This window comes from Flammeovirga aprica JL-4, from assembly GCF_012844305.1.
Lineage (GTDB): Bacteria > Bacteroidota > Bacteroidia > Cytophagales > Flammeovirgaceae > Flammeovirga > Flammeovirga aprica.
The window spans coordinates 1-45,251 of sequence record NZ_JABANE010000075.1 but is presented as its reverse complement, the minus strand read 5'-3'; the positions used below and the strand labels follow the sequence as shown (position 1 = coordinate 45,251).

At 34.9% G+C, this 45,251-nt stretch carries 34 protein-coding genes; 17 read left to right on the top strand and 17 right to left on the bottom strand.

Going from position 1 to position 45,251, the window contains the following annotated elements; translation table 11 throughout:
* Nucleotides 1-115: 115 nt before the first annotated feature.
* Together HHU12_RS22845 and HHU12_RS22840 are read right to left on the bottom strand one after the other, a co-directional pair.
* Nucleotides 116-1,438 (bottom strand): ABC1 kinase family protein, encoded by a 1,323-nt coding sequence (locus HHU12_RS22845; protein WP_169659061.1) that lies wholly within the window; start codon nt 1,436-1,438, stop codon nt 116-118.
* A gap of 2 nt (nt 1,439-1,440) precedes the next feature.
* On the bottom strand, nt 1,441-2,079 hold the full coding sequence (locus HHU12_RS22840; RefSeq protein WP_169659060.1) for a hypothetical protein: 639 nt from the start codon (nt 2,077-2,079) through the stop codon (nt 1,441-1,443).
* A gap of 353 nt (nt 2,080-2,432) precedes the next feature.
* Here HHU12_RS22840 and hemL point away from each other — a divergent pair, with 353 nt between their 5' ends.
* The 3 genes from hemL to HHU12_RS22825 are packed head-to-tail and all read left to right on the top strand — an operon-like array spanning nt 2,433 to nt 5,729.
* Entirely contained in the window at nt 2,433-3,725 is a 1,293-nt protein-coding gene (gene hemL, locus HHU12_RS22835) for a glutamate-1-semialdehyde 2,1-aminomutase (RefSeq protein ID WP_169659059.1), read from the top strand.
* 3 nt (nt 3,726-3,728) lie between these two features.
* Nucleotides 3,729-4,064: a hypothetical protein gene (locus tag HHU12_RS22830; protein WP_169659058.1), complete on the top strand. Its 336-nt coding sequence runs from the start codon at nt 3,729-3,731 to the stop codon at nt 4,062-4,064.
* A 30-nt stretch (nt 4,065-4,094) separates the two neighbouring features.
* Nucleotides 4,095-5,729, top strand: a complete 1,635-nt coding sequence (locus HHU12_RS22825; RefSeq protein WP_169659057.1) for a S8 family peptidase — start codon at nt 4,095-4,097, stop codon at nt 5,727-5,729.
* A 63-nt stretch (nt 5,730-5,792) separates the two neighbouring features.
* Here HHU12_RS22825 and panC read toward each other — a convergent pair whose 3' ends face one another.
* Nucleotides 5,793-6,650: a pantoate--beta-alanine ligase gene (gene panC / locus HHU12_RS22820; RefSeq protein ID WP_169659056.1), complete on the bottom strand. Its 858-nt coding sequence runs from the start codon at nt 6,648-6,650 to the stop codon at nt 5,793-5,795.
* Between the two features lie 131 nt (nt 6,651-6,781).
* Here panC and HHU12_RS22815 point away from each other — a divergent pair, with 131 nt between their 5' ends.
* The 4 genes from HHU12_RS22815 to HHU12_RS22800 all read left to right on the top strand — a co-directional run bounded on the left by HHU12_RS22815 (nt 6,782) and on the right by HHU12_RS22800 (nt 11,802).
* Nucleotides 6,782-7,597: a glycogen/starch synthase gene (locus tag HHU12_RS22815; RefSeq protein ID WP_169659055.1), complete on the top strand. Its 816-nt coding sequence runs from the start codon at nt 6,782-6,784 to the stop codon at nt 7,595-7,597.
* A 199-nt stretch (nt 7,598-7,796) separates the two neighbouring features.
* Nucleotides 7,797-9,218 carry a DUF4270 family protein gene (locus tag HHU12_RS22810; protein ID WP_169659054.1) on the top strand — a complete coding sequence of 474 codons (1,422 nt, stop codon included), beginning with the start codon at nt 7,797-7,799 and terminating at the stop codon, nt 9,216-9,218.
* Between the two features lie 35 nt (nt 9,219-9,253).
* Nucleotides 9,254-11,092: a glutamine--fructose-6-phosphate transaminase (isomerizing) gene (glmS, locus tag HHU12_RS22805; RefSeq protein WP_169659053.1), complete on the top strand. Its 1,839-nt coding sequence runs from the start codon at nt 9,254-9,256 to the stop codon at nt 11,090-11,092.
* Between the two features lie 50 nt (nt 11,093-11,142).
* On the top strand, nt 11,143-11,802 hold the full coding sequence (locus HHU12_RS22800; RefSeq protein ID WP_169659052.1) for a DUF4290 domain-containing protein: 660 nt from the start codon (nt 11,143-11,145) through the stop codon (nt 11,800-11,802).
* Between the two features lie 7 nt (nt 11,803-11,809).
* On the opposite strand, the gene HHU12_RS22795 is transcribed toward HHU12_RS22800, so the two are convergent.
* From HHU12_RS22795 to HHU12_RS22760, 8 genes are all read right to left on the bottom strand, one after another.
* Entirely contained in the window at nt 11,810-12,796 is a 987-nt protein-coding gene (locus tag HHU12_RS22795; RefSeq protein WP_169659051.1) for a sodium:calcium antiporter, read from the bottom strand.
* A gap of 9 nt (nt 12,797-12,805) precedes the next feature.
* Nucleotides 12,806-13,597 carry an amidohydrolase gene (locus tag HHU12_RS22790; protein WP_169659050.1) on the bottom strand — a complete coding sequence of 264 codons (792 nt, stop codon included), beginning with the start codon at nt 13,595-13,597 and terminating at the stop codon, nt 12,806-12,808.
* A gap of 4 nt (nt 13,598-13,601) precedes the next feature.
* Nucleotides 13,602-14,084, bottom strand: a complete 483-nt coding sequence (locus tag HHU12_RS22785) for a CAP domain-containing protein (protein WP_169659049.1) — start codon at nt 14,082-14,084, stop codon at nt 13,602-13,604.
* A 52-nt stretch (nt 14,085-14,136) separates the two neighbouring features.
* Nucleotides 14,137-14,697, bottom strand: coding sequence for a peptide deformylase (gene def / locus HHU12_RS22780; protein ID WP_169659048.1), 561 nt, complete (start codon nt 14,695-14,697; stop codon nt 14,137-14,139).
* A 17-nt stretch (nt 14,698-14,714) separates the two neighbouring features.
* A complete protein-coding gene (gene ruvX, locus HHU12_RS22775; RefSeq protein ID WP_169659047.1) occupies nt 14,715-15,131 on the bottom strand; it encodes a Holliday junction resolvase RuvX in 417 nt (138 codons plus the stop codon).
* Complete coding sequence (locus HHU12_RS22770) at nt 15,131-15,481, bottom strand: arsenate reductase family protein (protein WP_169659046.1); 351 nt, start codon at nt 15,479-15,481, stop codon at nt 15,131-15,133. The genes ruvX and HHU12_RS22770 overlap by 1 nt, the downstream gene beginning before the upstream one ends.
* Entirely contained in the window at nt 15,481-16,365 is an 885-nt protein-coding gene (locus tag HHU12_RS22765; RefSeq protein ID WP_169659045.1) for a bestrophin family protein, read from the bottom strand. Before HHU12_RS22765 ends, HHU12_RS22770 begins: the two co-directional genes overlap by 1 nt.
* 102 nt (nt 16,366-16,467) lie before the next feature.
* Nucleotides 16,468-16,875 (bottom strand): MaoC family dehydratase, encoded by a 408-nt coding sequence (locus HHU12_RS22760; RefSeq protein ID WP_169659044.1) that lies wholly within the window; start codon nt 16,873-16,875, stop codon nt 16,468-16,470.
* Nucleotides 16,876-17,261: 386 nt separating this feature from the next.
* Here HHU12_RS22760 and sufC point away from each other — a divergent pair, with 386 nt between their 5' ends.
* Both sufC and sufD read left to right on the top strand, forming a co-directional pair.
* A complete protein-coding gene (sufC, locus tag HHU12_RS22755) occupies nt 17,262-18,020 on the top strand; it encodes a Fe-S cluster assembly ATPase SufC (protein WP_169659043.1) in 759 nt (252 codons plus the stop codon).
* 14 nt (nt 18,021-18,034) lie between these two features.
* Nucleotides 18,035-19,330 carry a Fe-S cluster assembly protein SufD gene (gene sufD, locus HHU12_RS22750; protein WP_169659042.1) on the top strand — a complete coding sequence of 432 codons (1,296 nt, stop codon included), beginning with the start codon at nt 18,035-18,037 and terminating at the stop codon, nt 19,328-19,330.
* Nucleotides 19,331-19,404: 74 nt separating this feature from the next.
* On the opposite strand, the gene HHU12_RS22745 is transcribed toward sufD, so the two are convergent.
* The gene (locus HHU12_RS22745) at nt 19,405-21,594 is read right to left on the bottom strand and encodes a glutamine synthetase III family protein (RefSeq protein ID WP_169659041.1); all 2,190 of its coding nucleotides are present in this window, start codon (nt 21,592-21,594) and stop codon (nt 19,405-19,407) included.
* Between the two features lie 268 nt (nt 21,595-21,862).
* Here HHU12_RS22745 and HHU12_RS22740 point away from each other — a divergent pair, with 268 nt between their 5' ends.
* Nucleotides 21,863-25,000, top strand: a complete 3,138-nt coding sequence (locus HHU12_RS22740) for a hypothetical protein (protein ID WP_169659040.1) — start codon at nt 21,863-21,865, stop codon at nt 24,998-25,000.
* A 427-nt stretch (nt 25,001-25,427) separates the two neighbouring features.
* Here the strand turns inward: HHU12_RS22740 and HHU12_RS22735 are convergent, their stop codons facing one another.
* The 5 genes from HHU12_RS22735 to HHU12_RS22715 all read right to left on the bottom strand — a co-directional run bounded on the left by HHU12_RS22735 (nt 25,428) and on the right by HHU12_RS22715 (nt 35,859).
* Nucleotides 25,428-26,882 (bottom strand): rubredoxin, encoded by a 1,455-nt coding sequence (locus HHU12_RS22735; RefSeq protein WP_169659039.1) that lies wholly within the window; start codon nt 26,880-26,882, stop codon nt 25,428-25,430.
* A gap of 40 nt (nt 26,883-26,922) precedes the next feature.
* The gene (locus HHU12_RS22730; RefSeq protein WP_169659038.1) at nt 26,923-30,432 is read right to left on the bottom strand and encodes a nitrate reductase; all 3,510 of its coding nucleotides are present in this window, start codon (nt 30,430-30,432) and stop codon (nt 26,923-26,925) included.
* A 351-nt stretch (nt 30,433-30,783) separates the two neighbouring features.
* Nucleotides 30,784-31,470 carry a response regulator transcription factor gene (locus HHU12_RS22725; RefSeq protein ID WP_169659037.1) on the bottom strand — a complete coding sequence of 229 codons (687 nt, stop codon included), beginning with the start codon at nt 31,468-31,470 and terminating at the stop codon, nt 30,784-30,786.
* A 58-nt stretch (nt 31,471-31,528) separates the two neighbouring features.
* Nucleotides 31,529-33,322, bottom strand: coding sequence for a sensor histidine kinase (locus HHU12_RS22720; protein ID WP_169659036.1), 1,794 nt, complete (start codon nt 33,320-33,322; stop codon nt 31,529-31,531).
* A 128-nt stretch (nt 33,323-33,450) separates the two neighbouring features.
* A complete protein-coding gene (locus HHU12_RS22715; protein ID WP_169659035.1) occupies nt 33,451-35,859 on the bottom strand; it encodes an ATP-binding protein in 2,409 nt (802 codons plus the stop codon).
* Between the two features lie 186 nt (nt 35,860-36,045).
* On the opposite strand from HHU12_RS22715, the gene HHU12_RS22710 reads away from it, so the two are divergent.
* The 7 genes from HHU12_RS22710 (at nt 36,046) to HHU12_RS22680 (ending at nt 44,879) form a co-directional block, all read left to right on the top strand.
* Nucleotides 36,046-36,639 (top strand): HupE/UreJ family protein, encoded by a 594-nt coding sequence (locus HHU12_RS22710; protein WP_169659034.1) that lies wholly within the window; start codon nt 36,046-36,048, stop codon nt 36,637-36,639.
* A gap of 4 nt (nt 36,640-36,643) precedes the next feature.
* Nucleotides 36,644-37,126, top strand: a complete 483-nt coding sequence (locus tag HHU12_RS22705) for a hypothetical protein (protein ID WP_169659033.1) — start codon at nt 36,644-36,646, stop codon at nt 37,124-37,126.
* A 329-nt stretch (nt 37,127-37,455) separates the two neighbouring features.
* Nucleotides 37,456-39,066: a sensor histidine kinase gene (locus HHU12_RS22700; RefSeq protein WP_169659032.1), complete on the top strand. Its 1,611-nt coding sequence runs from the start codon at nt 37,456-37,458 to the stop codon at nt 39,064-39,066.
* Between the two features lie 12 nt (nt 39,067-39,078).
* Nucleotides 39,079-40,449: an MATE family efflux transporter gene (locus HHU12_RS22695; protein ID WP_169659031.1), complete on the top strand. Its 1,371-nt coding sequence runs from the start codon at nt 39,079-39,081 to the stop codon at nt 40,447-40,449.
* Nucleotides 40,442-41,353, top strand: coding sequence for a hypothetical protein (locus HHU12_RS22690; protein ID WP_169659030.1), 912 nt, complete (start codon nt 40,442-40,444; stop codon nt 41,351-41,353). Before HHU12_RS22695 ends, HHU12_RS22690 begins: the two co-directional genes overlap by 8 nt.
* Before the next feature lie 570 nt (nt 41,354-41,923).
* Nucleotides 41,924-42,118 (top strand): hypothetical protein, encoded by a 195-nt coding sequence (locus HHU12_RS22685; RefSeq protein ID WP_169659029.1) that lies wholly within the window; start codon nt 41,924-41,926, stop codon nt 42,116-42,118.
* A 199-nt stretch (nt 42,119-42,317) separates the two neighbouring features.
* A complete protein-coding gene (locus tag HHU12_RS22680) occupies nt 42,318-44,879 on the top strand; it encodes a tectonin domain-containing protein (RefSeq protein WP_169659028.1) in 2,562 nt (853 codons plus the stop codon).
* The last annotated feature ends 372 nt before the right edge of the window (nt 44,880-45,251 follow it).

The window sequence follows — 45,251 nt, the reverse complement described above, 5'->3', positions numbered from 1 at the left end:
CAAAAACACTCACCAAAAAGAATAAATATCCTGATTTTAGTGAGTGCTAGAGTCTATTTACCAAGACTCCCTACTTATCTGAAGCCATTGCAAGTGATCTACAGGTCGATGTTTTCTAATCAAAAAAATACGACTTTGTAGAAATCTCTGCTTTTAAATCATGGAGTATCGAATATAAACCAAAGTAGGTTCTATTGACGTAAAGCCCATCTCTTAAACCTCTTGGTTTCTTAGAACTTCTCAGTAATTTTTGGTTTTCTTTGTCGTCTGCCAAAGACGCTATTTCATTGAAGTAATTATCATCGCTGAAATCAAATGTAGGCTTTTGGAAAGGACGAGAAAGGATAGTGATCATGGAAGTGAAAAGACCATCTAATTTTTCCTTTTCCTCAGCACTGTCGTTTTCATAAATGAAATTCATGTTACTGAAAACCTGACTTCTCTTTTCTTTATTTTCCAGATTTTCGATTTTCATCAAATCAAAATAATTATCATAAAATAAGTCTGGAATCACTTTTACACAGCCAAAATCAATAATACCCATTGTGCCATTTTCTTTAAATAAAAAGTTGCCAGGGTGTGGGTCTGCATGTACTTCTTTCATTTTATGAATTTGATAATCATAAAAATCCCAAAGTGCCTGACCAATTTGATTTCTGATTTCTTGAGAAGGGTTGGTAGCGATGAATTCATTCAAATGATCTCCTTCCAACCAATCCATTGTAAGAATTTTCTTCGATGAATATTCAGGGTAATAAGTCGGGAAATGAATATTTTGAATATCCTTGCAAGCTTCAGAAATGGAGATAGATCTTTGTAACTCTAGATCATAATCTGTTTCTGAAAGCAACATGTTTTCGACTTCCTCCATATAATGTTCTACGTCTCTTTCATTCAAACCAACCATTCTTACAGCAATTGGTTTTACCATTTTCAGGTCTGAAGAAACACTTTCTGCTACTCCAGGATATTGTACTTTCACAGCAAAAGTTTTATCACCTAGTGTAGCTTGATGTACTTGCCCGATAGAAGCAGCGTTGACAGCTTCTTTCGAAAAGGTGTCGAATATTTCTAACGGAGCCTTTCCAAAAGCTTTTTGAAATGTTTTGTTGACCAAAGGTAGCGATAAAGGAGGGGCAGAATACTGTGACATTTGAAACTGTTCAGTATAAGCCTGAGGAAGCATATTTTTATCCATACTCATCATCTGAGCTACTTTCAGTGCACTTCCTTTCAGTTCGCTTAATGCTTCATATACATCATTTGCATTCTCCTCATCCAGTGCCTTTTTTCGATCATAGGAAGAATCAATGACACTTTTAGCATAATGCTTCAGATAGTTAGAACTTACTTTTGCTCCAACTTTTACAAATTTACTGACACGTTGAGTTTTTGTAGAAGGGATGCTTTTCTGAACTTTATTTTTTATATCACTCATATTTATTTCTGAAATAAGAATTTAGCAAGAAGAAATGCTGAATCTGTAAAATTAGGTTCAAACAAATCCATAATTAGATTTACACTTTTTTCAATAATCTCATCTGTATTTTCTTTCTCATTAGATTCATCAGAAAGACAATATCTAATGATCAATAATGCCTGATACCAAATGATATCACCATAGTAGTCTGAAATGAAAAAACGGTCTGCCACTTCTCCCGTCTCAATTCCACTTTTTATAATACTATTGGTGTTATTTAAAAATACATTTTTTAATACAGACGATCTTTCGTTTAATATACTTAACTCAAAAATTGAATGAATGTTTGCTGAATATTCATAAAAAACCTCGTCTTTTTTTAAAACTTCTGCATAGTTATAAAAGAAGGAAAGCAATTTTTCTCTCACAGAATATTCTTCATAATTAGGATCATTGGCTGAATGTTGAAAGGCTGTCATAATTCCACCTTTCCAGATCTGAGTTTCTATCTTATTTACATCTTTAAATTCTTCCAGTATTTCTGTTTTGTCATCTTCTAACTCATTTGATATTAGATCATTAACAGAATTTGGACGTTTGTTATGTGACAAAATAAAGTTGATATAAGATAATTCTATTTTTTTTGAAATTTCACTCATATTGTTTAGGTATTTTAATAAATGTATGTTAATTTCATAATCGAAGTTTGTTTGTTAGTTTAGTTTATTAAAGTGGAAGGAACCTCTGATTTTCGGGGGTTTCTTTTTTATTTATAGACAAAACGAACACTTTTAAGTAACGCATCTTCAATTATTTTTGTCTCTACAACGCTAAAAGCACTTGATAGGTTGTTCAATTTGAGTTTTAGGTGTTTTACTCTTTTTATGAGAAATAGAGTTATGTCGCATAATGAATAAAACTCAACGTAAACATACTTATCGAGGGATTGTTTAGTATTGTCAAAGGTTTAATTAACTTTGTAGAAATACAAAAACAATCAAACCTTTTTATCGTGGACAACAATAAAAGTGTTGCTTTATTCTCTAAAGCACAGCATAGTATTCCAGGTGGTGTGAACTCACCTGTAAGAGCATTTAAATCAGTAGGAGGAACTCCATTATTTATCAAAGGTGCTGAAGGTGCATACATGATTGACGAAAATGATAATAAATATATCGAATTGATCAACTCATGGGGCCCAATGATTTTGGGACATGCTAATCCAGATATCACAGCGGCGGTTCAAGAAGCAGTAAATAACTCATTGTCTTTTGGTGCACCAACAGCAAAAGAAATCGATATAGCAGAATTAATTTGTGAGATGGTGCCTTCAATTGAGAAGGTGAGAATGGTGAACTCTGGTACAGAGGCTACGATGTCTGCCATTAGAGTAGCAAGAGGATACACAGGGAGAGATAAATTCATTAAGATTGAAGGGTGTTATCATGGACACGGTGATTCATTCTTAATTGCAGCAGGTAGTGGAGCAGTGACAATGGGAGTGCCTAATAGCCCAGGTGTTACTGAAGGTACTGCAAAAGATACATTATTGGCTCCTTATAATGATGTTGAAGCTATTGAAAAATTGGTAGCAGAAAATAAAGGTGAAGTAGCGGCGTTGATTATTGAACCTGTTCCAGGTAATATGGGATTGGTGATTCCAAATGAAGGTTACTTGCAGTCATTGAGAACAATCTGTGACCGCGAAGGTATCGTCCTTATTTTTGATGAGGTGATGACTGGTTTTAGATTAGCCAAAGGTGGTGCTCAAGAAGTATTTGGTGTGACTCCTGATATGACAACTTTAGGTAAAATTATCGGTGGAGGTATGCCAGTAGGTGCCTATGGTGGTAAAAAAGAAATCATGGAATATGTAGCTCCAGCGGGTCCGGTTTATCAGGCAGGTACACTTTCAGGTAACCCTGTAGCAATGGCAGCAGGTCTTACTATGTTGAATTACCTAAACGATCACCCTGAAGTTTACACAGAATTAGCTCAAAAAGGAGAAAAATTAGCACAAGGTATCAAAGAAATCTTAGATGCTAAGCAGTTGCCTTATCAAGTTACTTTACTTGGATCTATGATCTGTATTTTCTTTACGGCTGAAAAAGTGGAGAATTTTGCAGATGCTCAAACTACAGATACAGAGAAGTTTGGTAAATTCTTCCATGCCATGCTTGATAATGGTGTTTACTTACCACCATCACAATATGAAAGCTGGTTTATGTCAGTGGCATTAACAGAAGAGAATATCGATTCAATTTTAAAAGCAATAGACAAATCATTGGATGTTGCAAACCAGTAATTTATGAGTCAAAAACGAAAAGGTTTTCATAAATCAAAAAATGTTGTCACTTGTAATAAGTTCAAGTGGCAACACATTTTTTTATACGGACTTCGATTAGAGAAGTCAAAATGTCCGGTTTGTAAGAAAAAGAACCTCCCAGAATATTCAGATAAAGAAAAGATGTTTATTGATTTGGGTTTTGGTTTTATTTTCGCAACTCTTTTTGTTACCTTACCTAGTCTTTTAGATTTAGTAGGCATTCAAATCGGAAATCTACTCTCAGCTTTAGTGACTATAGGGATAGTATTGCTTCTTCGTGAAATATACTCATCTTTATGGCCTAAGAAGATTCATTAAACTTTCATTATATTCTATAGTATTAATTAAATGAGAAATACTTTAAAATCAATCCTAATTGCAGGTGCTTTATCCGCACAGCTTGGAGTTGCTAACGTTGCTTCAGCACAAGACCCATTAAGAGGAGCTCCTGAAAACTGGTTCAATTTAGATTACTCAACTGACAGTGTTTATGGGGTTGGAACAGAACGAGCTTATAAAGAAGTTCTAAAAGGTAAGAAGAGCAAGAAAGTCGTTGTTGCAGTTATTGACAGTGGTATTGATATTGACCATGAAGATCTTAAATCTGTAATTTGGGTGAATCCAAAAGAGACAGCAAATGGTCAGGATAGTGATAAAAACGGATACACTGATGATATAAATGGGTGGAACTTCATTGGAGGAAAAGACGGTTCATTTGTCAATGAAGAAAACCTAGAAGTAGCACGTTTGTATGGCACTTTAAGCAAGCAATTTGATGGTAAAGCTGAAGATGAGATTGCTAAATCAGATAAGAAAAATTTCAAACTTTGGTTAGAAGTTAAAGAATCATTTGAAAGCGGTGAAGCGAAGGCAAACGAAAATCTTGAATACTACGAGATGTTGTTGCATCAGTTCAAAAGAGGAAAAGCTCTTTTCATAGCTTATTTTGATCTTGATTCTGAAGATGAGTTGCTTGGTGCATTAGAAACTCTAGAAACAGATGACCAAGTATTGGTTAGAATGAAGGGAGTTGTCCAAGAGATGATGAGTAGAGGTGTAACTGAAGACCGAATTCAGAGTGGTGTGGACTACTTCAAAAGCCAAGTGGAGTATAACTACAATCCAGATTTCAATTCAAGAGAAATTGTAGGTGATAATGTTGACGATAAAAAGGAGCGTTATTATGGAAACAATAAAGTTGTAGGTCCTGATGCGTTGCACGGTACTCACGTTGCAGGTATAATTGGTGCTGTGAGAGGTAACGACCTAGGTATTGAAGGTGTGGCAGACAACGTTGAGATTATGGTAGTCAGAACTGTCCCTAATGGAGATGAAAGAGACAAGGATGTTGCGAATTCAATTCGATATGCAGTAGATAACGGTGCTAAGATCATTAATATGAGTTTTGGAAAGCCTTTCTCTCCTGATAAAGCAGAAGTGGATGCAGCAATCAAATACGCTGATTCAAAAGGAGTTCTTTTAGTACACGCAGCAGGTAATGATAATAAGAACACGGATGTTGAGAATAACTTCCCAACAGATAGATATAATAGAAGAGGTACAGCTCGTAATTGGATAGAAGTAGGCGCATCTACATGGCATGTTGACGAGGAGTTACCAGCTTCTTTCTCAAACTATGCAAAGAAAAATGTTGATTTATTTGCTCCAGGCTATAATATCTATTCAACAGTTCCAGGTTCTGAGTATGAAGCATTAAATGGTACAAGTATGGCTTGTCCAGTAGTAGCAGGTTGTGCGGCTGTATTGATGTCTTATTATCCTAACCTTTCTGCTTATCAAGTGAAAAAGATCTTGATGAAAACAGTGACTCCTTTGAAAAATAAAGAAGTTTACAAACCAGGTTACAATGATTTAGATGAAGGTCAAGAGCCTGAAAAAGTGAAGTTTGGTACGCTTTCAGTTACTGGGGGTGTAGTGAACCTTTACGAAGCAGTGAAATATGCAGAAAAGATCTCGAAATAGAGACTGAAGATGATAAAATAAAAAAGGGCTGGAGTTTGATTCCAGCCCTTTTTTGTATCCGTATTATTCAATCAATAAATTATCAATCAACCTTACCTTTCCTAAATGTGCGGCTATTACAATAGCGTAAGAAGCAGGGATTTGATAAGGATCAACAGGTTTTAAATCTGTTGTATTGACTATCTCAAGGTATTCAAGATGGAAGGAAGTATTTTTCTGGAATTTCTGTATTCCCCAGTCTAGCACTTCTTTTGGAGATTGTGAGTTGTCGAGTTTGTTTTTCATCTCACTGATAATCTCATATATAAAAGGACCTTTTGTTCTTTCTTCAGGAGTTAATCTTAAGTTTCTTGATGACATTGCTAGCCCATCATCTTCTCTAACCGTTGGAACACCAATGATTTCAATACCAAAAGAAAGTTCCTTTGTCATTTTTCTGATGATCAGAAACTGTTGTAAATCTTTGAGGCCAAAATAAGCTTTATCAGGGTTCACCATATGAAAAAGCTTACTGACAACAATCCCTACACCGTTAAAGTGTCCAGGTCTGAAAGCTCCTTCTAACTGTTTTTCAATATCTCCAAACTCAAAACCTACTAGATTTTTATTGTCTAATCCAGAGGGGTACATTTCCTCCACAGAGGGTAAAAATATAATATCACACCCAATACTCTCCAAAAGTGCTTTGTCTTCAGTGTGTTTTACAGGGTAATGTTTAAGGTCAATGGCATTGTTAAACTGCGTAGGATTTACGAAAATACTGCAGATTGTAATGTCATTTTCTTTTTTTGATTGACGAATTAATGTTAGGTGCCCTTCATGTAATGCACCCATTGTGGGTACAAAACCGATCGTTTTTTTTGAAAATTTGCAATTATTGACAAATTCTTTTAAGGTACTAACTTTGTTAAAAACGTTCATTTTAGGGGTTGATTTTTTGAAAATAAATTACTAAGTAACTGTAACTATTTACCTTACTTTAATATATTTATGTTGAATTTAAGTAAGTTCTTCCGTACTTTTGCGTAGAAAAGGTGTAAATACGGTAGAATATGTCGAAATTAAAAATTCTTTATGTCTCAAGTGAGATAAATCCATTTTTAAAAACATCAGAGGTTGCAGATTACGTGAGAAAGCTTCCTCAATCGATGCAAGAAAGAGGAATGGAAATCAGAATTATGGTTCCAAGATTTGGATTGATCAATGAGCGTAAGAACAGATTGCATGAGGTAGTGAGACTTTCGGGAATGAACATTGCCGTAGGTGAGGACGAAAAGCCGCTAACAATTAAAGTAGCTTCAATACAGAGTGCTAAATTACAAGTATACTTCATAGATAACGAAGATTATTTCCATAGAAAATCAGTATTCAGAGATAAAAAGAGCGACGAGTTCTTCTCTGATAATGATGATAGAGCCGTTTTCTTCTGTAAAGGAGTAATTGAAACAGTTAAAAAATTAGGGTGGGCTCCAGATGTAGTGCACTGTAATGACTGGTTTACAAGTTTTATTCCATTATACTTGAAAACTTCTTACAAAAATGATCCAATGTTCAAAAATGCGAAGACTGTATTTACAGTTTACAATACGCAATTTGATCATAAATTCGATCATGAGCAATTAGCCAATAAAGTGAAAATGCTGGATATTGATGACTCAATGTTATCAGACTTGTCTTCGGCAGATTACAATAGCTTTATCAAAATTGGTTCTGAGTATGCAGATAAAGTAACTAAAGGCAGTCCTGCTATTGATGATGCGGTAGCAGAGGTGTTATCTTCTTACGGAGAGAAACTCACTGAGACGGAGCCAGAAGGTGAAGAGTATGCAGAGTCTTATTATGACATTTATACTGGATTAGCTGAGTAATGTAAGCTTTTTTAGTGTTTTTTATAGAAAAAAGGTAGTCGATGTAAAAACGACTGCCTTTTTTGTTTGTGTGCTATAAGAATATTTGCAATTTTTGTCCTCACGTATTTTTTATTAGGTTTTCAACCATTTTAAACAATCCATTGTCATGGAAAAAGAGGGGTTATGAATTCCCGCTTTTTAACTGATAATTTTCCAGATGAATATAAAAAACTTATACATTAGAGCAATTTCATTCTTTGTAATCATTTTTTGCTTTGCTTGTGAGCGTACGGATCTACAAACAATTATTATTGGAGGAGACCTAATTGATGATGCAACGGTAATGTGTTATGCTGATACTTTTGATATTGAAATAGAAACACATTACAAAGACTCTTTATATACCAAAAATGGAGCATATTTTTTAGCAGGATATGTAGATGAAGGGACGGAGATAGGTAAAACTAAAACTACAGCCTTTACCCAATTAAGTATTGGTTCACAAGAAGCTGTAAACTTTAACGATAGAACACTAGATTCAATCTCATTGTCATTGGCACTTGAAAAAACATCACTTTACGGTGATACAACTCAAGCTTTGACTCTTGAAGTCTATGAATTATTAGATGATATTCAAGGAGATTCAATTGATTATTATTCAAATGATGAAGTAAGATACGCTGACACGCCAATTGGTACAAGAACTTTTAAAGTTTCTGATATTACAACTGATACTGTAAATATTAAATTGGACAGCCTTTTTGGTATTAAAATCATGGAAGGTGCTGAATATGCGAATCAGGAAGAGTTTGCAAAGCATATCAAAGGGTTAGCTGTAAAGGTAAAGGATTCTCAAACGCCAGCTTGGGCAGGTAAATACAGTCTTGAGAACTTTGGTACAGTAGTTACTATGAACATGCATTACTTTGGAGAGTCTGAAGGTGACACTTTAAGAGATATATTCTACTTTGGTTTCAATCAAAGATTTAATAATATACAATATACTCCTGGTACGTTAACAGAGAATATTAAAATAGGTGATGTTGTGAAATCTGAGGATTCCAACAACTTAGGCTTTGTTTTTGAAGGTACAGGAATGGTAGCACGTGTTAAATTCCCTTCTTTAGTCAATTTAATGAAAAAAGAAGATGGAACTTTAAGAGAAGTGCATATCAATAAAGCTGAATTAGCGATTTCAGCAGTAGGTCCTACAGATGAAGGTAATAAAATTTACCCAGCGTCTAATTTACTGCCGCCATCAGGACTCTATTTCGGTTTTATGAATGAAGATGGTTCAATTCAAACTGTGACCAGTGAATCATCACAATATAAATTATTGCAAGCCCAATTCCCTTCTTCAGGAGATTATCAAATTGGCTACAATTCTAATACGCAAACATACTCTTGGGCAAAATTAGCCCAACACTTACAAGAAAGAACATTTAGAGAGGCTGAAGGTTTGCCTCTTGATGATGATGGTCTCGTTATATTACCTAACCAACAATCTTCTTCGATTCGTAAGCTAGTATTTGCTGGAGATAAAAGTGATCTTTTACATCCATTAAATGGACAGCCGATGAAAATGAGGTTGATTGTTTACTATGCTGTATTTAACGACCCTACATTTAACTGTAAATAGGGGAGTTATTATTATTCACTAAATTTATAAACATCATGTGCGGAATTGTCGGTTATGTAGGACATAGAAATGCACTAGACATTTTAATTAAAGGCTTAGAAAGACTTGAATATCGTGGATATGATAGTGCCGGTGTATCCCTAGTTGAAAACTCTGACGTAAAGGTTTTTAAATGCAAAGGAAAGGTTGCTGACTTAAAAAAAGAATTAGAAGGTCAAGATACTAAAGGGTCTACAGGTATTGGTCATACACGTTGGGCAACTCACGGAGCTCCGAATGATGTTAATGCTCACCCTCATTACTCTTCTGACTCAAAATTAGCAATGGTACATAATGGTATCATTGAAAACTATGAAGCTTTAAAAGCTCAATTGATAGAAAAAGGGCATGTTTTTCATTCTGAAACAGATACAGAAGTTTTTATCCATTTTATTGAGCAAATTCAGAAAGATAATGATTGTGAGTTAGATCGTGCAGTACGTATTGCTTTAAACGAGGTAGTAGGGGCTTATGCGATCGTAATCACAAGTAAAGATAATCCAGGACAATTGGTAGCTGCACGTAAGGGTAGTCCTTTGGTGATTGGTGTAGGAGAAGATGAATTCTTCCTAGCATCAGATGCAACTCCAATTGTAGAATATACTAAGAATGTAGTATACATTAAGGATGAAGAGGTAGTACTTCTTAAAGATGGTAATATGACTATTACTGACATTAAGAATGTAGTGCAGACTCCTTACTTGCAAACATTAGAATTAGAGCTTGAAGCGATTGAAAAAGGCGGTTATGATCACTTTATGATGAAAGAGATCATGGAGCAACCTAAGTCAGTAGCAGATTGTTTGAGAGGACGTGTTATCGCAAACAAAAATCACGTGAAATTAGGAGGAATTATCAATCATTTTGATGACCTTTTAAATGCGAACCGTATCGTCATTGTAGCTTGTGGTACTTCATGGCATGCGGGGTTAGTTGCTGAATACATCATTGAGGAACTTGTTCGTATTCCAGTAGAAGTAGAATACGCTTCTGAATTTAGATATAGAAACCCGATTATTGGAAAAGGTGATGTAATGATTGCAATTTCTCAATCAGGAGAAACTGCCGATACATTAGCTGCAATGTCTTTAGCTGAGTCTAAAGGGGCGACAGTAATTGGAGTTTGTAACGTAGTAGGTTCATCTATTGCAAGAAACTCTCATGAAGGTGCTTATACTCACGCAGGACCAGAAATTGGTGTAGCAAGTACTAAAGCATTTACAGCTCAATTGACAGTACTTACAACTATGGCTTTAATGTTGGCGAAAGAAAAAGGATCGCTTACAGAGGCTCAGTTGCATGACTTATTAGTGGAATTTGAAAGTATTCCTGCTAAAATTGAGAAGGTTTTACAAGTAGATGATGCTGTTAAAGAAATGTCTGCTTTATATAAAGATGCTAAAAACTTCTTATATTTAGGTAGAGGGTTTAATTTCCCAGTAGCTTTAGAAGGAGCTCTTAAATTAAAAGAGATTTCATATATCCATGCTGAAGGGTATCCTGCGGCTGAGATGAAGCACGGTCCTATTGCATTGATTGATGAGGAAATGCCTGTAGTTGTGATCGCAACTAGAGACAGTTCATATGATAAAGTAGTTTCAAACTTACAGGAAGTAAAAGCAAGAAGCGGTAGAGTAATTGCCATTGTAACAGAAGGTGACGCACTGATTCCAAGTATGGTGGATCACGTGATTGAGGTACCTGATACACATGAGGTATTGATGCCAATGATTTCTTGTATTCCGTTGCAATTGCTATCTTATCATATTGCTGTAATGAGAGGATGTAATGTTGATCAGCCAAGAAACTTGGCGAAATCAGTAACAGTAGAATAAATTATAATGTACTGAGTGGTATTAAAATGCCACTCAGTTGAATAAAGAATATGCGCGACGAACATAGTTATAATACCAGTAGATCAGATATTATTCTGAAAGAGTATGGAAGAAATATTGAAGGTTTAGTTCAATTTATTTCTTCATTGGAAGATAAGTCTTTAAGGACGCAATATGCATATACTTTGATTGCTTTGATGAAACAGCTTCATCCTATACAAAAGCAATTGAATGATAGTCAACAGAGAATTTGGGATCACTTGCAAGTGATGTCTGATTTTAAATTGGATATTGATTCTCCCTATCCTGCTCCAAAGGAAAATATGATGTTCAGCAAGCCAAGGAAAGTTGAATATACACAAAGTCATATTCGTTTTAGACACTTTGGTAAAAATCTGGAAGCTATGGTTCAGAAAGCTTTACAATTGGAAACTAAAGATGATGTGGAATTAGCATTTTCTAAGATTGTAAAGTTGATGAAATCTTTCTATTCAGCTCAAGTCAATAACCAAATTGAGGATGAAGTAATCATGAATACCTTGAATACTTTATCAAAAGGGAAAGTGAATATGAGAGATGTGAAGGCAAAATATCCTGATAGCTTTAAAAATGTGAAGTTGCCTTCTAATACTGCAACGACAACAACGTCGAGTAGTAGTTCATCATCTTCTTCAAAAAGCAAGAAACGTCGTAAGAAAAGAAGAAAATAATATTACACTAACCTCTGAGGTAAGTTGTGATATAATAAAGTATTCCTAGTGAAATTAGTAGTATTGAAGTAAGTCTATTAAGAATGTAATACTTGCTTGAAAGTACTAGTGTAACGCAAAGAATACATATTAATATTGAGAATATTAGATCATAGTTAAGGGTGTAGTCGTAAAAGGCTTCACCCTTAATTGTTAATAGGCAGGGGGTAAGTAAAAAGTTGATAATGTAAGAGCCCATAATATTGCCAAGGGCTATGTCGTGACGTTTTCTTCGCATCGCTGCCAATGTAGTAGTGATTTCAGGAAGAGAAGTACAGATAGACATAATACTTACACCTATAAACCTAGAAGTTAAAGTTGTAGTAGAACTTAATAATAAAGCTTCAATTACAACGATATAAGCTCCAACACAGATAATCAATATACCAATGATGATATTTCTGATGATAGTTTGTTTGTTGGAATTGTGAAAGGAAGAGTGCTTTTGAGCCTTGAGGAGTGAGATTTCTCTTCGAGACTTTTTATTCGTGAAAATGATCAGATAATAGATGAAAAAGCAGAACAGAAGAATTAATGAATCAGTTCTGGTGAGGTAATTAGCACCTATATTAAAAATCAGCTGTTTGTTTAATAGAATAAATAGAAGTATTCCTCCAAAAATAGCAACTAGTAAATCCCTCCAAATACTTTTCGCAAATACCCTGATATTTACAAAAAATGTTGTCAGACCTAGTCCGAAGATAACATTGAATGTATTACTCCCTATTAGAGTGCCAAATGCTAATGTTTCTTCGTTTTTGAAAGTGGAAATTAGAGATACAGCTACCTCTGGAATTGAAGTACCTAATGCAACGATAGTAAGCCCAACCCTTAATCCAGAAAAATGTGATTTCGTAGATAAGGCTGTTGCTCCTTTTGAAAGCATCAGAGCACCATTCCTCATCAGAATAACTCCAAAGGAACTGATTATTAAATGAAGGAGGATAAATTCCATTCAACAGGTCTATAAATGTAAATTAAAATGGTCAGCGTCTAGATGAGTAGGGAACTTCTCTCTCAAAGATTGAACTTTTTGATAATTTAAAGTGACAATTTGAATTTCATCATTTTCAGAAATCTCATTTGTGATTTCTCCCTTTGGGTTGTACACAGCAGAATTGCCATTGTAAACCACTTCATTCGGGTCTGTGCCAGTTCTGTTTACTCCAACCGTATAGCTTAAGTTTTCAATTGCCCTAGCCGCCAATAGTGTATGCCATGCGGCAATTCTAGGTTTAGGCCAGTTGGCAATACAAAGCAAGATGTCGTAATCATTATTGGTGTTTCTGCACCATAATGGGAACCTTAAGTCATAACAGATAATCGGGTTGATTCTCCATCCTTTCCATTCTTCAACCACCTGAAAATTGCCAGGGGTGAAAGTCATGTGCTCAGAGGCCATTCTGAAAAGGTGTCTTTTGTCATAATGGGAGAAAGTGCCATCAGGCTTTACAAACAGAAGTCTATTGAATACCTTACGGTCCTGTCTTACAGGATAACTCCCAATCATGGCAGCGTTCATTCGTTTAGATTGTTGTAAAAGCCACTTTGTAGTAGTAAGTCCAATTGGTTCTGCTAAGTCTGATGCTGACTGATGAAATCCAGTAGTGAATAATTCTGGAAAAATAACCAAGTCAATATCTTTATCATCAACTTGCCATAGCTTCTCTTCTAAAGTAGCAAAATTTGAAGTAGGGTTCATCCAGTCGATGGAATGCTGGACCATGGCAATTTTAAAATTCTCTTTATGCTTCATGCTGCTATATTCTACCTATAAAAGTTACGTAAAAATAATCACCAGTATTGGAATTTTGAAATACAGCGCCACCAATTGTGTTCGCATTTCTACTTTCGATGACATTTCTACAAGAAACTCTTAGCATTGCATCCACAACACCTGTAGTAGGATCAAGGTTGAAACCATCACTAAAGCCAGTACAGCCACTCACACTTGTTGCATTGGTCTGAGCTTTGATGACATTTCTATAATTGCCATTTTGCTCTTCCTCTGCAGTCAACTGTTCTCTCATATGAGGATTGTCTGATATTTGTGCGGCAAATCGTTTTGCTTGTTCAAAAAAAATAGGATTGAATTCCAGTGGAGTTAAATTTACTTCTTCTCTGTGTTTATTGATTTGATTCATGAAATCTTGATCCAGACTGTTGGGGGTAGTCCAATTGATTACATCATCAGAACAGCCAAAAAGGAATAAAATCAGGAGTACATTTATTAGTCGTTTCATAAAAAAATCTTTGAGTAAAAAAGCCACTCATTGTTGAGTGGCTGAAAGTTAATTATTTTTTAGGAAATTTCATTCTATAACTATGCTGTGCTTTCCCTTTTGAAATATTATTAAGTTTATTTTTGATTAACCTTTTCTTGATTGGAGTGAGGTAGTCTGTAAATAAAATACCTTCAATGTGATCATATTCATGCTGAATAACTCTAGCAGTCATTCCAGAAAACTCTTCTTCTCTTTCGTTAAGCTCTTCATCAATGTATTTGATTTTTAAGCTTGAAGGTCTTGTTACATCTCCATTGATTCCAGGGATACTCAAACAACCTTCTTCCATTGTGAATTCATCTCCCCATTCTTCAATGATTTCTGCATTGATAAAAGCACCTCTGTAACCTTTCTCTTCAGACTCTTCATCGATCATCAAGTTGGAGTCAATTACAAAAATTCTTTTCGCCTTACCAATTTGAGGTCCAGCAAGTCCTACGCCATGAGCACCTTCCATGGTGTCGAACATATCACTTACTAATGTTCCTACTTCTTTTAATTCTTCTTCACTAAAATCTTTAGCAACTTTTCTTAATACAGGATCGCCGAAAGCGATAACAGGATAAATCATATACTTATCTAAATTTTTTAAATGCTGTTCTGTTCTAAATAAGATTGTAAAATAATAGCAGCACTGATTTTGTCAACATTACCTTTTACTCTGCGGTCTTTCTTTTTCATGCCACCGGCAATCATAGACGCTTCCGCCATTTTAGAAGTAAATCTTTCGTCAACAAAATGTACCATTTTATCTGGGAAATTCTTTTTCAGTTTATTTGCAAATGATTGAGCAGGTTTTGTGTTGTCTGTTTCTTTTCCATCAAGTCCAACTGGTAAACCTATTACAAAACACTCTACATCTTCTTTATTGACATAGTCTTTGATGTATTGCATTGCTACATTGGTTTGAACTGTTTCCAATGAAGATGCTATGATCTTAAGTGGATCAGTGACCGCAAAGCCTGTTCTTTTTGTGCCGTAATCAATTGCTAGAATTCTTCCCATTATACTAAAGCTTCTTTTGCTTTTTCTACTTCTTTTTTACTATTACCTACAAAGATCTTATTATTTGCAATAATAACAGGTCTTTTTAAAAAAGAATACTCTTGAAGTATTAACGATTTATAATCATTCTCAGATAAATCCTTTTCATGCAATCCCATAGGTCTATACTGTCTGGATCTTCTGCTGAAAAGTGCTTCATAAGATCCTGTAAGGGAATGCATTTCTTCAATTTGTTCTTCTGTGATCTTTTCTGTTTTAATATCCTGTAAAAGATCGAACTTTTCTTTTCCAATTTCCTCAATGATTCTTTTACACGTTGAGCAAGTGGATAAATGATATATTTTTATCATTATGAATTATAAATTGCATATTCAGTTGATGTAAATTGAATTTCCTGAATATTGTTGTAAATATTTTGAGCGATTTTGTCCGTCGGTAAATCATTTGGATCTCTACCAAATGGCTCTTCGATTTCCTCTGAAATTGTTACAATACTCATTGCAACATAATAAACCAATACTACTGCAAGAATAGTCCACCATCCTAAAGTATCTATTAATCCAAAAGGAATAACGATAGCATAAATCCAAATATAAAGTCTTAATAGAAATGTATGTGCTGCAGGCATAGGAGTGTTCTTAATTCTTTCACACTTACCCATAATGTCTATCAGTTCATCACTGTTTTCTATTAATTTTAAAAATTGGAAGTCTGTAATGTCACCTCTATTAAGAGCAATTTTCAATTTCTCTTGAATATACGAGTTGACTGCGTTAGGTACGTGGTTCCATTTTTTTAATTTTTCTAATAAATTTTCGCCCACAAATTCAACTTCACTAAACACAACCCCATCCCTCAGATGTTCTTTCAAAACAAAAGGGAAAGAGGCAATTAGTTTCATTAGATCTTCTTTTTCCTCACTGTCATTCAACATAGAATGTACTTGTAAGGCATAGTTTCTTGAAGTGTTCACTAATCCACCCAATACTTTTCTTGCTTCCCACCAACGGTCATAAGCAGTGTTATTTCTAAAAACTAATAAGATACCCAATATCGCACCCATCAATCCAGGAAGTGAGAAGTTCATTCCTATATCAAAATGTTTGAACTCATGGATAGCACACAAAATGGTAGTTGGTATTGCAATCCATACTAGGTCAAGTGCTAATTGTTTGATCAGGTATCCTTTATAATTGAAAATTCCATACAAAGTACTGTTTTTGAATTTGTTCATTTTAGGCATAGTCGAAAAAAATTAGAATGAAAAATTAAGAGTAATATTTAAATTGTAAGATTTGGTCAAAGGAAAACAATAAGATAGGTAGTTTCAGTAAGCTTATGCGATCAGTTCTTTGTGCATAATTTTCGCTTCACCTTTTACCATTACTTTCTTATTTACTAATGAAGTGATTGTACTTTTAATGATAGCTGTTTTTCTTCGAGAATCAATTTCTGTGATTTCAAAACTAGCTTCATATTCTTCTTCTACGAACATAGGTCTTAAAAAATCCATTTGCTGTGAAAGATAAACGGATCCATTACCAGGAAATTCAGTTCCTAAAACTCTCGAAAAAATACTTGCAGAAAGAAAACCATGCATAATTGGTTTTTTGAAAGGGGTTTTAGACGCAAATTCTTCATCAATATGAATTGGGTTGGTGTCACCTGTCAATTCAGCAAAAGCATTTACCTGATCTTGAGTAAAACTGAAGTTTGTCACGTAGTTATCTCCAATTGAAAGCATAATTTTTTGATTAAATGTCTAAATATATTTGTAAATAAACTTAAAATGATGATAAAAATCTTCAAATTTGACAAAAAATATTAACTTTGTGTCGTTGATGTATGCATTATGATTTTACAATGCAATAGAATACATCACATTTGGTTTGATTTAAATTTTTTTCATTTTCATATTTACAGGACTAAAGGTAATGTCTGTGGCATTACCTTTTTTCATGAAAAAATTTATGCAAAAGTAGCAGGATATTTTGTAAATATGTTCCTATTTAAAAAAATTCTAAATAAATTTGCAAGCCGAATTAAGCTACTACTTTTATTGTGAAAACAATAGTATACTATCGGTAGTTATAGTAAACAAATTTTCGATTAATAAAATCATATAGAAATATGTTGAAGATCAACGATCTGAAAGCTTCGATTGAAGACAAAGAGATTCTTAAAGGGATTAATTTAGAGATTAAACCAGGCGAAGTACATGCGATCATGGGACCTAACGGTTCAGGAAAAAGTACTTTAGCTTCTGTTTTAGCCGGTAGAGAGGATTACGAAGTAGAAGGTGGTGAGGTTGATTTTGATGGTGAGGATTTGTTAGAAATGGCACCTGAGGTTAGAGCACAGAAAGGACTTTTCTTAGCATTCCAGTATCCAGTAGAAATCCCTGGAGTTAGTAACACTAACTTCTTGAGAACAGCCGTAAATGAAGTAAGAAAAGCAAGAGGCGAGGAGCCTTATAATGCTGCCAACTTCATGAAGGAAATGAAAGAGAAAATGCAAATCGTTTCCATTGATAAATCGCTAATGGGTAGATCTTTAAACGAAGGTTTCTCAGGTGGTGAAAAGAAAAGAAACGAGATTTTCCATATGGCAATGCTTGATCCAAAATTAGCTATTCTTGATGAAACTGATTCAGGATTGGATATTGACGCATTGAGAATTGTAGCGAATGGTGTGAATACTTTACGTGATGGTAATCGCTCATTTGTGGTAGTAACGCACTACCAAAGACTACTAGACTATATTGTTCCTGATTTTGTACACGTATTGTACAAAGGTAAAATCGTTAAGTCAGGTACTAAAGAATTAGCACTTGAATTAGAAGAAAAAGGTTACGATTGGATCATCCAAGAAGTGGAAGGTCAAAACTAATTCCCTTTATAACGATGAGTATAGTAATTGAAAATGCTGCATTAAAAAACAATGCACTGTCATATATTGAAGATACAATAGAAAAAGTACCTGCTTTGGTTCAATTGAGAACAGAGGCAGCTGAAACTTTTGCGTCTTCAGATTTCCCTTCTATTCAACATGAGGAATGGAAATACACTAACATCAAAAAGTTAGTAAGCAATACTTATTCTTTTTCTAATGATGTAAATGTATCTGCCGCTGATATTCAAGATTACTTGATTGAAGGTACAGATGTAATGGTATTTGTAAATGGTGTTTACAATGCTTCATTATCTTCATTTACTTCAACAGATAAAGTAATTGTTGCTCCTTTGAGTGAAGCAATTGAAAAGCATGAAGATTTAGTTTTAGCACATTTAGGAAAATATGCGGACAATTCTTTGCCTTTCGTAGGTGTAAATACAGCTTCAGTAGTTGAAGGTGGTTTCGTTTATGCAAAAAGAAATGCACTATCTGAAACTCCTTTAATGTTCTTGAACGTTGTTTCTGGCGATAATATCGTAGTTCAGCCAAGAGTTTTAGCAGTTCTTGAAGAAGGTGCTCAAGCTAGCATCATCGAAAGAAATGCTGTTATTAAAGGTGAGTCTGTTTTAGTGAACAGTGTAGCCGAGGTGAATGTTGCGGAAAGAGCTAATTTAAGTCATTTGAAACTTCAAGATGAGGTTGAAAATACTTCTTTAGTGACACTTTCTGAAGCACAACAAGCTGACAATAGTGTTTACCATAATATTACCATCACTACTGGTGGTCATATTGTGAGAAACAACTTGAATATTGCTTTAGGTGAGCACTGTGAAGGTTTGATGACAGGTTTATACCTTGTGAAAGGAAAAACTTTAGTTGATAATCATACAATGGTGGATCACAAAATGCCAAACTCATACAGTAATGAGTTGTACAAAGGTATTTTGTCAGAAAAATCTAAGGGTGTTTTCAATGGTAAAATCTTTGTAAGAGAGGATGCTCAGAAAACTAATGCTTTCCAGTCGAACAAAAACATCTTATTATCTCAAGACGCAGTTGTGGATACAAAACCACAATTAGAAATCTGGGCTGATGATGTATCTTGTTCTCACGGATGTACAGTTGGCGCCCTTGATGAAGAGCCAATGTTCTACTTAAGAGCTAGAGGTATTCCTGAAGACAAAGCTAGAGGTTTATTAATCTATGCTTTTGCTGGGGATGTTATCGAAAAGATCTCTAATGATAATGTAAGAGCGCTAGTAGAAAAAATTGTAGCAACAGAAATGGGTTATGATTTAATCTAAGCTAGAAAGTTTATAAAATAAAAGCGGAATACTTCTTGACGAGGTATTCCGCTTTTTGTTTTTGAGAACTGACGTTATCTCAAGAATAACAGCTCTCTGTATTTTGGAAGAGGCCACATTTCATCGTCAATCATTGTCTCCAACTTATCAACGTGCCATCTTAATTCTTCAAAATATTTCTCTTTGATCTCATCACAATAAGCGATTGCTTTTTCCTCAGGACTATCAATTGAATTGATACGTTTACGTTCCTGAGTCATTTCATTACTCAGTTTTTTAACCTGATTCAGATGTTTAGAGACTTTTTTGATTAAGTTCATTACTTCTTCAGTCTCTTCCTCTAGACCAATATCTTTCATGCCTTTCACATTCTCTATCAACATATTTTGATATCGGATAGCAGTAGGGCAGATATGATTCAATGCAAGATCAGCCATTACTCTAGATTCAATCTGCATTTTTCTAGTGTAATTTTCTAAACGAATTTCATGACGGGCAAAAAGTTCGGCCTGTGTCATGATTTTCATTCGCTTGAATAAACGGGAAGTTGCTGCTTTTTTCAACACCTGCAAAGCCCTTGGAGTATCTCTGAAGTTAGAAAGCCCTCTTCTTTTTGCTTCCTGCACCCATTCTTCTCCATAGCCATTTCCTTCAAAAACAACTTTTTTGACAGATGGAATATAAGACCTTAAAATATCAATAATAGCTACTTCCTTTTTCTCATCTTGCTCAATCAGTTTATCCACTTCTCTTTTGAATAATTCTAATTGATTAGCAACTGCAACATTTAAAACTGTCATTGCTCTAGCGTTGTTGGCATTAGAACCAACAGCTCTGAATTCAAATTTATTACCAGTGAAGGCAAAAGGTGAAGTCCTATTTCTATCTGTATTGTCTAATAGGATTGGAGGAATTTTGTTGATCCCCAGTTTCATATAGATATTATCTCCTTTTTTTACCTTAATGTCACCGTTGTTCTCCAATTCTGTCAAGACATTGAAAAGTTGTGTCCCGATAAAAGCAGAAATAATTGGAGGGGGAGCTTCATTGGCACCCAATCGGTAATCATTACTTGCCGATGCGATAGATGCTCTTAAAAGATCAGCATTATCGTAAACAGCTTTCAGGATATTGATAAAGAAAGTAATGAAAATAAGGTTTTCCTTGGCCTTAGTACTCGGTTGTAATAAATTCTTTCCTTTATCAGTTAATAAAGACCAGTTGTTATGTTTTCCACTTCCGTTCAAACCTTCAAAAGGCTTTTCATGGAACAATACTCTGAAATTATGACGAGATGCTACTTTTCTCATCAAGTCCATCAATAGCTGATTATGGTCGTTGGCTACATTGACTTCTTCAAAAATTGGAGCTACTTCAAACTGACTTGGAGCTACTTCATTATGACGCGTTTTGATAGGAATACCTAGTTTGTAGGATTCAATTTCCAAGGCTTGAAGAAAACGTGAAACTCTTGAAGGAATTGCACCAAAATAATGATCATCTAATTGCTGTCCTTTTGGTGGAGTTCTGCCAAAGAGTGTTTTGCCTGTCAATAAAATATCAGGTCTAGCATCTGCCAGAGCCTTATCGATCAAGAAAAACTCTTGCTCTGTACCTAATGTAGCCTGTACTTTTTCAATACTTCTATCAAAAATCTGACAAACGGCTGTTGCAGTTTTATCAATTTGCTCCAAAGCCTTTAATAAAGGAGCCTTATTATCTAGTGATTCACCAGTGTAAGAAACAAAGACTGTAGGGATACATAATGTTTTTCCTTTTCCACTTTCAATGATAAAAGCAGGAGAAGTAGGGTCCCATGCAGTGTAGCCTCTCGCCTCGAAAGTCTGTCTTAAACCACCACTAGGAAAAGAAGAAGCATCTGGTTCTTGTCTTACTAAAGCACTTCCTTTGAATCTTTCAATGGCAGTGCCGTCATTGGTCATTTCAAAAAACGCATCATGCTTTTCAGCAGTGGATCCTGTTAGGGGTTGGAACCAGTGGGTATAATGTGTTACACCTTTGGAGATAGCCCAGGCTTTTAATGAGGTTGCTACAGCGTCAGCAACATTTTCATCAATTTGTTCTCCTTTATGGATAGCATTTTGTAATCTGGTATAGATGTCAGTTGAAAGTTGTTCTTTCATGACATGTAAACCAAAAGTATTTACACCGAAATAGTCTGAAACTTTTTCGCTTGGAGGGTTAACATTTATAGGTTGCCTTAATTCAACCACTTTTAAAGCATCAAAACGCTGTTTAGCCATACTTTGATATTTATTTTTTTTATTTCACTTCTAAAAGTAAAAATACGTTTTTTTTGTTATATTCTTTTTTTTATAACACATAAAATATATGTTAGGTTTTATCACTTTGAAAAACAGCGTGTACTAAAGGTGTTTAACATACTTGGTATGTTCTTTGATTAATCATTACCTATTGACGAAATATATTAATTTTATACTCGTTAATAACATATATAAAGAGAGAATTTGATAGGTGTCAGGACACTTGCATCCCCATAATAGAGCTTCTATGAAGAGTTTTTTACTAAGTTGTTTATTATTATTTATTACTCATTTTTGTTGGTCACAGTCAGTCACTGGATCTATCTCCGTTGATGGAGGTTTAGAGGTGACCAATGATCCTGAAGGGCGAGTTCAGCTAAGGATAAAATCACAAAACGCGACGCATATGAAAATTAGTCGCGATGAAAGTTTTAGAGGTGTAGTTTGGGAAAGAGTCAATTGGGAAAAATCAGACTTTCCAATCATCAGAAGAGGAGAGGGTGATGGAGTAAAAACCATTTATGCCGTTTTTAAAGATGAAGACTCAGGTAATGTATCTGAGGTGGCTTCTTTGATGATTGAACTGGACAGGACTCCACCGTTGAATCCTGAAATCTTGATCAATGGAGGATTACTTTTCACGAACAGTAAAAAACGAACGGTTTCTTTATTCTTATCTGCTGAAGAAGCGTATCAGATGAGAATTTCCAATAGACCTGACTTTATTGGTAAACAGTGGGTTAATTTCAATCAAAGAATAGATAACTATAAACTGCCTGGTCTTGATGGTGAAAAAGAAGTTTTTGTGCAGTTTAGAGATGCCGCTGGTAATGAAACAAAAATCATCAGTGCTAAAATAACAATTGACACTACTCCTCCTACGGAAGGGAAAATGAAAATTAACGATGGAGAAAAATTCTTGAAAGACTCCGTGGTTACTTTGCATTTTTACGCTCAAGGAGCTTCTCATATACAAATTCGTGGTGGAGATGGTTGGATCGATTATGCTGAACAAGTACAATGGACTTTATCTCCGGGAGATGGTGAAAAAGTAGTTTATGCTCGTTTTAGAGATGAAGTGGGTAACTACTCTAAAATTGTTTCAGCAAGAGCTATTGTAGATAGAGTACCACCAAGATTTGGTAGAGTGATCATTGATGATGGACGAAAGTTTATTGACAATCACGCAAGACATAAATTACAGCTGATTATTCAAGGAGCTTCAGAAATGAAAGTTTCCAATAAGGAAGATTTCAGTGATGCAGAGTGGATACCGTACTCTTCTATTGTACCTGTATGGAACTTCCCGATTGGTGATGGAGAAAAGACAGTTTATGTAAAATTTAGAGATAGAGCCAAGAACGAGTCAGAAGTGTACACTTCATCGGTAATGCTGGATGCAACACCGCCACAAAATCCGAAAGTGGATATCTATGCTGAAGGTATTGTTCAAGATACTGCAAACAACGTCAAGCTTTCAAAAAATGAAAAACATGTTGTTAATCTGAAAATTTCCGCTGAAGATGCAAGATTTATGATGATTTCAAATCAACAGACTTTCTTTGGCTCACGTTGGATGGTTTACAAAGAAGATCATCAAAACTGGAAGCTATTAAGTGGAGAAGATGGTGTGAGAACGGTTTATGTGAAGTTTATGGACCGTGCGAAAAATGTTTCAGAGGTAGCATTTGATAGAATCTTGATTGATACAGAAGCTCCTCTAGGTGGTAAAGTTGCTATTGATAACAATAAAGAATACAGTATTGACAAAGAAAGAAATGTCAACTTAAAAATATTTGCCAGAAAAGCAGATTTCATGCAAGTAAGTAATGATCCTACATTTATGGATTCTAAATGGGAGCCTTATAATGTGATCAAAAAATGGAAGTTGGATGGAAATGATGGCGTGAAAACTGTATTCGTGCGTTTTAAAGATTTAGCAGGAAACGTTTCAGACCCTGTTTCTGATAATATTGTACTGGATACAAAACCTCCTTTCAACTGCTCAATTGTAGTAAAGAATCATAAAGAAGGTGTTGTTAATCACCCTGATGCCATAGCATTGGTGAGAGTGAATGCTGAGGACGCCATTAAAATGCAAATCAGTAATCACCCTAACTTTGAGAAAATTAGATGGATTGGTTACTCTGAATACAATATTCCTTGGAGACTTCCAGGTCAAGACGGTGTGAAAGAAATTTACACAAGATTTATGGATGAAGCAGGTAATATTTCTGATACTTACTCTGTAAATGTGACATTGGATAGAACGCCTCCTGTAGAAGGAAATGTAGAGATTGTAGAAGCACAAGATAAGTTGATCAATTTGGAAGAGGCGACATTGAAAATTTCGGCAAAAGGGGCCAAAACAATGCGACTTTCACCTAGATCTGACTTTAAGGGTGCTGAGTGGGAAAACTACGCTACCTCTAAGACATGGAAATTCCCTCCGGGTGATGGTTTGAAATTCGTTTATGTAATTTTCAAAGATGCAGTAGGAAACATATCAAGACCAACTTATGTTTCTGTGGGTGTGGATACAGATGCACCTAGAGAAGGATCTATTTTAATAGGTAAAGGAGAAAAGTATTGTACTGATTATGATGCAAGAGTAAGATTGAAATTGAATGCTAGAGGTGCTAGTAAAATGATGATCTCTAATAATAAAGATTTTGATGGAGCTGAATGGCAGAAATTTAAGTACTACATCTACGATCATTATTTAGAAGCACAAGAAGATGGTGAGAAAACGGTTTATGCTAAATTTAAAGATGATGCAGAAAACGTTACCGCTCCAGTTTCCGCTAGTATTCTTTTGGACCGTCAAGAACCTGTTAACGAGAAGTTGATCATCAATAATGGTGAGGAATATACAAATGTAAAATCAGGTAATGTTCAGTTGGAAATCTTTGCAGAAGGGGCGACAGAAATGAAGGTAACTAATGATAGATATTTCAAATCTAGAATTGATTGGGAGCCTTATGGTACAAGTAAAGATTGGGTCATTAAGCATAGTACCGATGGTGAGAAGTTTGTATATGTGAAGTTTAGAGATGAAGCAGGAAACGAATCAATGGTGACAGAGGCAAAAATCATCTTAGATACAACTCCTCCTATTCCGATGTTCGTGAAAATTGAGAATGGTAAAACAGCAGTTGATAATCCAGCTGTTACTATTACGACAAGAGCAAGAGAAGCTGTTTTTATGATGGTTTCTAATAGTCAGGATTTCAAAGGTGGAATCTGGAGGCCTTACAACGAAAAATTCACTTGGAACTTAGAACCTGGAGCAGGTATTAAGAGAGTGTTTATCAAGTTTAAGGATAATTCTCAAAATGTTTCAGACTTCAAGTTTGCTGAAACTACTTTATATGAAGGAAACTAATATTTTATATCTAAAAATGAGAAAAGCCTGCAAGAAATTGCGGGCTTTTTTTATGCTAAAATTATTGTACTCAATAATATGAATGGAATACCTTCAATAAATGCATCCTAATAAAGAGAATTGAATATTGTATTTGATAATTAATTGGGATGTTTCTTACATTAGATATAAGAAGCAATCATCATCAGGTCCTTTTTTTAAATTTCACCTGAATTGATAATGATAGTAGGGGGAGTTAAGAATTAGGGTGCAGAATTGCTTATTCTGTTTTCTAGTTTTAATAATTATAAAGAAGCCTTTTTAGAGATGTTTCAAACATACTCTTAGTTTTTATGCTGTTGAGATTTTACAAAAAGAAAAAAGCCTACAATTTCTGTAAGCTTTTTTTCTTTGCATATATAATCATTCGTATTTAGTTCATAGATCTTTATGATGAGGGCATCTCTATTTCTACAAAATCTTCCTTTGCTCCTTCACAAGTAGGGCAGCAGAATGAACTTGGCAGGAACTCGAATTTAGTATTAGCAGGAATACCTTCCTCAGGCATACCCATGCTTTCATCATAAATGCTTAGACAGTTTTGGCATTGATAAACACTAACTGTCGTAGAAGCAAGTTTCTTCTTCGGCTCATCTACATCATAATTACTGTTATCCAGGTTTTCATAATAAAGATGACTTAATTCAATAAGAATAGGAGGAATTGCTTCTTTTGGAATTCTCTTTACGTAAGGAATGTACTTAGGTTCATTACAATTGAAATCTTTTGCATAGAGCACATTGTAAGTGTTTTCTCTTGTAGAAGATGGAACACTTTCAATAACCACAGAAGTAAAAAGAATTACAGGTTTTGTTTTGATAGTGAACGTAAGACCATAAGTACTGATATCTTGCTTATCTAAAGCTCTAACCAAGTACTTTTTAAGTTCTAAAGCTTCTTTGTCCAATACAGGTAAATGCCAGTTTAACTCTAAGGCAGAGTGTCTTACATTGATACCAAATTTACCTAAAAGTTTCTCCCAAATAATGATATGCTTACTGTCAATCCCTTTAACAATAAATGATTTCCAAGGAGTGATAGTAATCTTACCAATATTTGTTTTCATACAAACCTCACATAATTCTTTTAAGAAAGGAATGTCAAAACTATTATTTCTCCAGTATAATCCTAGCCAATATTTACCACTCAACATACGGTGCATACCTTCATAATAAGGGAATGGACCTGTAGGTAATACTAGAGGGTCAGTCTTCGCAATTGTATTAATATCAAGCGTGCTGACAATCGTTTTCCAAACTTTTGAACTATTGATCGCTTTACCAGGAACGTGAAGTCCTTCAAATGCTTTTACAACCTTAGAAATATCATAGTTGTAAATTAAGCTTGGGCATTCCCAAAGCACTTCAGCATGTTCTTCCTCACGGATAAATAAATACCAATAACCTTCTTTTTCAGAAGCTACAAAGTTCAGATGACCTGTGAACAATGGTACCATTGTTTGGGCAGGGTCAGTGATGTTTACTTTTAATTTTGGTTGGAAATCAAAAGTATCTAGGATATAATGATAAGTGTGAGCTGCTAACCAACGTGTACTAGGAATTACATCCAAAGCCACATAGGAAGTCACTATATTTTGAAATTGCTCTCCATCACAATCAAAAGTAGTTTTAATAGACTCAAACGTTTCTTTGAGTTTTGGTCTACTGATTTTTGGAGGAGCAAAAAGAATATCTTGTCGAGATCCAAAGTGAATATGATCTACTTCTAATTCTTCAGCAACTTGTATTATTTTAAGAAAATCACCAGGAGATGAAATACCGCCCTTAATGAAAATCCTTACTAAATCTTCTTTCTCTAATGTTTGTTCTAATTGTTCGATCATACTATATGGAGTTTTTGAAGTAAGCTAATGTTGTTTACTCCTATAAAGTAACTAATTTTTCTGCATTGTTTTTCAACATTTCTTGAAGTTCAGTTTTACAACTGCCACAACCAAGACCTGCACCAGTCTTTTCACAAAGTGTATTTAAGGAAGTACATCCTCCGTCAATAGCATTTTGAAGGTTACCGCTACCCACATTTGCACAAGAACAAACTACTTCACCAATTAGAGGCTCTGCATCGCTTTTGCCTCTCAATAACTCACTTCTTCTGCTTCCAAGCTCCGTCTCCATCTCAATGAGTTTCTTATAATCAGCAAACTCTGCTTTATCACCAAGAAGAATAGTACCAACAAGTCTATCGTCTTTTATGATACATTTTTTATAGAAGGCTTCTGCTTTATCTAGTAAAATAACTTCTTCATAGCTTCTGTCTTTTGGTGGAACATCAATCACACCAAGCGAACATAGGCTTAAGTCTGAGAATTTCAAGATGTTCATTGGCAATGTACCGCTGTAACGGCTCAATAAATCACCAGAAATAAAACGAGCACAAGTATCAGCTTGTTCTTCAGCACCAGCAGTGGTACCGTTTAACTGACCATTGAATTCTGCAATTTCACCCATTGCAAAAATATCAGGATCTGAAGTTTGAAGGTATTCATTGATTGTAATACCTCTTGATGTTTTCAAGCCAGCTTCTTTACCAATTTCAGTATTTGGACGAGTACCGATAGCATAAACGATAGCATTACTTTCGATAGTTCTACCACCTTTCAGTTTCGCTTTGTATAGCTTTTCTCCTTGTTTCTCAATAGTTTGAACTTGATCATTGAGCAATACTTCAATGCCTTTGTCTTCACAGTGGTGAAGTAATAGTTCTGAAGCAGTAGGGTCAAGCTGACGGTCCATTAATCTGTTGGCTAATTGAATGATAGTAACATCAATTTCAATTTCTTTCAACGAAGCCGCTAATTCAAGTCCTAGAAGACCACCACCAACAATGATGACTCTTCCTCCTTTATTATCTAAATATTGTTTCAGGTTGTCCGCATTTTTCTTGTTTCTCATAGTGAAAACACCTTCAAAATGAATCGGAACATCAGCAGGAACGAAAGGTCTACTACCTGTTGCAATAATTAATTTGTCATAATTATATCGGTCTCCAAATTGATCCACGATCTCTTTATTATCACGGTCAATACTTTGGATACTCTTATTCAAATGGATTTTTACACCTAATCGATCAAACTCTGATAGCTCATCAAATTTCTGTAAATCTTTCCATAATAAAGTCTCATTTACATATTCCGGTAAAAGTACACGGTTGTAGAATGGAGTGCTTTCTTTTGAGAAAACTTCTATCTCATCCTCTTTATTAATACCTCTGTAAGTATGAATAAAGCGATATGCTGCTGCACCTGCACCGATAATAAGGATTTTATCTTTTTTCTTTTGGTACTTAGCAACTTGAGCAGAAGAGAATTTAAAATCAGGCTCCTTAGAGATAGGGTCAATTGCATTAGCAGTAAGGTTGTTTGTTCTCGCAAAAATATCATTGCTGATTTTCCCCCAGTGCATTGGCATAAAGATGACGCCTTCTTTGATGTCAGTTGTAACTGTAATATTCACTCTACATTCACCTCTTTTTGTATTGATGACTGCAGTATCTCCATCTTTCAATCCTCTTTCTTCAGCATCTTTTGGATGCATTTCTAAGAAAGGATCTGAAATATGTTGGTTTAATTTATTTACTTTCCCTGTTCTAGTTCTAGTGTGCCACTGATCTCTGATACGTCCTGTAGTAAGGATTAATGGCATTTCAGGGGTCAATAAATCAGAGTTATTTTCAACGCCAGAAGTTAAGATCTGCGCTTTTTTATTTGGAGTGAAGAATTGTTTGTCTTCGAATAATCTATCTGTACTCTTTCCATTTACATAAGGCCATTGTACTGATCTTTCTTTCTTTAAAGTATCATAAGTAAGTTCAGCGATGTCAATATTAGTACCTTTTGTAAGAAGAGCGTGTTCCTTGAAAATATCTTCAGTTGATTGATAGTCAAATCCATGGTAACCCATTTTTTGAGCGAAACGGCAGAAGATTTCAGTATCTGGCAATGCTTCACCAGGAGCAGGAATCACTCTTTCTAAATGACTGATTCTACGTTCAGAGTTGGTCATCGTACCTTCTTTCTCTAACCATCCTGCTGCAGGTAAAATCATATCTGCATGCTCAATAGAATCTGCTTTGTTTGAAATATCTTGAACAATAACAAACTTTGCTTTCTTCAAGGCTTCCTCAACTAGTTTTGAGTTTGGTAAACTTACCATTGGGTTGGTACAAACAATCCAAACCGCTTTCATTTCACCTGAATGTAAAGCTTCAAACATTTCTGTTGCAGTTTTACCAGGCTTTTCTTGAATATGATCTACACCCCAGAAATCTGCTACTTTTTGTCTATGTTCAGGGTTTTTCAAATCATGATGCGCTGCTAGGAGAGAGGCCATACCACCTACTTCTCTACCACCCATTGCATTTGGCTGACCTGTCAGTGAGAAAGGACCAGCACCAACTTTACCAATTTGACCAGTGATGAGGTTCAAGTTTAATAAAGCCAAGTTTTTATTTGTACCTTGAGCACTTTGGTTTAGACCCATTGCCCACATATTGATAAAACCTTTTGCATTACCGATATATCTCGCAGCAAGTTTGATTTCATCTATAGTTACCCCTGTAATAGCACTAGCTTCTTTCAGAGGTCTTCTCATTACTTCTTTTCTATATTCATCAAAACCATCTGTGTGATTTTTAATGAAATCCCAATCCAAATCACCTTCTTCAATGATTGCTCTACCAATTGCTTGATAAAGAACTACATCAGTGCCTGGTTTCAACTGTAAATGAAGATCCGCAAGTGCACATGTTTGTGTTTTTCTTGGGTCAATTACAATTAATTTTGTATTTGGATTTTTTTCTTTGTGTGCCTCAATTCTTCTGAATAAGATAGGGTGACACCAAGCTGGGTTTGCACCAGCAATCATGAAAGTATCAGCATGTTCGATATCTTCATAAGAAATTGGCACCGTATCTTCCCCTAAAGTTTTAACATAACCAACAACAGCGCTACTCATACATAATCTAGAGTTAGTATCAATGTTGTTGGTTTGGAAAAAACCTTTAGTAAGTTTATTGGCTAAATAATATTCTTCAGTAAGACACTGACCAGAAACATACATGCCTACTGAATCAGGTCCATATTTTTTTATGATTGATTTAAACACAGCTGCTGCTCTTGTAAAAGCAGTATCCCAGTCTACTCTTTGTAAGTCATGCTGTTTACTCCATCTCATTTGCGGGTAGAGCAAACGGTCTGTAGTGTCTTGAACTACATAGTGTAGGTTCATTCCTTTTGAACATAACTTCCCTTTGTTGACTGGATAATTAATATCTCCTTCAACTGTTAATTTGCCTTTTGCATCTTTTTTTACATCTATGCCGCAGCCTACTCCACAATAGGAACACGTTGATTTGTATGTTGAGATATTTTTCATATTCTAATTTGCTAAGTTAAAAGTTAGGGCAACAAACATTGTTGCCCTATTTTAAGCATGTGTTTGTTTCAGTGGTTGCTTACTTATTACTCCCTCAATTGTTATTGAGAGGTAATACGTACAACACGGAAGTAAAAGTAAGTAAAAATACGTAATTGTACGTACTTTTAAGATGATTTTTTTATAAAAAGCACGTAATTTATAATCAATACAAAAAAATCCCTACTCAGAAAGTTATTTTCTAAGTAGGGATAATACTATTTTAAAATATTGAATGACTTAAATTAAGTAGTCATTTCTAAGTACTTCGATAAATCGTAAAGCCGTATTCATCTAGTACTCTAAGTTTCTTTATAATAATTCAGCTTTCAACGAAGCAATTTCATTCACTTTTGCAATCAGTTCTACTGCGCTTTTCACTTCCATCTTTTTCATAATGTTAAAGCGGTGTGTTTCCACAGTTCTCACACTTTTATTCAATATGCCGGCAATTTCCTTACTGCTTTTTCCATGCACTACGTATTTGAGAATTTCTTTTTCTCTTTTTGTAAGGTCTACTACTGTAGTTGTATCCGTTGGAGCTACTTCTTCTGTAGGATCGGTGTTGTGTTTCATGTTAAGATAACCTTCTACAAGTACCTTGGAAATATCACCACTGAAGTATTTTTTGCCCTCATGCACCGTTTTAATAGCTTTTAAGAATTCGTCACTGCTAGAATCCTTCAAAAGATATCCGCTGGCACCTTTTTCTGCAGCATCTAAAATATATTCTGCATCATCATGCATTGACAAAATCAGCACTTTAGTATTAGGGCTGTATTCTTTAATTTTTGACGCGGCCATAATACCATTCATTACAGGCATACGAATATCGATGACAAGAACATCAGGAGTTAACTGTTTGCATAAATCCAATGCTTCTTGTCCATTTGCACCTTCTCCAATTACATTTATTTCATGGCTGTTTTCCAACAGTAGTTTTATACCATTTCGAACAACAACATGATCATCTGTAAGTACTACTGAAATTTGACTCATTAATGTTATTTTATGTTGATGTGAGTTTATACTAACGCAATATATAAAAATTACTTAGTTATTCTCTATTTATAGGTACTTCTACTGAAATTGTAGTTCCTTCCTCAATTTTGGAATTCACTTCTATTGTTCCACCCACAAAACCGGCTCTTTCTTCCATATTCAGAAGGCCATTACCACCGCCTTGAATTTCCAGGTTCTTCATATCGAAACCTTTGCCATTGTCTTTGATACTGATATAAAGACATTCAACATCATGTTCTAAGTCTACTGTAACCTCCTCTGCATCAGCATATTTTATAGCGTTGTTGACGGCTTCCTGTACAATTCTGTATATATTCGTTTCAATATGTCTTTCGAATCTCATATTGAAGTCTGTCTTATTATTAAAGTAGACAGTGACATCTGACAGCCTGCTTGTCTCGTTCGCAAATCGTGTCAACACCGCATTAATTCCGTAGTCACCTAGTGTGTTTGGAGATAAATTGAAGGAAACTCTACGGACTTCGCGGATAATATTTTTAAGTAAATTTCTCGATTCTTTAATTTTATTAGCAGATGATTTCGTCGAACTGCCGTCAAAAGATTCCAAACTGAACTTCAATGCTGTCAATAGCTGACCGATGCCGTCATGAATATCTTTTGAGATTCTACCTCTTTCTTCCTCTTGTCCTTTTAAGATTAATAGAGAACGTTCCTTTTGTGTTTCAATATGCTTATCAATCTCCTCCTGATTAATTTCTTTTGATCTTTCCTCCGCTTCTTTTTCTTGTGTCATATCTCTACCGATAAGAACAATTGTAGGTTTTGGTCCATGCAGCATTGTGATGGTAGCTTCAATCCAAATATAGTCACCTTCGCTGTCTGTGAGTTGAAGTGTACCGACCCAAGTTTCTTGACTTAATGCAGTTTCAAGCACTTCCTGAATCATTTCTTTTTTATAACCTTCAGAAGTCAGCCAGTGGAAAATATTTTTAGGGTGATCACCAAATTCTACTTTTAAGATATCTAGCAAAGCATCAGATACATAAGATATTTCACCTGTTTCAGTAGATTTAGCGAGAAGGACATTGAGTTTTTCCTCCTTGTCTTTTGACTCTGAAAGGAATTGATAAGATTGACCTAATGATCTGTAAAGCTGATCAATTTCACTGATTTTTTCTTGCGTCTCTCTTTTTGCTTTCTCCAGTTCATCAAATGTTTTTCTAATTCTTCGTGCAGTAGGGCGGAATACATACCCCAACTCAAAGAAGAGTAATATCAGAGTAATAATAAACAGGATCAAGGATGTATTTTGGATGTCATCTAGTTTTTTGTTAGCATCATCTGAATAGACGCCTACTAGTAAATCCATGTTTGTTAAATAGAAGGCTTCATTAGAAAGTACATCGTCACTGATATCAGAAGTTTCAAAGTTATTGTCTCTCAACGCTTCTTCTACATCATCCACCATTTTTGAATGGAAGGCATCTACTTTTTCATAAAGTTCAGTCGCTTTTTTCAGAGAAATTGAATTATCGATTTCATCATTATAATTCCCTAATTCTTTATGTGCGATTTTCCACTCCGCTAAAGCCGTTTTTAATTCATTTAAATAAGGAGTCTTTTTCTCTTGTTCGAGTAGTAATACACATTTTGTGATTTTCTGGCTCAACATTCTCTGTTTACCGGCCATGTTGATTAAATCAGCATCGGCATTCTGCTTGTGTGAGAAAGAGTGAAAAACAATCTGTGATACGCTTATTAGAAAAATAATGGCGGTAATAGCTGTAAAGTAAAGCGTCCAAAGCTTTTTCAGGCTAAGCTGTTCGATTTTAGAAGCTAGTGTAAAAGGACTTTTAGTTTGTTCCATATTTTAGATGTAGTAAAAAGTAGTTTAGTTTAAAACACAATCGAGCCATAAGAGCATGTTTGAAATATATATCAAACATGCTCTAATATAATTAGAAACCTGAACTTTTATAAGTGCAGGTTCTAATTTTATAAATAAGGTAAGGAAACGATAAACGTGGTTCCTTCATTTTGATTACTGATACATTCTACCTTGCCTTCCATGCTGTCCACGTATTTTTTTACAATGGAAAGGCCTATTCCTGTAGATTTTTCTCCACCTGTAGGTTTTGGACCCAACGTCTGGAATTTCTGATATAACTTCTTCTGATCCTCCTCAGTCAACCCAGGTCCCTGATCCTTGATTCTCACCTGTACAAAGTCTTTTACTTTTTCAACGCTCACCGTAATGGTAGTCTGAGAAGGAGAAAACTTAATGGCATTTGAAATAAGGTTTTCATAGACTTGGATACTATGTTGTCTGTTTGCTTCAATCAGACCGTCTGAAAGTAGGTTATAACTCAATTCAATATTTTTCCTTTCCGCCACACCCGTAAAGTCATTCACCACTTGATCAAGTACCTCAGAAACAGAGAAAATATCTTTTTCAGCTTCTTTGTTGACCTTGCTTTCATTGTTTTCAGAAACCCTAGCGTCCAAAATTTCTTCAATCATTTTATTCATACGGTGCATGGCATTCAATGAGCCAGAGACACAAAGCTTTTCATCTTCATCCAAGTTGGTGTCGTCCGTGTTCAGCATACTTAATAAGGTGATTGAACTAGAAAGAGGGTTTCTTAAATCATGTGCGACTATACTTAATAAGTGGTTTTTATCATTATTAGCATCTTCCAGTTCATGATTTTTTTCTTCAATCAATTCCTTTTGTTCAATAATATGATTGTTGGCTTCTTGAAGCTGTTTTTTCTTGTTGTTGATGTTTCTATACGTTTTTGCGTTTTGCAATGCGATACGGATATAGATCGCTAAGTTTCTTAAGAGGTTCAATTGATAACTATCAAAAGCATTGGCCTCAAAAGATTGAATAGTGAAAACACCAATAGGTTTTTTGTGTTTGGCCACCAATGGAATATAAATGATGGACTCAGTGTTTTTACCTGCAATGGGCTGTAACACCTCTTTCACATAATTTCTATGGTCGGTACTGAATTTCTGAATAAAGAACTCCTTTTTCTGATCAAAACACATGACCGCCAATCTCATTTTATCTTTCAATTCAAAAGACTGATCTTTTATAACTTCATCATGTTCATAGATATAAGGGAAGTCCAATGAATCTGTTTTTTCATTGTAAAGAGCAATACCAAATACTGGCGTTTTAATTAAACTGCTGATGCTCTTATATGCCGTTTCAATAATTTCCTCTAGAGCTAGTTTTGAAGTAATATCCCTACCAATACTACTCAAATGTTCGAGGTCTTTGTATGCCTTTTTCAGTGATCTCGTCTGCTCATCAATTTCTTGATTCTGGTTTTCAAGTTTCTGATTTGATCTTTTGACAAGGTTATTGAAATGGAATAATGTTACCACCAATAATAGAGTCAGTGATAAAGTGACAACCAGTATATTTCTAATAGTATTTTGCTGTGAAATCTCTAGTTCCTTCTGAGTAAGGCGAAGTAATCGAATTTCAGATTCGATGGTCAAAAGCCCAATTTCTCTTTGTTGATTTCTCAGTGTGTCGATTAATCCATCTTCCTGAATAGATAAATCCCAAATCAGATCTGTTACTTTATCACCAAGGTATTTTCGGATAAGTTTGTTGATCTCTAATCTGAACTGAGGGTCTTCACTCGCTTTTGTCAGAGGTGCCAACCACGAAGAACGATGCGGTAAGGTGATGCCAAGCCCTTCATTTTCTACTTGATAAAAAATTTGTCGATGCAATTTTAAACCTTTTGAAAGTGCATAAGCATAATTGGAGAGTTGCGTATAGCCCCAAGTATCATTTCCCTCTGCAATTGAAGTGATAAGGTCTTCAGAGGTTGCGGTATAAGAATATTGAAGTGCAGGAAGAGTAGTACTTTGTAGCTTCAGTAAGTTTCTTTCGAAAGTGGAGTTTTTAATCGTTAGAGCTTGTAGAGATTGAAGAGCATTATTAAAATTTTCCTGTTTTTGAAATAGAGGGACATTCTCAGAGGAAACAATGATCTCAATATCTGGCATGTAGCTCGGCAGGTAATCAATATTATTTTTTCTTTCAGTTGTAATGGTTACTCCCGACATCCCAAAATACCCATCAGGACTGGTCTTCATTTTTTTATAAAGTTCATCCCAAGAGTCTAAAGGCACCCATTTGATATTAATGACTGCTTGAAGTTCCTTTCTTTGCTGACGGATTAAATTCGAAAACATTTCATATTCAATTCCAGCCATTCCACCTGTTGGTAATGAATAGACAAAAGGTTTGTTTTGAATATAAAAAACAGTGATGTCACCCTTTTTTGTTTCTTTGATTTGTTCCCAAGAAGACTGACCTGAGACTGATAATGATAGTCCGAATAAAAATAGAATTAAAAAATATGTTGATCTCCCCATTGCTCTTTTGAATTGATTCTTCAAAATTATTCAATTCAACTTAAATTAACACACTTTTTTTGCCTTAAGTTGAAGATGCTTCTCAATCAGTACATCTATTTGTAATTATTGAAACAAATATCTCAATTCCCTCTTTTTTCTGACGTATATTTACACTTTTGTACGACTTACGACTAATAAACTTATATGGAATCATTTGGATTATACCTTCAACTCGGATTAGAACACATTACAGATGTCAATGGATATGATCATATCCTGTTTATTTTGGCGTTAATGGCCTCATTTAACTCCAATTATCTGAAGCAAATTCTAATACTTGTAACAGCGTTTACGCTCGGACACTCTGTTACCCTTGCTTTGTCAACTTTAGACATCGTTTCTATAGATCCAGACTTGATAGAAACCTTGATTCCTGTAACCATTATCATTGTATGTATTTCCAATTTATTTAACCTTGGAAAAGAAAAAGGTAAGTCGTCTTATTTTAAAGAGAAAAAACCTATTAAAAGATATTTTGCAGAAGCTACAATTTTCGGCTTAATTCACGGTCTAGGTTTTTCAAATTACTTGAAATCCTTATTAGGCAGTGAAGAACAGATTTGGGAACCACTTTTAGCGTTTAATGTAGGTTTGGAAATTGGTCAGCTTATAATTGTATTCATCTGTTTATTGCTCAATGCAATTATGTTGAGGTTAACAATGTGGCATCAAAGAGACTGGAACTTATTCCTTTCAGGAGGTGCATTTGTCTCTGCAATCATCATCTTAGTAAATTAATATAATGAAGAAGCAAAAAGTAAATAATAAAACAATAGTATCTTACCCTAAAACGCCTGCATTTTTTGCATTAGGGTTGTTTGTATTTATCCTTATTGCCATCACAATTGGCACTGTGAGATGGATGAATCTTGGAGGGTTTGAATGGTATAAATTATTATTACTATTGTCTACTTCGTTCATTACATTATTCATGTTTGTAAGAATAATGTTTGTGTATAAAACCGTCAGTTTCAAAGGAAATATAGTTACTGAAAAATACCCATTAAGGGTCGGGTCTTCTTTCGAAACAGACCTTACTAAATACCTTCTTTTTTGGGAAGTAAAAAAGAAAACAGTAGGGAAGAAGCAGTTTGATGTGTTGGTTCTTCAAACTAAAATTGGACAACCTATCATTATTTCGAACAGAGAAATGACAAATTTTGCTGAAGTAGTAAAATTCATGGATTCAAGATTTAAAAAATATCATGTTTCCAAAGTGAAATAAATGATGTGTGATTATTTAAGTACTGTGGCAGAAGAAAAGGGATGATTTTAGTTTAATATTTTTTATTCTAATCAAGGCAGATTTGCAGAGCATAGCTTAGTTACGCGATAAAAATCTAACGAAGAGTAGGATAAAAAAGATAAGATAAAATTTACCTTTACTTTTGTCACAGTACTTAAGTACTAAGACAGAAGAAATAGGACTATTTAAGGTAAGATAAAATGTCAGTTTGCTTTTGTCTTTGTACTTATGTATTTTAAATATAATAAACAGGACTTGTTGATCAACGAAGTCCTGTTGTTGTTTAAATACCACCTAACTATTTTTGATTGAATACTAAAACCGAAATACTTTCTATAGTCTCTCTGATTTTACTGACTGTTTTACTCCTATTTCCATCAACAAGACTTTTAGCAGGTTTGGGATTGATGATTGAAGCTTTAATTCTTCTTCTAATGCTTTTTAGTGTCAAAAAATCTAATCCTTCTTATTTTGTTTTGCAAAAATTGCATGATCATGTGTTTGTGTTTGATCAAAATTGGAAATTGATGTTTACCAATGATGGAAGGGCATTAAAAACGACGTTGAACAGTACACTTTACCCAATTACAAATGAGATAGTTCATAATTTGAAAAAGGATAAACTCCAACCAAGCTCATACAACTATTATGAATATCAGTTTGGTAGTGAGGCCTATGAATTAAAGTCTATTGCCATTGAAAATGATAATGTTTTAGTGCTTATCAAAAACACCACTGAACTAAAACGGAAGGAACAGAGGCTGTCTAATATGAATCTTGAACTTGAAGAATTACTTTATGTCAAGAAGAACGAATTAAACTTAAAGAAAGAGAAGTTCAGAACTATTTTTGATAAGTCCTCAGATGCTTATTTTTTATTGGACAGTCAATTCAATATTTCAATTTATAATCAGAAAGTCTTCAGCTTGTTTGGTGAGGTGACAGAGATTTCCTTTTACAATTGGCTGAATAAACATTCTCCAAAAGAGCAATCCAAAGGAGGGAAGTCGATTGATCTATTTAAGTCCATGCAGAAAAGTTGTGATGCCCAAGGTGAACTTCGTTTTGAATGGCAATTTTTTACATCGGATGGAGAAACATTTTCTACAGAGATCAGCCTTACTTTATTACCACTTTCACAGCAGGTCGTTTATTTTATGATCATCAGAAATATGATGGATCAGAAAAAAATCGAAAGCGAATTAAGGAAGAACCTTGAAAGAGAAAAGGAACTGAATGAAATGCGCTCTAAGTTTATTTCTATGGCTTCTCATGAATTTAAAACACCTTTAGCTACCATCATGACCAATATGGATATTCTGGAATTGGCATTGAAAAAGAAGGCCATGAATTTCAGTGATCTCAAAATTGATAAATATATTGCAAGAATGCGCTCGGAGTCCAAAAGGTTGAATCTGTTATTGGATGAGGTATTGCAGTTAGGGAAAATTGAAGCAGGGAAAACGCCTTTCTCACCCAAAAATGTTTCTATTTCACAATTTGTAGAGGACTACCTTATTGAATTTAAAAGCAGAACTTCTCCTCCGCAGGAAATTATTTTACAAAAAGAAATTATTGCAGACGCCGTTTGGATTGATGGTATTCTGATGGGGCATGTACTGGATAATTTACTGACAAATGCCATCAAGTATTCCGACAAAGAAGTTTACCTAAGGTTATTTGCCTCTTCAGATGCATTAAGAATAGAAGTGGAAGATCAAGGCATCGGTATCCCTCTTTCTGATTTTTCTAATCTCTTTGAGTCTTTTTTTAGAGCGAGTAACACAGAACATGTGCAAGGTACAGGATTAGGCCTTGTTATTGCCAAAGAATTTGTGGAAATGCATGGAGGTGTGATTGTGTGTGAGTCCGAAGAAGGAAAAGGTTCTGTTTTTAGGATCGCGATTCCATTAAACTAAACAATAGCAAAAATGAGTGATGAAAACCCGGATTTAGGAAAAGAAGATATTAAAAGCCTTTTAGTCAAACTTTCAGTTCCAGCCGCAACTGGAATGATGGTCATCGTACTTTATCAGATGGTAGATACATTTTTTATTGGCCGATGGGTAGGAGCATTGGGTATTGCAGGAATTTCTGTGGTTGCTCCCCTAGTGATGCTGATTCAAAGTATTGGTATGGCCATAGGAATGGGTGGGGCATCATTAATAGCAAGAGCTTTGGGTGGACACGATCCCAAAAGAGCGGTGAAAATTTTAGGCAATCAAACCTTATTGACTCTTGACTTAACCTTGATTGCAGTTGCAGTCGGTTTTCTTTTTGAAGAACGGTTACTATTGTTTTTTGGTGCAAATGGGGATATTTATTCTTATGCTCAAGAATATTATGCCATAGTGATTTGGGGAATGCCTTTCCTGACTTTGTCGATCATGAGCAATAATGGTATTCGTTCAGAAGGAAAAGCAAAGAAAGCGATGATGGCCATGATTGTGCCGGGGGTAACGAATATTATTTTAGATCCCATTTTTATTGCAGGGCTAGGAATGGGCATGAAAGGAGCGGCAATAGCCACATTGTTTTCTTACGTTTTCGGTTTTCTTTATATAGCGTATTACTATTTGTTTCAAGATACAGTTCTCAAATTTACAAGAGCGGCATTTGTCTGGGATGCAGAAATTATCAAAGAAACTTTAGCTTTGGGAACTGCTTCATTTGCAAGGCAGGGTTCATCAAGCATCATTGCAATATTGCTCAATCATATCTTATTTGATTATGGTGGAGAGATAAGTGTTGCCGTTTACGGTATCATCAGCCGATTATTTATGCTGGCTACTTTCCCAATCATCGGGTTAGCTCAAGGATTCCTTACAATATGCAGTTTTAACTTTGGATCAAAAGATTTTAAAAGGGTAAGAGAAGTGATCTATGACTCCATAAAATATGGCATCATTATGAATACGATTATTACAATTCTGATCTTCTTCTTTGATACAGAATTGACCTCTCTCTTTACCAAAAACAATGAATTAATAGAACAGAGTATTCCAGCTATTTACGGAGTAATGCTTTCATTACCTTTGATCAGTATTGGGGTGATTTCAAGTATGTTTGCTCAGGCGCTAGGAAGAGCAAAAGATGCCCTTTTATTGACTTTGAACCGTCAAGTTTTATTTAGAATCCCTATGGTAATTCTGTTTTCCTATTTCTGGGGATTGAAAGGAACATGGGCGTCATTTTTTGTGTCAGATATTTGTTCAATTATCGTTTCAGGGTATTATATGAAAGATAAAATGAGTAGATTAAGCAATTATATTCAAAAAAACGAACCCAATAAAAATGAGTAAACTCAAAGACAAAATTATTCATGAAGTAAAAAAGACATTTTTAGTTACCTCTTATTTTGCCATAGGTTTTAATCTTCTAGTCCTTTTGGTCGGACTGATGGTCAAAGATGTAGAATTAAAGATTGGTTATTTTGGCGCCGCCACATTTTCAGCTGCACTTATAGGTAAAATAGTAGTCATTCTTGAAACCGTCGGCATTGATTTAAAATTAGGCAGGACGAAGCTATTGAACGTCGTGATTATGAAATCATTGCTCTATACAGTGGTGATTTTTATGGCTATCGTATTAGAGGATATTATAAAAGGAATGGTATCAGATGACCTTACTTTCAGAGAGGCTTTACACCACTTGATAGCATCTTTCAACTCTAGCTTTTTTATGGCCCGATCGATCTATATGTTTGTCCTTTTTGGTCTCTATCATTTTATTTTTGAAGTGGATAAGTTTATGGGTACTACAGAACTTTTTGATATGGTGTTTTCAAGGTTTTATAAACCGAAAGAAAAGGAATATGTGGCATTATATGTAAGATGGAATTATGGTGTTCAAGAAATCAACGATCAGCTTACAGCACTTCAAGAATATACACATCAGGTCAATCAGATTCTGCCTAAATACCAAGGAACTATAGCATCTTATGATCTTGATGGAATGTTGTGCTTATGGGAAAACACAAAAGAATATAATTTCTATGATCAAGGTGTTTCTTTTTTCAGGCAAATATTGCAACTGCCTCATAATTTCAAAATTCAAAATATCAGAGGCGGTATTACCAAAGGACCACTCGTGGAAGCTGAAATTGGAGGCTTTTTAAAAAAGGAAATTCTAAGAACAGGTGAAATCATTGATGAAGTGAAGAAAGTTTCTTTACAAGAAACGGGAGTGCCTTTGAAAGAAGTGTAATAGAATATCTCTTATCACATTTTCAAAGTATTACTTCCAATTTAAACTCATAATTCTGGCACAAGTGTTCAACCGTTAGGTGTCGCTTGTGCCTTTTAATTAGTAAAATCTCTAAAGATTCTATCCAACCGAATAACAACTCTATCTCACAATAATGTAGATCAACAAGATTTCTTCCCCAAAAAAGATTTATAGAGGGGTGATTTTTCTTTCAACTTACAAAACTTTTTTATTTGAATAATCCTTCACTTTTAGAAGCGAAAATGCCTTTTTAGTACTCAAAAACGTTATAAATAGCCTATTTTGTGATAATTACACTTCTTGAAGGATAAAAAAATACCCCCTTAAAACTCGCAATTTTATCCCTGTATATTGGAATTGATCTTTATATGTTTGCACCATAAATATTTTTCAACGAAAATGAAAAGCTACAACAAATCGTAAATTCTGAAATTTTAAATGCATACTTCTTTTAATTATGACAGCTCTCAAATTAAGAGATAACTAATTATTGAATAAATAAATTAATCGGCTTCTTTATTAAAGCCAACTTCCTAAGTCGAATACCTATTGAATACACTGCAGGGTAGGATATGGTTATTCACTGTCTACACTTTTTTTGTGGGTCGTCCACATATTCATAGTACTTGGAATAAAGTAAACGGGTATTCTATCTTTTCTTCCTATTCTTCGTTAGGTTCTGATGACGTAGCGACAGCAATACGTTATAGGTCTGCTTTGATTGGGCTGAAAAATAAAAACTAAAATAGCGTGCATCACGACCGAAGTCATGGGCAAGTGATACTGACTCCATCAACACTGAAGTGTTGCCTACGTTACTAACCCTCAAGACTTCAGTCTTGATCAGGTTGGAATATCACCTACCCATAGTTTTAACTATGGTGTACGAAACATCCCTTTATTTCTTTCCAGATACTTCTTCACAGCAAAAATTACAATTAAAATGATTAACTGTTTACTTAGACTTCAATCTATTTTCATGATTGTTTGTTTGGTATTAATGGCCGGAAATGCAAGAGCGGCCACTCCAGAACAAACTACTTTTACATTTAAAGTTCCAAGTTGTGTAGGTACTAAAAGTGCCACAGCGTGGATCGGAAACCGAGTTGTAGTAATGATAGAAGGAGAAACACCTTCGAGTAGATCTGCAACAACAATGAATAGAGTCCTTAATATTTTGGATGCAATGGATGCCAAATTCGTTGAGTTTTCAGGACTTTCCAACCTACCAATGCAATCTAGTTATAGAGGATTGCCTGTCATCGAAATTGTAGTTGACAACTGCGGTTATGGTGGATTAGCATACCATGGTACAAGAGGTATGTCTACTGGAAAAGTATTGTTCGATGAAATATACAATGCGGCAAACAGTGGTGGAAATGCCATTCATCAAGTATTCCTTTATGAAACAGCAAGAAACTTTTACCTGACTCGTTTCAATAATAAGTTCGACTGGGTGATGAACGACAACTCATCCAATTGGGGTTGGTGGACTGTTGGGTTTAACAATGCTCAAGCAGTTATGATTCCCACATCATTAAACTATGAACTTCTTTATTATGGTCAAAGCCTTGCTCAATTTAGAGAAGGGATGGTCAGCAAGTTTGAGTATTACTTAAACAACACTCAGTACAATTTTGACAATACATGGAGAAAAGATCGTTTGCCATGGAGACAGCAATCTAGTGTAAATGACCTTATGACAGGTATGATCATCTATTCTTATGAGAACTTTGGTGGAGATGCTTGGATTAAGCAAGTATACCGTTACCTAGAAAGTAATGTGGTGAGCGACCGTTCAAGTAGAACTTCATATCAAGAATGTAGAGACAATGTCTACAAGATTTGGAGTTTATCTGCTGACCGTGATTTAGTAAATTTCTTTGAGAGAGATATGCGTTGGGTGATCAGTTCTTCTGCAAAATCTTGGGTTAGCAACCGACTGGGTAACAATGGAGGTGATAACGGAGGAGGAGACAAAGAAGGTATTTCTCCTAAAAGCGGAACAGTGCTTCAAACTTCGCAAGTAAACTTCACTTGGGATTATGATGGAGATTATCATTGGATGTATGTTGGCACAACAGCAGGCGGTACTGAAATCTTAAATAGTCAACAAATCTCTACAAAATCATTGACAGTATCTAACCTTCCAAAATCAGGAACAATCTATGTGCGTCTTTGGAGTCAAAACAGTGGAAACTGGGCTTATCAGGACTTTACTTATACGATGAATGTCGGTGATGTTGTTGTTCCTCCTATTGACGGTATTTTACCAAGAGAAGGAACTGTACTTACATCCAACTCAGTAGAATTCAAATGGGATATTGAAGGCGATGCACATTGGTTATATGTGGGTACTTCAGCAGGAAGTACTGATATTTTGAATTCAGGGGGAGAATTTACAGCTAAGCAATACACCGTAAGTAACCTGCCAAACAGTGGTTCCATCTACGTTAGACTATGGAACAAGATCAATAATAATTGGGCTTACAATGATTATACTTACACAATGAGTGTAGATAATGGAGGTGACAACGGAGGTGATAATGGTGGAGAAACTTGTCGTTGGGTACTTCAAAGCGGAAATGCTTTAGATATCGGCGCTTTCCAAGATATTATATATGTGGTTGGTACTGACAACTATCTCTATCAATCGAATGGTAGTAATGGTTTTACTTTGGTTGACAATACAATGGAACTGAAAAGAGTAGATGTTGGTCAATCAGGGGTATGGGCTGTAAGTACTGATAATAGAATATACCAATATGTCAATAATGCATGGGTGTATAGAAAAGGAATCGGAGTTGATATTGCCGTTAGCAACAATGTATACACTATTGGATCAGATGGTAAAGTCTATAAATATTTAGGCGATGGCTGGTCACGTGCTTACGGTACAACTTTAGGTACTGATATTGCGGCAACGGACGATGACCGACCTTGGATCAGAGGTACTGACGGCTATGTTTACCAATGGCTAGGAAGCAGATGGGATAAAAAAGGTACGCTTAAAATTAAAGACATAGCGATCAATGCAGCAAAAGATGAATTTGTAGTAGTAGATGAAAACAATTCCATTCAAAAATACATAGGAAGCGGTAGCTATGAGGTGATTTCAGGTGCAGGATCAAGAATATCGATCACATCAGATTCTAAACTTTGGACTGTTACTTCTGCAAATAAAATTACCAACTACACTTGTGATATGTCTAACTTGAGTAGTTCAGCAAGAGTAAGAGGAACAGAAGAAACGTTGTTTGATAAGGTAACATTTTATCCAAACCCGGTCAACAATGGAATATTAAACATCAAAGGATTGCCATTGAATAAGGACGCTACCATTAGCATATCCAATCTTCAAGGACAAGTTATTTATAATAAAAATACAACAACTTCAGAAATAGTGTCACTTTACTTAAATGAAAACAGTTTACCAAAAGGTATTTATATTCTTCAGATCGAAATGTTAGAAGAGGTAATTACTACTAAACTAAAGGTGAATTAATTTTTTAGAAGTACAGTCAAAAATAAATCATAGTTAATTCTAATTTGTTTTTTGTGAGTACAACGCTAAAAAACGTATTAATAGTGGTTCTATTAAAAGTTTTTTGAAGGCAATAATCGCAAAACATAAATAAAATTAGTATGAGATAATTTTGAATTTGTACTTATAATCCACAGCGCACACTTGAGGGAGTAGTCACTTTTAGTGGTTATTCCCTATTTTTTATTCAGCAATTTTAAATGGAAGAACTAAGTATATGACAAAAATTGATTGAACAGCATTTCTAGCTGTTCATAAAATTTATTTTGTAGGCATTGAGAAAGTTTCTCTAAGCCATATTTAAATAAACTTTTGGCTTTCCTTCCATGAGAT

Bases quoted from the DNA above. Each gene is read 5' to 3' on its own strand.
- HHU12_RS22810 (WP_169659054.1), top strand. From the start codon at position 7,797: ATGAATATAAAAAACTTATACATTAGAGCAATTTCATTCTTTGTAATC.
- sufC (WP_169659043.1), top strand. From the start codon at position 17,262: ATGTTGAAGATCAACGATCTGAAAGCTTCGATTGAAGACAAAGAGATT.
- HHU12_RS22735 (WP_169659039.1), bottom strand. From the start codon at position 26,882: ATGATCGAACAATTAGAACAAACATTAGAGAAAGAAGATTTAGTAAGG.
- HHU12_RS22765 (WP_169659045.1), bottom strand. From the start codon at position 16,365: ATGAACAAATTCAAAAACAGTACTTTGTATGGAATTTTCAATTATAAA.
- HHU12_RS22695 (WP_169659031.1), top strand. From the start codon at position 39,079: ATGAGTGATGAAAACCCGGATTTAGGAAAAGAAGATATTAAAAGCCTT.
- HHU12_RS22770 (WP_169659046.1), bottom strand. From the start codon at position 15,481: ATGATAAAAATATATCATTTATCCACTTGCTCAACGTGTAAAAGAATC.
- HHU12_RS22760 (WP_169659044.1), bottom strand. From the start codon at position 16,875: ATGCTTTCAATTGGAGATAACTACGTGACAAACTTCAGTTTTACTCAA.
- HHU12_RS22710 (WP_169659034.1), top strand. From the start codon at position 36,046: ATGGAATCATTTGGATTATACCTTCAACTCGGATTAGAACACATTACA.
- HHU12_RS22745 (WP_169659041.1), bottom strand. From the start codon at position 21,594: ATGGCTAAACAGCGTTTTGATGCTTTAAAAGTGGTTGAATTAAGGCAA.
- glmS (WP_169659053.1), top strand. From the start codon at position 9,254: ATGTGCGGAATTGTCGGTTATGTAGGACATAGAAATGCACTAGACATT.
- HHU12_RS22795 (WP_169659051.1), bottom strand. From the start codon at position 12,796: ATGGAATTTATCCTCCTTCATTTAATAATCAGTTCCTTTGGAGTTATT.
- HHU12_RS22840 (WP_169659060.1), bottom strand. From the start codon at position 2,079: ATGAGTGAAATTTCAAAAAAAATAGAATTATCTTATATCAACTTTATT.
- HHU12_RS22680 (WP_169659028.1), top strand. From the start codon at position 42,318: ATGATTAACTGTTTACTTAGACTTCAATCTATTTTCATGATTGTTTGT.
- HHU12_RS22740 (WP_169659040.1), top strand. From the start codon at position 21,863: ATGAAGAGTTTTTTACTAAGTTGTTTATTATTATTTATTACTCATTTT.
- sufD (WP_169659042.1), top strand. From the start codon at position 18,035: ATGAGTATAGTAATTGAAAATGCTGCATTAAAAAACAATGCACTGTCA.
- HHU12_RS22825 (WP_169659057.1), top strand. From the start codon at position 4,095: ATGAGAAATACTTTAAAATCAATCCTAATTGCAGGTGCTTTATCCGCA.
- HHU12_RS22715 (WP_169659035.1), bottom strand. From the start codon at position 35,859: ATGGGGAGATCAACATATTTTTTAATTCTATTTTTATTCGGACTATCA.
- HHU12_RS22800 (WP_169659052.1), top strand. From the start codon at position 11,143: ATGCGCGACGAACATAGTTATAATACCAGTAGATCAGATATTATTCTG.
- ruvX (WP_169659047.1), bottom strand. From the start codon at position 15,131: ATGGGAAGAATTCTAGCAATTGATTACGGCACAAAAAGAACAGGCTTT.
- HHU12_RS22730 (WP_169659038.1), bottom strand. From the start codon at position 30,432: ATGAAAAATATCTCAACATACAAATCAACGTGTTCCTATTGTGGAGTA.
- HHU12_RS22690 (WP_169659030.1), top strand. From the start codon at position 40,442: ATGAGTAAACTCAAAGACAAAATTATTCATGAAGTAAAAAAGACATTT.
- def (WP_169659048.1), bottom strand. From the start codon at position 14,697: ATGATTTATCCTGTTATCGCTTTCGGCGATCCTGTATTAAGAAAAGTT.
- HHU12_RS22790 (WP_169659050.1), bottom strand. From the start codon at position 13,597: ATGAAGCATAAAGAGAATTTTAAAATTGCCATGGTCCAGCATTCCATC.
- panC (WP_169659056.1), bottom strand. From the start codon at position 6,650: ATGAACGTTTTTAACAAAGTTAGTACCTTAAAAGAATTTGTCAATAAT.
- HHU12_RS22845 (WP_169659061.1), bottom strand. From the start codon at position 1,438: ATGAGTGATATAAAAAATAAAGTTCAGAAAAGCATCCCTTCTACAAAA.
- HHU12_RS22830 (WP_169659058.1), top strand. From the start codon at position 3,729: ATGAGTCAAAAACGAAAAGGTTTTCATAAATCAAAAAATGTTGTCACT.
- HHU12_RS22720 (WP_169659036.1), bottom strand. From the start codon at position 33,322: ATGGAACAAACTAAAAGTCCTTTTACACTAGCTTCTAAAATCGAACAG.
- HHU12_RS22725 (WP_169659037.1), bottom strand. From the start codon at position 31,470: ATGAGTCAAATTTCAGTAGTACTTACAGATGATCATGTTGTTGTTCGA.
- HHU12_RS22705 (WP_169659033.1), top strand. From the start codon at position 36,644: ATGAAGAAGCAAAAAGTAAATAATAAAACAATAGTATCTTACCCTAAA.
- HHU12_RS22785 (WP_169659049.1), bottom strand. From the start codon at position 14,084: ATGAAACGACTAATAAATGTACTCCTGATTTTATTCCTTTTTGGCTGT.
- HHU12_RS22815 (WP_169659055.1), top strand. From the start codon at position 6,782: ATGTCGAAATTAAAAATTCTTTATGTCTCAAGTGAGATAAATCCATTT.